Source organism: Peptoniphilus sp. oral taxon 386 str. F0131, from assembly GCF_000090945.1.
Lineage (GTDB): Bacteria > Bacillota > Clostridia > Tissierellales > Peptoniphilaceae > Anaerosphaera > Anaerosphaera mikwangii.
In genome coordinates this window covers 1,202,625-1,260,295 of record NZ_GL349422.1, presented here as the reverse complement: position 1 = coordinate 1,260,295, position 57,671 = coordinate 1,202,625, and the positions used below count along the sequence as shown (strand labels likewise).

At 30.3% G+C, this 57,671-nt stretch carries 52 protein-coding genes and 2 other annotated features (1 of these 54 only partly in view); of the genes, 42 read left to right on the top strand and 10 right to left on the bottom strand.

Features of this window, described 5'->3' with window-relative positions; translation table 11 throughout:
- The 6 genes from HMPREF0629_RS06005 to HMPREF0629_RS05980 all read left to right on the top strand — a co-directional run.
- Nucleotides 1-183, top strand: the 3' end of a protein-coding gene (locus HMPREF0629_RS06005; protein WP_009222449.1) for an ABC transporter ATP-binding protein. 462 nt of this gene lie to the left of the window's left edge; the window shows 183 of its 645 coding nt (coding positions 463-645); the start codon falls outside the window, past its left edge; the stop codon is at nucleotides 181-183.
- Nucleotides 184-194: 11 nt separating this feature from the next.
- On the top strand, nucleotides 195-1,571 hold the full coding sequence (locus HMPREF0629_RS06000; protein ID WP_009222448.1) for an ABC transporter permease: 1,377 nt from the start codon (nucleotides 195-197) through the stop codon (nucleotides 1,569-1,571).
- A gap of 156 nt (nucleotides 1,572-1,727) precedes the next feature.
- Nucleotides 1,728-2,381: a response regulator transcription factor gene (locus HMPREF0629_RS05995; RefSeq protein ID WP_009222447.1), complete on the top strand. Its 654-nt coding sequence runs from the start codon at nucleotides 1,728-1,730 to the stop codon at nucleotides 2,379-2,381.
- Entirely contained in the window at nucleotides 2,378-3,697 is a 1,320-nt protein-coding gene (locus HMPREF0629_RS05990) for a HAMP domain-containing sensor histidine kinase (RefSeq protein ID WP_009222446.1), read from the top strand. Before HMPREF0629_RS05995 ends, HMPREF0629_RS05990 begins: the two co-directional genes overlap by 4 nt.
- 34 nt (nucleotides 3,698-3,731) lie before the next feature.
- The gene (locus HMPREF0629_RS05985; protein ID WP_009222445.1) at nucleotides 3,732-4,286 is read left to right on the top strand and encodes a hypothetical protein; all 555 of its coding nucleotides are present in this window, start codon (nucleotides 3,732-3,734) and stop codon (nucleotides 4,284-4,286) included.
- 324 nt (nucleotides 4,287-4,610) lie between these two features.
- On the top strand, nucleotides 4,611-5,405 hold the full coding sequence (locus HMPREF0629_RS05980) for a class I SAM-dependent methyltransferase (protein WP_009222444.1): 795 nt from the start codon (nucleotides 4,611-4,613) through the stop codon (nucleotides 5,403-5,405).
- A gap of 120 nt (nucleotides 5,406-5,525) precedes the next feature.
- Here the strand turns inward: HMPREF0629_RS05980 and HMPREF0629_RS05975 are convergent, their stop codons facing one another.
- Nucleotides 5,526-7,031 carry a C69 family dipeptidase gene (locus HMPREF0629_RS05975; RefSeq protein ID WP_009222443.1) on the bottom strand — a complete coding sequence of 502 codons (1,506 nt, stop codon included), beginning with the start codon at nucleotides 7,029-7,031 and terminating at the stop codon, nucleotides 5,526-5,528.
- 459 nt (nucleotides 7,032-7,490) lie between these two features.
- On the bottom strand, nucleotides 7,491-8,336 hold the full coding sequence (locus HMPREF0629_RS05970) for a DUF4300 family protein (RefSeq protein ID WP_009222442.1): 846 nt from the start codon (nucleotides 8,334-8,336) through the stop codon (nucleotides 7,491-7,493).
- Nucleotides 8,337-8,829: 493 nt separating this feature from the next.
- On the opposite strand from HMPREF0629_RS05970, the gene HMPREF0629_RS05965 reads away from it, so the two are divergent.
- Nucleotides 8,830-9,849 (top strand): hypothetical protein, encoded by a 1,020-nt coding sequence (locus tag HMPREF0629_RS05965; RefSeq protein ID WP_009222441.1) that lies wholly within the window; start codon nucleotides 8,830-8,832, stop codon nucleotides 9,847-9,849.
- Nucleotides 9,850-9,959: 110 nt separating this feature from the next.
- On the opposite strand, the gene HMPREF0629_RS05960 is transcribed toward HMPREF0629_RS05965, so the two are convergent.
- Nucleotides 9,960-11,291, bottom strand: coding sequence for a TraB/GumN family protein (locus HMPREF0629_RS05960; protein ID WP_009222440.1), 1,332 nt, complete (start codon nucleotides 11,289-11,291; stop codon nucleotides 9,960-9,962).
- A gap of 219 nt (nucleotides 11,292-11,510) precedes the next feature.
- Here HMPREF0629_RS05960 and HMPREF0629_RS05955 point away from each other — a divergent pair, with 219 nt between their 5' ends.
- Both HMPREF0629_RS05955 and HMPREF0629_RS05950 read left to right on the top strand, forming a co-directional pair.
- Nucleotides 11,511-13,013 carry an SH3 domain-containing protein gene (locus tag HMPREF0629_RS05955; RefSeq protein ID WP_009222439.1) on the top strand — a complete coding sequence of 501 codons (1,503 nt, stop codon included), beginning with the start codon at nucleotides 11,511-11,513 and terminating at the stop codon, nucleotides 13,011-13,013.
- Nucleotides 13,014-13,075: 62 nt separating this feature from the next.
- Nucleotides 13,076-14,158, top strand: coding sequence for an HAD family hydrolase (locus tag HMPREF0629_RS05950; RefSeq protein WP_009222438.1), 1,083 nt, complete (start codon nucleotides 13,076-13,078; stop codon nucleotides 14,156-14,158).
- Nucleotides 14,159-14,224: 66 nt separating this feature from the next.
- On the opposite strand, the gene HMPREF0629_RS05945 is transcribed toward HMPREF0629_RS05950, so the two are convergent.
- A complete protein-coding gene (locus HMPREF0629_RS05945; protein ID WP_009222437.1) occupies nucleotides 14,225-15,406 on the bottom strand; it encodes a coenzyme F420-0:L-glutamate ligase in 1,182 nt (393 codons plus the stop codon).
- On the bottom strand, nucleotides 15,406-15,981 hold the full coding sequence (locus HMPREF0629_RS05940; RefSeq protein ID WP_009222436.1) for a 5-formyltetrahydrofolate cyclo-ligase: 576 nt from the start codon (nucleotides 15,979-15,981) through the stop codon (nucleotides 15,406-15,408). The genes HMPREF0629_RS05945 and HMPREF0629_RS05940 overlap by 1 nt, the downstream gene beginning before the upstream one ends.
- 176 nt (nucleotides 15,982-16,157) lie before the next feature.
- Between HMPREF0629_RS05940 and ftsE the strand changes: the two genes are divergently transcribed.
- The 4 genes from ftsE to HMPREF0629_RS05920 are packed head-to-tail and all read left to right on the top strand — an operon-like array spanning nucleotide 16,158 to nucleotide 20,138.
- Nucleotides 16,158-16,835, top strand: coding sequence for a cell division ATP-binding protein FtsE (gene ftsE / locus HMPREF0629_RS05935; RefSeq protein WP_036728378.1), 678 nt, complete (start codon nucleotides 16,158-16,160; stop codon nucleotides 16,833-16,835).
- The gene (gene ftsX, locus HMPREF0629_RS05930) at nucleotides 16,832-17,731 is read left to right on the top strand and encodes a permease-like cell division protein FtsX (RefSeq protein WP_036728379.1); all 900 of its coding nucleotides are present in this window, start codon (nucleotides 16,832-16,834) and stop codon (nucleotides 17,729-17,731) included. Before ftsE ends, ftsX begins: the two co-directional genes overlap by 4 nt.
- A 15-nt stretch (nucleotides 17,732-17,746) precedes the next feature.
- A complete protein-coding gene (locus HMPREF0629_RS05925) occupies nucleotides 17,747-18,940 on the top strand; it encodes a murein hydrolase activator EnvC (protein WP_036728382.1) in 1,194 nt (397 codons plus the stop codon).
- Nucleotides 18,941-18,953: 13 nt separating this feature from the next.
- The gene (locus tag HMPREF0629_RS05920; RefSeq protein WP_009222434.1) at nucleotides 18,954-20,138 is read left to right on the top strand and encodes a S41 family peptidase; all 1,185 of its coding nucleotides are present in this window, start codon (nucleotides 18,954-18,956) and stop codon (nucleotides 20,136-20,138) included.
- Here HMPREF0629_RS05920 and HMPREF0629_RS05915 read toward each other — a convergent pair.
- Complete coding sequence (locus tag HMPREF0629_RS05915; RefSeq protein WP_050747998.1) at nucleotides 20,129-20,704, bottom strand: gamma-glutamyl-gamma-aminobutyrate hydrolase family protein; 576 nt, start codon at nucleotides 20,702-20,704, stop codon at nucleotides 20,129-20,131. The two genes, HMPREF0629_RS05920 and HMPREF0629_RS05915, sit on opposite strands and share 10 nt — an antisense overlap.
- 103 nt (nucleotides 20,705-20,807) lie before the next feature.
- Complete coding sequence (locus tag HMPREF0629_RS05910; RefSeq protein ID WP_009222432.1) at nucleotides 20,808-22,472, bottom strand: DUF2207 domain-containing protein; 1,665 nt, start codon at nucleotides 22,470-22,472, stop codon at nucleotides 20,808-20,810.
- A 110-nt stretch (nucleotides 22,473-22,582) separates the two neighbouring features.
- Here HMPREF0629_RS05910 and trxB point away from each other — a divergent pair, with 110 nt between their 5' ends.
- The 3 genes from trxB to HMPREF0629_RS05895 all read left to right on the top strand — a co-directional run bounded on the left by trxB (nucleotide 22,583) and on the right by HMPREF0629_RS05895 (nucleotide 28,011).
- Complete coding sequence (trxB, locus tag HMPREF0629_RS05905) at nucleotides 22,583-23,527, top strand: thioredoxin-disulfide reductase (RefSeq protein ID WP_218015378.1); 945 nt, start codon at nucleotides 22,583-22,585, stop codon at nucleotides 23,525-23,527.
- Nucleotides 23,528-23,625: 98 nt separating this feature from the next.
- Nucleotides 23,626-23,789 (top strand) — a binding site (T-box leader).
- A gap of 48 nt (nucleotides 23,790-23,837) precedes the next feature.
- The gene (serS, locus tag HMPREF0629_RS05900; protein WP_009222430.1) at nucleotides 23,838-25,124 is read left to right on the top strand and encodes a serine--tRNA ligase; all 1,287 of its coding nucleotides are present in this window, start codon (nucleotides 23,838-23,840) and stop codon (nucleotides 25,122-25,124) included.
- Nucleotides 25,125-25,305: 181 nt separating this feature from the next.
- Nucleotides 25,306-28,011 carry a calcium-translocating P-type ATPase, PMCA-type gene (locus HMPREF0629_RS05895; protein ID WP_009222429.1) on the top strand — a complete coding sequence of 902 codons (2,706 nt, stop codon included), beginning with the start codon at nucleotides 25,306-25,308 and terminating at the stop codon, nucleotides 28,009-28,011.
- A gap of 173 nt (nucleotides 28,012-28,184) precedes the next feature.
- Here HMPREF0629_RS05895 and HMPREF0629_RS05890 read toward each other — a convergent pair whose 3' ends face one another.
- Nucleotides 28,185-29,504, bottom strand: a complete 1,320-nt coding sequence (locus HMPREF0629_RS05890) for a glutathionylspermidine synthase family protein (protein ID WP_009222428.1) — start codon at nucleotides 29,502-29,504, stop codon at nucleotides 28,185-28,187.
- Nucleotides 29,497-30,804, bottom strand: coding sequence for a glutamate--cysteine ligase (locus HMPREF0629_RS05885; RefSeq protein WP_009222427.1), 1,308 nt, complete (start codon nucleotides 30,802-30,804; stop codon nucleotides 29,497-29,499). Before HMPREF0629_RS05885 ends, HMPREF0629_RS05890 begins: the two co-directional genes overlap by 8 nt.
- A gap of 120 nt (nucleotides 30,805-30,924) precedes the next feature.
- Nucleotides 30,925-31,130 (top strand) — a binding site (T-box leader).
- A gap of 510 nt (nucleotides 31,131-31,640) precedes the next feature.
- Here HMPREF0629_RS05885 and HMPREF0629_RS05880 point away from each other — a divergent pair.
- The 12 genes from HMPREF0629_RS05880 to tnpA all read left to right on the top strand — a co-directional run bounded on the left by HMPREF0629_RS05880 (nucleotide 31,641) and on the right by tnpA (nucleotide 43,355).
- Nucleotides 31,641-32,198: a sigma-70 family RNA polymerase sigma factor gene (locus HMPREF0629_RS05880; protein WP_009222426.1), complete on the top strand. Its 558-nt coding sequence runs from the start codon at nucleotides 31,641-31,643 to the stop codon at nucleotides 32,196-32,198.
- The gene (locus HMPREF0629_RS05875) at nucleotides 32,195-32,668 is read left to right on the top strand and encodes an N-acetylmuramoyl-L-alanine amidase family protein (RefSeq protein ID WP_009222425.1); all 474 of its coding nucleotides are present in this window, start codon (nucleotides 32,195-32,197) and stop codon (nucleotides 32,666-32,668) included. The genes HMPREF0629_RS05880 and HMPREF0629_RS05875 overlap by 4 nt, the downstream gene beginning before the upstream one ends.
- Before the next feature lie 254 nt (nucleotides 32,669-32,922).
- The gene (locus HMPREF0629_RS05870) at nucleotides 32,923-35,271 is read left to right on the top strand and encodes a stalk domain-containing protein (RefSeq protein ID WP_009222424.1); all 2,349 of its coding nucleotides are present in this window, start codon (nucleotides 32,923-32,925) and stop codon (nucleotides 35,269-35,271) included.
- Nucleotides 35,272-35,504: 233 nt separating this feature from the next.
- Nucleotides 35,505-36,137, top strand: a complete 633-nt coding sequence (locus HMPREF0629_RS05865) for a DUF6796 family protein (protein ID WP_009222423.1) — start codon at nucleotides 35,505-35,507, stop codon at nucleotides 36,135-36,137.
- Nucleotides 36,138-36,233: 96 nt separating this feature from the next.
- Nucleotides 36,234-36,683, top strand: a complete 450-nt coding sequence (locus HMPREF0629_RS05860; protein ID WP_009222422.1) for a flavodoxin family protein — start codon at nucleotides 36,234-36,236, stop codon at nucleotides 36,681-36,683.
- Between the two features lie 57 nt (nucleotides 36,684-36,740).
- Complete coding sequence (locus HMPREF0629_RS05855) at nucleotides 36,741-37,565, top strand: MBL fold metallo-hydrolase (protein ID WP_255263830.1); 825 nt, start codon at nucleotides 36,741-36,743, stop codon at nucleotides 37,563-37,565.
- Between the two features lie 27 nt (nucleotides 37,566-37,592).
- On the top strand, nucleotides 37,593-37,916 hold the full coding sequence (locus HMPREF0629_RS05850; protein ID WP_039856692.1) for a hypothetical protein: 324 nt from the start codon (nucleotides 37,593-37,595) through the stop codon (nucleotides 37,914-37,916).
- A gap of 26 nt (nucleotides 37,917-37,942) precedes the next feature.
- Nucleotides 37,943-38,356, top strand: coding sequence for a hypothetical protein (locus tag HMPREF0629_RS05845; RefSeq protein WP_009222419.1), 414 nt, complete (start codon nucleotides 37,943-37,945; stop codon nucleotides 38,354-38,356).
- A 266-nt stretch (nucleotides 38,357-38,622) separates the two neighbouring features.
- The gene (locus HMPREF0629_RS05840; RefSeq protein ID WP_009222418.1) at nucleotides 38,623-39,249 is read left to right on the top strand and encodes a TetR/AcrR family transcriptional regulator; all 627 of its coding nucleotides are present in this window, start codon (nucleotides 38,623-38,625) and stop codon (nucleotides 39,247-39,249) included.
- Nucleotides 39,250-39,294: 45 nt separating this feature from the next.
- Nucleotides 39,295-41,031: an ABC transporter ATP-binding protein gene (locus HMPREF0629_RS05835; RefSeq protein ID WP_009222417.1), complete on the top strand. Its 1,737-nt coding sequence runs from the start codon at nucleotides 39,295-39,297 to the stop codon at nucleotides 41,029-41,031.
- 2 nt (nucleotides 41,032-41,033) lie between these two features.
- Nucleotides 41,034-42,764, top strand: coding sequence for an ABC transporter ATP-binding protein (locus HMPREF0629_RS05830; RefSeq protein ID WP_009222416.1), 1,731 nt, complete (start codon nucleotides 41,034-41,036; stop codon nucleotides 42,762-42,764).
- Nucleotides 42,765-42,938: 174 nt separating this feature from the next.
- The gene (gene tnpA, locus HMPREF0629_RS05825; RefSeq protein WP_050747997.1) at nucleotides 42,939-43,355 is read left to right on the top strand and encodes an IS200/IS605 family transposase; all 417 of its coding nucleotides are present in this window, start codon (nucleotides 42,939-42,941) and stop codon (nucleotides 43,353-43,355) included.
- Between the two features lie 174 nt (nucleotides 43,356-43,529).
- On the opposite strand, the gene HMPREF0629_RS05820 is transcribed toward tnpA, so the two are convergent.
- Nucleotides 43,530-44,084, bottom strand: a complete 555-nt coding sequence (locus HMPREF0629_RS05820) for a GerMN domain-containing protein (protein ID WP_009222415.1) — start codon at nucleotides 44,082-44,084, stop codon at nucleotides 43,530-43,532.
- Between the two features lie 181 nt (nucleotides 44,085-44,265).
- Here HMPREF0629_RS05820 and ftsH point away from each other — a divergent pair, with 181 nt between their 5' ends.
- The 14 genes from ftsH to HMPREF0629_RS05750 form a co-directional block, all read left to right on the top strand.
- On the top strand, nucleotides 44,266-46,071 hold the full coding sequence (gene ftsH / locus HMPREF0629_RS05815) for an ATP-dependent zinc metalloprotease FtsH (RefSeq protein ID WP_083763159.1): 1,806 nt from the start codon (nucleotides 44,266-44,268) through the stop codon (nucleotides 46,069-46,071).
- A gap of 155 nt (nucleotides 46,072-46,226) precedes the next feature.
- Nucleotides 46,227-46,451 carry an acyl carrier protein gene (acpP, locus tag HMPREF0629_RS05810; protein WP_009222413.1) on the top strand — a complete coding sequence of 75 codons (225 nt, stop codon included), beginning with the start codon at nucleotides 46,227-46,229 and terminating at the stop codon, nucleotides 46,449-46,451.
- The gene (locus tag HMPREF0629_RS05805) at nucleotides 46,448-46,909 is read left to right on the top strand and encodes a biotin/lipoyl-containing protein (RefSeq protein ID WP_009222412.1); all 462 of its coding nucleotides are present in this window, start codon (nucleotides 46,448-46,450) and stop codon (nucleotides 46,907-46,909) included. Before acpP ends, HMPREF0629_RS05805 begins: the two co-directional genes overlap by 4 nt.
- The gene (gene accC / locus HMPREF0629_RS05800) at nucleotides 46,903-48,273 is read left to right on the top strand and encodes an acetyl-CoA carboxylase biotin carboxylase subunit (RefSeq protein WP_009222411.1); all 1,371 of its coding nucleotides are present in this window, start codon (nucleotides 46,903-46,905) and stop codon (nucleotides 48,271-48,273) included. The genes HMPREF0629_RS05805 and accC overlap by 7 nt, the downstream gene beginning before the upstream one ends.
- Nucleotides 48,273-49,154, top strand: coding sequence for an acetyl-CoA carboxylase carboxyltransferase subunit beta (locus tag HMPREF0629_RS05795; RefSeq protein ID WP_039856690.1), 882 nt, complete (start codon nucleotides 48,273-48,275; stop codon nucleotides 49,152-49,154). The genes accC and HMPREF0629_RS05795 overlap by 1 nt, the downstream gene beginning before the upstream one ends.
- A complete protein-coding gene (accA, locus tag HMPREF0629_RS05790; protein ID WP_083763153.1) occupies nucleotides 49,132-50,043 on the top strand; it encodes an acetyl-CoA carboxylase carboxyl transferase subunit alpha in 912 nt (303 codons plus the stop codon). Before HMPREF0629_RS05795 ends, accA begins: the two co-directional genes overlap by 23 nt.
- Nucleotides 50,028-50,936, top strand: a complete 909-nt coding sequence (locus HMPREF0629_RS05785) for a ketoacyl-ACP synthase III (RefSeq protein WP_009222410.1) — start codon at nucleotides 50,028-50,030, stop codon at nucleotides 50,934-50,936. The genes accA and HMPREF0629_RS05785 overlap by 16 nt, the downstream gene beginning before the upstream one ends.
- A complete protein-coding gene (locus HMPREF0629_RS05780; RefSeq protein WP_009222409.1) occupies nucleotides 50,933-51,868 on the top strand; it encodes a nitronate monooxygenase in 936 nt (311 codons plus the stop codon). Before HMPREF0629_RS05785 ends, HMPREF0629_RS05780 begins: the two co-directional genes overlap by 4 nt.
- Nucleotides 51,850-52,830 carry an ACP S-malonyltransferase gene (locus HMPREF0629_RS05775; protein ID WP_009222408.1) on the top strand — a complete coding sequence of 327 codons (981 nt, stop codon included), beginning with the start codon at nucleotides 51,850-51,852 and terminating at the stop codon, nucleotides 52,828-52,830. The genes HMPREF0629_RS05780 and HMPREF0629_RS05775 overlap by 19 nt, the downstream gene beginning before the upstream one ends.
- A complete protein-coding gene (fabG, locus tag HMPREF0629_RS05770) occupies nucleotides 52,823-53,554 on the top strand; it encodes a 3-oxoacyl-[acyl-carrier-protein] reductase (protein ID WP_009222407.1) in 732 nt (243 codons plus the stop codon). Before HMPREF0629_RS05775 ends, fabG begins: the two co-directional genes overlap by 8 nt.
- Complete coding sequence (gene fabF / locus HMPREF0629_RS05765) at nucleotides 53,551-54,786, top strand: beta-ketoacyl-ACP synthase II (protein WP_009222406.1); 1,236 nt, start codon at nucleotides 53,551-53,553, stop codon at nucleotides 54,784-54,786. Before fabG ends, fabF begins: the two co-directional genes overlap by 4 nt.
- The gene (fabZ, locus tag HMPREF0629_RS05760; RefSeq protein ID WP_009222405.1) at nucleotides 54,787-55,212 is read left to right on the top strand and encodes a 3-hydroxyacyl-ACP dehydratase FabZ; all 426 of its coding nucleotides are present in this window, start codon (nucleotides 54,787-54,789) and stop codon (nucleotides 55,210-55,212) included.
- A gap of 49 nt (nucleotides 55,213-55,261) precedes the next feature.
- Nucleotides 55,262-55,720 (top strand): MarR family transcriptional regulator, encoded by a 459-nt coding sequence (locus HMPREF0629_RS05755; RefSeq protein ID WP_009222404.1) that lies wholly within the window; start codon nucleotides 55,262-55,264, stop codon nucleotides 55,718-55,720.
- Nucleotides 55,721-55,839: 119 nt separating this feature from the next.
- On the top strand, nucleotides 55,840-57,671 hold a 1,832-nt coding region (locus tag HMPREF0629_RS05750), incomplete at its 3' end, for a translation factor GTPase family protein (RefSeq protein WP_009222403.1).

Here is a 57,671-nt window from a genome sequence, read left to right as displayed (position 1 = left end):
GAGCCTACTGGAAATCTTGATAGCACTACGGCGGGAGAGATAATAGAAATATTAAAGAAGTTGGCTAAAGAAAGAAATAAGTGCGTGATAGTTGTAACACATAGTAAAGAAGTTGCAAGTGCGGCAGATATTATTTTAGAGCTGAATGATAAGAAACTAAAAAAGGTAAGTAAGGCTGTCTAGGAGGTACAATAATGATAAAAAATGCTTTTGCATATGTAACGAGAAAAAGTCTAAAGTCATTAATAATATTATTAGTTATTCTAGCTATGTCAGCACTCAGCCTGATTAGTTTATCTATTAAGGATGCTACAAATAGAGCTTCGGAAGACACTTTTGGAAACATAACAAATAGTTTTTCTATGGAAATAAATAGACAGGTAAATCCAGGTACTCCCAGAGGGGGAGGAAATGTAAAAGGTCAGGATATTAAAAAGATATCTGAATCTCAAGATATAGATCATTTTGTGAAAAGAATAAATAGTGTCGCCGACTTGGTTGGGCATGATATTATAGAAACTGAGGAAACAATTGCCAATCAATCTCCTGAGAGAGAAAAGAACTTTAAAAGAACAGTTATGTTAACAGGAGTTAATGATTCTTCTAAAGAAACAAAATTTGTGTCGGGAGTTTATAAATTAGTTGAGGGAACTCACTTAGAAGATCAAGATAAAAATAAAATTTTAATGCACAGGGATTTGGCTGAAAAGAATAATTTAAAAGTCGGAGATAAGATAAAAATTAAATCCAATTTATTTGATGCCGATAACGAAAAAGGTGCAGATGAAACGGTAGAAGTAGAAATAAAAGGTCTTTTTGACGGTCATAATAATGGCGGTGTAAGTGCAGCTCAAGAGCTTTACGAAAACACTTTAATCACCGATATCGATACGGCGGCAAAAGTTTATGGCAATACTGAAGATACTGCTGTGTATCAGGATGCAACATTTTTTGTAAAAGGAAATAAGAATTTAGATCAGGTTATAAAAGAATTTGGAAAGCTTGATATTAATTGGAAAGAATATAATTTGATTAAGAGTTCATCAAATTACCCTGCACTACAACAGTCAATATCGGGGATATATTCAATAGCAAATAAGTTATTTGCCGGTTCATTAATATTTGCCGGTGTTATAGTTTCACTATTACTATTTTTATGGATGAATGCCAGAAAAAAAGAGATTGCAGTCCTATTGTCACTTGGAATTTCAAAGGCAAGAATTTTCGGACAATTTGTAATTGAACTATTATTCATATCTATACCTGCATTTATAGGAGCATATTTTTCAGCTGATTATACAGGAAAAATACTTGGGAATAATATACTGAATAAAGTTACAGGTGATATAGCAAAACAAATAGCGAGACAGTCATCATCCAGTCAACTTGGAGGAGGAGCTGAAGTTGACGGTTTCAATAAAACTCTGACAAGTTTAGATGTTAATATAATGCCGAAATCGATGATATATGTAGTTTTATTTATGTCTTTGGTGCTTATAATATCTTTAATCATATCGTCATCAAGTATTTTAAAGAAAAATCCGAAAGAATTATTAATTGATACAAAGTAAAAGTTATCGATGCAAGTGTGCATCGATAACTTTTATATATTATATAATAAATTGTATAACAAAAAATTAAGAAAGAATATGCAATTTGTAAAAAACTATAAATTAAGATAAAATTTGATATATAATATATTTATCAAATGGAAAAAGGAGGGCGTTATGAGAATACTGGTTGTTGAAGATGACCAAATGATAAGAGAAGGTATAAGTGCGTATTTATCAGAGTTTGGATATATTACTATAGAGGCAAAAGACGGAAGAGAAGCATTGTCAAAATTTAATAATGATATTAATTTAGTTATTTTAGATATTCAAATACCTTTTATAAACGGATTAGAAGTTTTAAGAGAGATAAGAAAGAAAAGCAAATTGCCGATTTTAATATTAACAGCATTTAGTGATGAAGAATATAAAATTGATGCATTTACTAATTTGGCGGACGGTTATATAGAAAAGCCTTTTTCATTACCCGTGTTAAAAGCCAGAGTCGATTCTTTAATTAAGAAAAACTTTGGACTAATAGAAAAGTTTGAATATAAGAATATAGAAGTAAACTTTACCAGCTATACGGCAAAAATAAACGGGGAAAGTATAGACATAAATGCAAAAGAATTAGAGATACTTAAGTATCTATTAGACAATGAGGGACAAGCATTAACAAGAATGCAAATAATTGATAATGTGTGGAAGGAAACAGAAGAAATTCCATATGACCGTGTAATAGATGTATATATTAAAGAATTGAGAAAAAAATTAGGGTTAGATTGTATTACTACTATCAGAAATGTAGGTTATAAATTGGAGAGAGAATGAAAAATTTAAAGATATTTCCAAAAATGTTCATACAAATATTTTCTGTTCTTGGAATAATAATTATATTAGTGCATTCATTAGTTTTTTTTATTTTTCCTAAAACATATTTGGAGACCAGAAAAGAAGAAATTTATAATAAGGCAAATGAAATTTCGGCCAATATGAATGGAAAAGAAATAAAATATATAGAACAGACTTTGGAGTTTTATTCTAAGGGCAGTGAAATAAAGGCATTTATAAAAGATAAAAACAGTAATAATGAAATACAAATTGAAGATAACGTAAATGTTAATTTAGAAAGTGATAACAATTCTTTGATAATTGAGGAAAGGGAAATAGAACTTAACACTGGTAAAAAAATATATTTACAATTTATTTCTACGGCAGACATGCAGCAGGATGCAAAAGATTTAAGTTTTAAATTTTTACCATATTCATTATTAATATCGCTTTTATTTTCCGTTGTTGTTTCTTTAATGTATGCAAAATCAATAAAAAATAATATACAAGAAATAAAAAGTGTTACTGATAAAATGATGAAACTGGATAAGAATGTTTACTTAAAAGTTGATTCTAAAAATGAGGTAGGACAATTAAAAGAACAAATTAATGATTTGTATTTTACTTTATTAAGCTCAATTGATGATTTGGAATTTAAAAATAAAGAGATTTTAAAATTAGAAAAGTTAAAGTATGATTTTCTTAAAGGAGCATCTCACGAGCTTAAAACTCCTCTTGCAAGTCTTAAAATAATATTGGAGAATATGAAATATAATATCGGCAAGTATAAAGATAGGGATGTTTATATTAATGAGTGCATTGATATAGTTGACGGTCTTACACAAAATATTTCCCAAATTTTATCGGTTTCTTCTTTAGAACACTTGAAAAATGATGAAGAATTGTTAAGTATCAATGATATTTTAGCAGGCGTATTAAAAAAATATGAAGTATTAACAAATCAAAAAAATCTAAAAATCAATAATTCTATATCAAATGAAAAAATTTATATAGGGAAAACAGCTCTCAAAATTATTTTATCCAACTTGATCAGTAATGCTATAAAATATACTGATGACTACGGAACTATAAATATTGGAGTAGATAAGGAATGGTTCTACATTGAAAATTCATGTGAAAATAAGAAGTCTGTAGATGCAGATAAACTTTCTGAAGTGAAATTTGACTTGAATAAGGAAAACAGCAACGGTTTAGGTCTATATATTGTCAGCAATCTATTGAACAACTATAAAATAAAATATAGGGTTCTACAAAATGAAGTATGTTTTGTATTTAAAATAGAATTATCTGTTTAGGTAATACTTTTTATAAGATTCAAAAGGAGTAAAAATGTATATATTAGAATTAAATCAGGAAGGCATGGGAATTGAAATAGGTTTATTTGATACTATTGAACAGGGTAGAGAATTTATTTCTAAATTAGAAGGTTATAAATGTGAGGAAGAAGATGGATTTATATATGAATCTATTCAATTAGATAAAATTCCCGATTATTTGGAATTGGAATTTAATAATCATATTATACCTTTTACAAAATTTATGTTTATAGGGAATGGTAGAATAGATATTATATGGAAAGAAATTTCTAATTTATCAACCGAAGGCAATGGCATTGTACCCGGATGCACAAGAGTAGATGCATACTCTATTGAAAATAACGATTTAAAAGAATATATTGAGAAGCGTGAAAGAAAATACGAAATAGTGAAACAATATTTAGAAAAAAATAATTTTGAAGTTAGCAGAGAATATTTTGGCTCAGAAGATGGCGAAGCTATATTATATAGAAAAAAGAACACTAAAAATTGGCATTTCTTGACACACATGGATCCCAATTTTTGTGAAATAAGTGATGTTAGATGTTTTCTTGATATAGTAGAGTGAGATAAAATGAGTTTTTAATAGAAAAAACTTTTAGTGTTGGAATTGAAGGACATTTTACATAAAGTGTAAAAGTCCTTTTTTTATTCTCTAAAAGAAAAACAGAGAACAAAAAAGTGTTGACGTAAAAAGATTGTGAAGATAAATGATGATAGGTAGTCGAAAGTATCATAAATTGATAATGAATATTAAAATGTTGTCAATTTGGAATTTAGAATGTTATAATTAAAGTACAAATGATAAATTTATAGTATGCTTGAGTACTATTTATCAAATTTGTGGTCGTTATATTGTAATTTATTAATAGATTTAATTTAGGAGGCTATTATGAATAAACCTGATTATAAAAACTGGGTACCTGAGTGGTTGATTTTGGCTTTAGGAGCTGCCGCTGTTGTTTGTGGAATTTTATTTTATATTTTTGGATATGTGTTTGAGAATCTGAGTGGCGGTATAAAAATAGCACTGATGTGCATAAGCGGAGTAGGATTTATTTTTTTTGCAGGAATGTGTATTTTTATGACTATGTTGTACAGAGCTTTTTCTTATAAGGGCGATAGAAAAATGTCTAAACAAATTATCGAGGGTATTGCGGAATATGTAACGATTCCTGATGGAGGAAAAGGACTTGATGTCGGATGTGGTAGCGGGGCACTAACTATTGCTTGTGCTAAACGAAATTTAAATTCAAAAATGGTAGGGCTTGATCGCTGGGGTAAGGAGTATAAAAATTATAGCAGAGCTCTATGTAGAAAAAATGCGGAGGCTGAAGGAATTAACAATGTAGAATTTGTAAAAGGTGATGCCTTAAAATTAGATTTTCCGGATGAAACATTTGATGTTGTAACAAGTAATTATGTATATCACAACATTAAAGGATATAGTCATCAAGAGTTATTAAAGGAAACTCTACGTGTTTTAAAAAAGGGAGGTACATTTGCAATTCACGATATAATGTCTAAAATGATTTATGGAGATATGAATAAATTTATGGAGGAACTGAAGCGAGAGGGTTATGAAAGAGTTGAACTTATTGATACTACAAATGGTATGTTCATGAGTCCAAAAGAATCCAAACTATATTTATTATCAGGGTCTTCATTATTGATTGGTAAGAAATAAATTTGATTTATATTGATATACAAAAAGCACATGAGATATGTGTACCGATCTCCAATTGTTAGATTTTTGGTCTGACTTTTTGGAGATAGTACAGTTCATGTGCTTTTCTAAATCATTTTATTATGCATCTGACCTTGAATATCCGTTTTTCATTTGACAGCTTACTTCATAAAGTACTTTGCCAAGTGTATCATTAGTTTCATTTTTAGCCATAGTTGAAATTTCTTCGTTTGCTTTTTCGCATAATTTTTTTATTTCTTCATCAGTCATTTCTTTTTTGCAAATTTCAGTATCATATTTACATAGAAGTTTACGTCCTTTTGATTGAACTGAGTCTTGGTAACGTTCAATATGAGAACCGCAAAGACTGAATTGTGAATCTGCCAATGCGCCTATTAAACGATTTGCCCAATAGAAACTGTCTGTATTTACAGTTTTTGTCGCATTTGCAAAATAATCCGGTGTTTTGTCTATATTTACATAGAACGGAACAAAAGCATTAAATACATTTGAGCCGAATGCAATCCATTCAATACTTCTAATCGCTTCAGGCATATATGGTCTTATTTGAACTAATGCTAAAAAGTTTGTACGATTTACACCTATTGGTCTGAATGCTCCTCTTAGTGAAAGGTCACCATATTTTGCATAAGGGTCATAAGGTGTTCCTTGATAGTGGTTTGAAAGAACATATTTTATATCTTCAACTGTAATTTTCCATTCAGGTTGTCTACACCATGGAATATCATTTGAGACCGGTTTGAAATCTGCATCCGATCCTTCCCAACAGTTTGAATTGGGATTGAAGTAACGTTGAACAACCCATGCGCGTGGTGTATTATATGAGTGATCTGCATCTGAACGACTTCCGAAAGCAAGTCTTGCATTGAACTCATCATCAAATGAAAGATTAAGATGATTATCTTCAATAAATTCACGCATATCTGAAGAACACATATATTCCTTTTGTTCTCCTAATGCATCATTTAAGTCAAAATAATCAAGACCAAGCTGATTTGGCATTACAACATAACAATCATCAGGCACACGTCTTGCTATCCAATGATGTCCGCCGATTGTTTCAAGCCACCAAATCTCATTTACATCTTGAAATGCAATGGCATTCATTTCATAAGTTCCATATTTTTCTAAGATTTCTCCTAATCTTACAACACCTTCACGAGCACTGTGAATGTACGGTAAAACAAGTGTTACCATATCTTCTTCGCCGATACCTCCGACTTTTTCGGGAACATAATTATCAGAACCTTCTGTTCCGATTGCAGGGATAAGTTCTACAAGAGGATCTGCTCCTAAAACTCTTTCGTTCGATGTTATAGTCTCTGTTGCAGTCATAGAAATATTTAATTCATTTACTCCGCAAGCTCCCCAAATACCATTGTCATTTAATGCATCAGGCATTGAAGTATATTTCATCGGATTATCGGGAAGCTCAATTTCTACATGGGAAATTACCGCCTTATATTTAATCGGTTGTTCGTTAGGGTGAACAACTATAAATTTTTTTGGAGTAAATTCACCTGCTCCCGAGTCTTCATTACGAGCAACAAGAGTTGAACCGTCATAGCTGGCTTTTTTGCCAACAAGAATTGTAGTACATGCCATAAATATTCTCCTTTTTTTTATTTGATTTTTTGTTGATATATATTATAAAAATAAATTTAGATACTAATTAAATTATAATACATTTAATAAAATAAATTTTATATATATGTGTGTTTTATATATGAATTTTATAACAGATAGCTTTGAATTATTGTAAACTTCAAATAAATTAAAAAAATTAGAATATAAATTTTAAGTTGAAGTATAAAAGATATATGCTTTAAATAATATATGGAGTACTTTCATTAAAATATCTGTCGCTATTACAGGATAGTTATAACTTAAAGAAAACATTTTATAATAAAAGACCTTAATGGTAAAGTTAAGATCTTCTATTTGTGCTTTTAAAGCTATTAAACTAAAGTATTTCAGTCGTCCATTCTGTATGATATGTTGAGCTTGGATTCACGTCATAGGTAAGTATGGGTGATGTAGTTTTTCTACGAATGAAATATACATCTATTTAACTTCAACCATTTTATCGTTATCCATAATGAAAGGTTTTGCTAAACCCTCTCCTGTATAGTCTGCATATTTATCCTGTAGATATTTATAACAATCTTCTTTGGTCACAAATTTTATTGCCTGATAAGGTTCTTCAAAGCTGATTTTTTCTACAAATAAAAATCCGTCTTTGTTGGGAACTAAAACACCTACATGTCCTACAAAGAGATACTCGCCGTCAAGATTATCGTGTATTATTACAGAGAGCATCCTGGCATTTTCATTAAACTTTATATTTTCAAAGTATTTTTCCATATTTTCAGCGTGTATTCTGATATCTTGTGTTGCTTCGGTCTTTACGCTTGAAAATAAGATTTTAAATTTCTCTTTTTCTTCTGCACTAAATAAGTTTCCTTTGTCAATAGCATCGTCATCTAAAAATAGAAGTTTGTCATCCTTGTCAATTTGAGGGATTTCAATGTTTTTTTTCAACAACATATAGCTGTTAATTCTGCAATTTGTTCCGATAAAATCTCCCTTCTTTTCACGCCACAAGGTACTGATTTTATCTACATCATATTGTGGTGTTTTAAATTCTGTGAAATCTCCTTTTAATCCTGTAGAACTTGCAATTTCATTGTACTCATTTACTTGTTTGATAAAATCTTCTACACTATCTTTATCCAGCTGAGCTGACAACAAGGACTTAACTTCTTCAATGCTGTTTTTACTTATTAAATTTGAATAGGTTGATACATCGTGATTTACTTTTGAATTTTTTTGTGAATTATTGCATGCTGTAATTCCAAATACTAATGCCGCACAGATAAATAGTTTGATTATTTTATTATATTTTTTCATTTTTTCTCCTTTAATTTTATTTTTTAGCAATCTTTATTCTCTAATTTTATATTTTACTGAGATTTTCCACTTACAACAAATATCAAAGATTGATATTACCGGAAAAATCAATGCTTTAATTTTGATATTGACATGTAAAAACACCTGACATCTATTATATTAAATCAGTAAAAAATAGCCGACAGAGACGAAAATGCTAATCTAATGATATATTAAAATGACAAAAAATAAAAGATTTTTGTGAGTTTTCCAATATAATCAAAATGCAACTCTATTTCGTTTTTTAAGTCCTTAAAAGTATTAATTTTTGCAGAAAGTTAAGTTGGTAATTTTAGAATCTTTTTCTTACAAAATATTATAGTATAAAGTTTTACGTGTTAAAGGTTTATAATGATATTATGATTAGTCCTTTAAATAAATATGTTTATTATTTTGAGTCTATATGATATTATATAGTTATTAAAATGTTTTCATAGACTTATGGAGGTTAATAATGAGCAAAAAATTAAAAAATGTTATTTTATTCGGAATTTTTATTTTAATTTTATTCGTCTCCACTATAACAAAACAATTCAGCTCATCTGTTTTATGGACACAGCCTGATAATAAGGGAACTGAGTTCAGTGGTTTATTATTTAAAAACCCTACTGAAATTTCAAATTTGACAGTTGCAAGGAATGTAGAAAAAACTGACTCAGGGGATTTAATTAGATATGATGTTGAATTTGAGTATCAAGGTGATAATTCAAGCCTTAGAATTTTGGGAGTACCTGTAAGGCAGATCTTTTTTAATGCCGGTGTAGTTCCAAGTCACAGTGAAGTGGTTTTAAAAGGAGATTATGATAAGATTAATGAAAAGCTGTTTAATGAAAAGCTTTCGCTAAAAGATTCATATAAGAAAACACAAAATTATGAATTTAAACCTGTTTCACAAATTAGAGTACCGTTAAAGAAAATCGAAGGAACATATTCTTTTAGTATTTTTTATGAACCTAAGGAATTAGTTTATAAGGGAAAAGATGTATTGTCTAAAACAAGTGTGTTTATAACAAATGCAAAAGTGGATAAGTTTACAAATGCACAAAAAATGGGAGAAAATGAAAATCCTACTTTTAGTGACTCGGGATATTATGTAAATGCACAAGAAATGAAAAATAATTCTGTTATATCAAGAATATCTTTGGTAAACAATCTTTCATATGTAATTTTTATTGTATCTTTCATAATTACATTGGCAGTTATTTGGCTTGATAAGAAAAGTCTTAATAACATTTATATAATTACTTTTATGCTTATATTGTTGACTTTTTATAGATTTTTGGGAATGGGAGTTACGATATTGGGAGCTCTTGTAATAATGCCGATACTTGCATATATTGGAGTTTGTATCACTAAGTTAATGAATAAGGATACGACAAAGCTTAGCAAAAAAGAATTAAAACAAAGTTTGGCATATACTATTTTATTCTTTATAATCGTATTGCTGGTAATAGTTATTCCAAAAGCGATGTAATTAAAAGTAAAGACCTGTGAAAACAGGTCTTCTTTAATTAATAAGTCATATATGATTCTTAGCAAAGAAATAAAAGCATCTCATGAGATGCTTTTATTTTGAATTATTTTCTAATTTATATTTAGATTTTCTACTTTAAAGTTTTTGTCTTTAAGATATTTCACTACACTATCATCAGGAGCAAAATGACCTGCACCGGCAACAACAAAGTATATTTTTTTATCTTTTGAATTTAGCATTTCAGAAATTTTGTCAGCCATCATAACATCTCTATCTTTAAATAGAGTTATTGTAAAGTCATCCTGTTTGACAATCATTTTACTAAGAGATTCTCTATTGCCTTCAATCCATAAACTTTGCATTTTTGAAATAGGTTCTAAGAATTTTTCAGTTGATTTACTTTCCGGACTATCTAAAAATCCAATAATCATTTGTTTATATTTTTCGGGGCTGAAGTCAGATAATAAATCTATTTGAAATTTTGTTGATTCCAGTTCTTTGATTGTTTTTCCCATAGTGTTGGCCTTAGATATAAAGTATGCGTCTATCCCAAAAGCTGAAGCATAAGGATTTTTAGACTGAATAGGAAGTGAAGTAATTAAACTGTTAAGGGACCAGATATTTAAGTTTGCATAATTGTTTTCCGGAATTTTATAATCATCCATATAATTTTTTAGTTTACTGTAGTTTTCCTCTCCTAAGTCATCTTTTACAGTTTTTCCATCTGTTCTAATCATTTTTGATTGAATATATTTTATAAATTCCGCATTACTTATGTTTGCTTCCACATAGAGTTCATTTGAAGAATTAAAGGCATCTATAACATTACTGTCTATCGGATACATAGAAGAGTTACCGACATGAATTGAGCCGAATAGATATACGGTGTTTCCGTTGTTTTCTATTTTGAAGAATATTCCCTTTGAACCAAGATTATTTTTATTTATTATGTTTTCAAGTGCTCTATTATAAAATACTATTGCTTGCTCATAGTTTGCTTTTTTATCTAATTCTAAGTTCTTTCCGTCTCCAATTAGAATTTTATTTTCAGTAAGATATTTTATGACATCGGTATTATTATTTATATCTTTGTCATAAAGTGACATTAGATTAAAAATATTGTATAATATGTTTTTTCTTGAAGAGTTTTTCTCTACATTTATTGTTTTAAATACAGGATTTTTTTCTAATTTATAGGTTGAAAGTTTCATCCTTGTATTTTTATCGAGTTCTTCAATTTCTTTTTGAGTTATTTCTTTAGTAAAATCTTTTCCGGATGTCATATAGTCCGGTGAATATATTCCTGCCTTTGCAGCATTATCTAATGCTAATGTTGCCCATGAGCTAAACTTTACAGGTTGGTTTTCTTTGGCAAAACTATTTGTTATGTTAAAGAATAATATAAAAATCAGAAGTGTAATAAATTTTTGTGTTTTTTTCATTTTTTATTCCTTTCATGAAATTTAATCATACATAATTTGAAATCATCTAATTAGTGAAATAACATTATATAACTTTTAATATATAATTTCAATAATCTAATATTTAGTGTGATAATGTAAAAAATATATTTTTTTTATTAAATGTATGCTATTATAGAGTTAATAGAAGTAAGTTTTGCACAAAAGTTTTATATTTAATAAAGAAAAGAGGCGAGAGTTATGAAATGTAAGTTTAAAATATTAGCTATATTGTGTTTAGTGATAGCGTTAAATATTTCAGCATGCGGTAAAGCTTCTAATGATGTTCAAAATGAAGAAAAGAACAAAACGGAAAATGCTCAAACAAATGCAAAAGCTGAAGAAGAAAACTCTAAAGAGGAAAATGCCAAAGAAGAAGATAAAGTTGAGGAAAATATTAAAATTGATAAAGATATTGCAGAGTTTACTTCTAAATATTTAGATTTTTATAATCAAGACGGAAATGCTTATGTAGAAATATCATTTGAAGAAAAAAATTTTGTACCGGAGAAAGTCTGGAAAAAGGTGGAATTTATTGAGACATATAATAAAGATGACGTACTTGAAAAAAAACCGAAATTTTATAAAATGCTCATAAGTTGCAATAATAATGTTTTATTTGATGTAGTATCTGAACGATATAGTGGTGCTGAAAAATCTTTAGGTAAGTTCAAATTGAATAAAGGGGAAGCCTTTATAATGCCTATATATGATAGAGAAAACAGCAGTTGTTTTATTAGAGCTAACAAATTTCCGGATTTATATGTTGATAATTTTGCAGATATGCCTACTTATTTCGGATATGAAACTGAATTTACAAAGGAGATTTCATTTAATGCTTTTAAATGGAAGAAGATGCTAAAGCCTGACCTATTGGCAAACGGATATTCTTATGAATCTACATCTAAGAAACAAGGCAATGTTGATTTAGATGGAGATAAAAAATTGGAAACTATATATTTTGTTTCTGATGGATGGGCGGATTCTCTAAATGAAGATGGAGAAATGGAATATGCAAAATTTGAAGGCAGATTTGAAATAGATGAAAAAGATTTTGATTTAACAAAAATAATTAAAGATGAAGTATACGGCAAAGGAATGGATGAAAATGATACTATTTATGATCTTGAAGTTATAGATATAGATCCTAATGACAATTATAAAGAGCTGGCATTAATTATTTCAAGAGAAACGGGAAATGATATTTTGATGTTCCATTATAAGAATGGAGAACTTAAATTTATAGGTGGAGCATATCAGGTTATTTATGACAGGGCTTCAATTTGTACCTCGGAAAAAGAGCACATCTTTGCTACAAGAGCTTATGAACATATGTTTTTCCCGTATGTTAGAGACATTAAGTATGAACTGAAAGATGAAAAGTTTGTTGAACTTGAGTTTGATACTAATGAAATGTTTGATTTTGATTCAAGAATTACAGTATACCCTACAAAAGTGATAAATATATATAAAACTCCTACTGATACAAAGCCTATAGGAAGTGTGAATAAAGATGATGTACTTTTATTACTTGAAACAGATGGAAAATTATGGATTAAAGTTAAGGTTTTTGAAAGTGGAGAAACAGGATATGTGAGACTTGAACATGGAAATAAAAAATCTAAATTTGAGAATTCACTATATGATCAACCTGAGGTAGATGCAGAAACTATGTTTGAAGGAACTCCTGCGTATGGAAGATAATATTCTACAGTCCTCTTATTAACAGTAAGAGGACTTTATATTTTTATAAAATAGAGGTAAATATGTTAGATAAAAGTGGATGGACAGAAAAAAATTACAATCATTTGAAAAAGCTCATAGAAGAGAATAAGAGTTGTAATTTTACAAATAAATATAATAGAAATTATGCAGTATCAGATTGGGATAATACTTCTGCAATGTTTGATGTTGAAGAAGCCGTATTTTTGTATCAGCTATTTAATTTAAAATTTAGTATGACAAGAGATGAATTTGAATATGTTTTAAGAAAAGACATAGAAATAGAAATAAATTCTTTTATAGACAATTTAATTATAAAAATAGTTGAATATTATGATGATTTAATTGAAATGAAATCTAAAATTGAGTTGAGTGAAATAAAATCAACTGTTAGTTATAAAAATTTTGTGAATATGATGGCTTATTTATTTAAAGAATTTGCACAGACATTAGAATATGGAACTGCATGTTATAAAATACTTTATTTATTTTTTAATATGTCTGAAGAAGATGTAAGAGATATTACAAGAAAAGCACTTGAGTTTTGGAGTGAAAAAGCCCTACAAATTATGAATTTTGAAATTGAATTGGCGGGAGAAAGAAAATTATTGTCATATAAAGTTGGTATTCGCGCTATAAAACAGCAAGTTGATTTATATAGAGAACTTAGAGAGAATAATATAGATGTATATATTTGCAGTGCATCTTCACAAATAGTAGTAGAGGAGTTTGCAATTTCAAAAAAATTCGGATATGGATTTAAAATTGGAGAAATAGTAGGACTTGAATTAGAAAAAGATAAAAATGGAAAGTTTTTGCCTATTACAAAAGAAAATTCATTGAGAACATATATGAAAGGCAAGGCTGAGTATTTAGATATATTAAAATCTAAATATAATAAGGCGCCGATATTATTTATGGGAGATAGCAATGGAGATTATGATGCTTTGAGATATGGAGAATTAAAAGTCGGACTAATAATAAATATTAAAAAAAATGGCAAGATAAATGAACTAAAAAAGCTTGCATATGATAATTGTGAAGACGGAACTATATATTTATTACAGGGAAGAGATGAAACAACCGGAGAATTTATAAGCAGTCAAGACAGCATATCATTAAATTAAAAATAAAAGATACTGAAAATCTTTTGGATTTCAGTATCTTTTATTTTATAAATTTCAATGAACTATTTATTTGCTTGCAAAATTGTCAAAGTATCCTTGAATATATACTACAGGAGTTCCCTTATCTCCGGAGCCTGAAGTTAAATCGGCAAGTGAACCTAAAAGGTCCGTAATTCTTCTTGGAGTTGTGCCGAGAGTTTCATTTTTGCCTGTCAAATCTGCATCTTTATTGTTTATTTTCTCTTTTAATATATTTTCAGCATCTTTTTCAGAAAGACTTGATAATTCGGTATCTGCTATATATTTAATTTTGAGCTCATTAGGAGTGCCTGAAAGACCTTTTGTATGAGCGGGTGATACAACCGGGTCGGCAAGTTCCCAAATTTTTCCGACAGGGTCTTTAAATGCACCGTCTCCATAAACCATAACTTCTACTTGTCTGTTGGAATATTTACATAACTTTTCTTGAAGTTCATCTACAAATGTTTGACAATCTCTTGGGAATAGTTTTACTCTTTCATCATTTGAAAGGTTACTTCCAAGTAAACCGAAGTCTTCATTATATCCGGAACCGTCTATCGGACCTGAAAGGATATCATCAAGTCCATATACTATGCTTGCGCCGGCATCTTTTAGTTCTTGTTTTACAAAATCTCTTGTATGAATTGAGCATACAAGTACATCTTTTGTGTATTTTAATATGGCTTTAGGATCATTTGAAAAATGAATTTCACTATTAGGTGCAATTTCTTTATATAGTTTTACATAGTCAATACCTGTAAATTTATGTTTAACTTCTTCGCCGAATATTTTTCTATATTCATTTTCCTCAAGTATATCTGTATAAGGGTTTATATTTTTTTCATATAAAAGTTTTTCGTCCATTAAATGGTTTCCAACTTCATCAGATGGATATGAGAACAGTATATGAAGTTTTCTTCCGCTTTTTGCAATTCCTCTTAAAAGAACTGAAAATCTGTTTCTACTTAGTATAGGGAACACTACACCTATTTCATTTGGGAATTTTTCTGATATGTCTTTTGCGATTTGATCAGTTGTAGCATAATTTCCTTGGCTTCTTGCAACTAATGATTCTGTAACTGCAACAACATCTTTATCTTTTATTTCTATATTTTCCGATTTTACAGCATTAATTACTGATTCATATACTATTTCAATTAAATCGTCTCCGTTTTTTACTATGGGTGTTCTGATTCCTCTTACTACTGTGCCAACATATCTTTCCATTAAAATCCTCCTAATTTATATATCTGATTTTCAGATAAAAAATAATCTAATGCTTTATCAAAGTCATCGTGAATAACTTCATCTACAAATTGCATTGAGTATCCTATTCCAAGTTTGATAGGTTTTGTTTCTATTGTAGCAAAAAATTTGTCGTAAAAACCTCCGCCGTATCCGATTCGGTATCCATTTTTGTCAAAGGCAAGTCCCGGTACTATAACCAAGTCTATAATTTTTGGGTCTACAAAGTTCAAATCCTTTTCCGTAGGTTCAAGTATTCCCATATAATTTTCTTTAAGGGAATCAAAATCTCTAAGACATGAAACATTCATAGTCATTGTATTTCTGTCGATTACCGGAATATAAACATTTTTTTCGTCTTTTAATGCTTTTTTTATAATTTTATGTGTGTTAACTTCTTTTTTATAGCTTACAAATATAAATATGTGATTGCTTTTTTTATATATATCACTGTTTATGAAATTTTCATATATTTTTTCTGATGAATTCTCAATATAGTCTTCTGAAAGTTCATTTCTTTTTTTGGACATTAATTTTCTAAACTCAATTTTATTCATAGTTCACCTCTAACTAGATATATTATACACTAATTTTACAAAAATTTTTGAATTTTATTGATGATTGTGTGAAATTTTTATGTTAATTGTGTTGCATAGTCAATATGGCTTGTAATTTGTAATTATTTTGTAATATAATAATGAATAGTGATTTAAAGAAATAGAAAGGATAAGCTATGATAGTATTTGAAAATGTTTATAAAGAATATTCAAATGGAGTGATGGCTCTTTCAAATATTAATATGAATATACCTGATGGAGATTTTTTATTTTTAGTAGGTTCAAGCGGGGCAGGAAAATCTTCAATGATAAAACTCTTAATAAGAGAAGAAGAAGTTACAAGAGGTAAAATATTAATTGATGATACGGATATTACAAAACTTAGGAAAAAAAAGATACCTAAACTTAGAAGAGATATATCTGTCGTATTTCAAGATTTCAGATTGTTGGATAAAAAAACAATATTTGAAAATGTAGCATATGCACTTGAAATACAAGGAGCAAGTAAATCTGAAATAAAGAAAAGTGTAGCACAAGCATTGGACCTTGTAAGTCTTACAGGTAAAGAAAATTGTTACCCAAAAGAATTATCAGGTGGAGAATCTCAAAGAGTATCTATTGCAAGAGCAATAGTAAATAAAGCGCCTATACTTGTGTGTGACGAGCCTACAGGAAATCTTGATCAAGAAACTGCTTGGGAAATTATGAATGCTTTAACAAAGATAAATGAACAGGGAACTACCATAATTATGGCGACTCATGCTGTTGATATAGTAGATAAAATGCAACGACATGTTATAACTCTTTCTGATGGACATATTGTAAAAGACATTGAAAGAGGAGGCTATCTATGAGAGCGATTAGAAGATTTCTAAATATTTTAAAAGAGAGCATTAAAGGAATATCGAGAAATTTTGCAATGTCTATTGCTTCTATAGTTTCAATAGCGGCAATGCTGACTTTATTCGGATTTATATTTATCTTGATACTCAATATAAACAGTTCGGTATACCACTTGGGGCATAAGCTTGATAAGGTTATTGTGTATTTAAAAGAAGATATAGAGCCGTCTACTGTTAATAAACTTATTGATCAAATAGGAAATGATGATAGAGTAATGCAAGTTCAATATACTTCAAAAGAACAGGCTCTTGAAGATTTTAAGGAAAGGTTTGGAGATAAAAAGTATATTTTAGATTCCATTCCTGAAAATACATTACCTGCATCGCTTGTTATAAGCTTAAAAGATTTGTCTTATTCAAAGGATGTTGTCAATACAATAAAAACAAATAAATTTATTGAAAGAGTAGATTATCATTATGATTTAATTGAAAAGATGATGACCTTTGAAAAAGGAGTAAAATATATAGGCTCTGCAGTAGTTATTGCACTTATATTTGTTGCTGTTCTAATTATACACAATACGATTAAGATAGCAGTTGCGAACAGAAAACGTGAGATATATATTATGAAGTATGTTGGAGCTACAAATTTTTATATTAGAGGTCCTTTTTTAATAGAGGGAATAATATTTGGAATTATCGGTGCATTAATAGCACTTTTAATAGTGTATTTTGCATATGAATATAGCTATATAAGAGTAAATCAATATATTGAAAATTTATTTGGAACAAGTATTGCAACTCCTCAAAGTATTAGTAAAAATATTTCCATAATATTTTTGTGTATAGGAGTAGGTATAGGATATTTGGGTTCTTTAATGTCTACAAAGAGATTTTTAGATGTTTAGAATTGGAGTGAAGTAATGAAAAAGAAGAAAAGTTTTATTCTATTTTTAGTAATAGCGTTAGTTTTTTCACAACCTGTGTTTGCATCAAGTAGTACTCAGCTTCAAAAACAAAAGCAAAAGGTTGAGAAGAAAAAAGAAGATGCTACAAAGAAAATGGAAAAAACAAAAGATAAATTAAAGAATAAGCAAGAAGATGTAGATACGGTACAAGCTCAAATCTCAGCATTAGACAGAAAAATTGACGGGCTTACATCGAATATAAATCAGCTTGAAAATAAAATTAATTCCTTAAATTCTGAAATTATAAAAAATCAAGAGCTTTTAGATAAAACTATAAAAGATTTAGAAGAAAAGCAAAAGCTCTTCGGACAAAGAGTAAGAGCTATGTATATGAACGGAAATGTGAATTACATTGAGGTAATATTAAATTCACGAAGTATGGAGGATTTAATAAGAAACAATGAAATTATAACTTCAATAGCAAATTATGATAAAAAACTTGTAGATTATATTTCAGAACAAGCTGAATTGATTAAAAAAACAAGAGCTAAACTTGAAAGTGATAGGAATGAAGTTACTCTTTCAAAAGCAAAGCTTGAACAAGAAAAGGTTGGATTTGTTGCTGCCAACAATGAAAAACAATCTTATATGAATGTCTTACAGAAAGATTTAGAGGCATATAGAAAAGAATATGAAAAAGCCCAAGAAAATTGGAGTAAGCTTGACGGCGAAATAGTAAGACTTCAGAAAGAAATTGCAGCTGCAAAAAAACGCGAGGAAGATATTGCCAAGACAGGGAATATAAATATAAAAATAAGACCGGGAGCAAAAGTCGGTTGGCCTGTTCCGGGTCACAATTCAATTTCGTCACCATACGGAATGAGATTTCACCCGATACTTAAGATATCCAGATTTCACTCCGGAGTAGATATTCCGGCACCTAACGGTACACCGGTAGTTGCTGCAAGAGCGGGTACTGTAATAATGGCAAGAGCTATGAGCGGTTATGGAAATGTTGTAATGGTGGACCATGGAGATATTGTTACTGTATATGCACATAACAGTTCAATAAAAGTTAAAGTTGGACAAAGTGTAAGTCAAGGAGATATTGTGGCACTTGTGGGTTCAACAGGACTTTCAACAGGACCACATTTACATTTTGAAGTTAGAATAAATGGACAGACAGTAGATCCTATGGGTTATTTATAAAGGAAGAAAATTTATGAAAAAAAAGATGATAAAAATTTTAGCTGTTATATTGCTTTTAATAGGTACAAATTTTTTGACATATAATGCAGCTATATACGGCTATGGGAATGCATCTTCTACGAAATATGCAAGAATAAAATTCTTAGAGGATTATGTTAAGAAAAATTTTCTTTATCCTGTAACAGACGAAGATTTTGAGATTGGAGAATTAAAGGGAGTAATTGCAGGTTTAAATGATCCGTATTCAGAATATATGACAAAAGAAGAATACGATAAACTTATGGAAACAACATCCGGAAAATTTTATGGCATAGGTGTTGTTATAACAAAAGGGGAAGATAATTTAATTACAGTTATATCACCTATAAAAGGTTCTCCGGCAGACAAAGCAGGCGTAAAGGCACAGGATAAAATAATAAAAGTTGAGGGTGTTGAATACACTGCAGAAAAAATGAACGATGCTATTGCAGTTATGAAAGGTAAAAAAGGGACAAAGGTAAATATTACCGTATATACTCCATCTACAAGTGAGACAAGAGATTTGTCTATGGAAAGAGATGAAGTTAAAATGGAAACAATAATATCTAAAAAGATAAACAATATTGGATATATAGCAATAACTCAATTTGATGAAACTACTTATCCTGATTTTAAAGAGGCATTAAATAAGCTTGAGAGAGAAGATGTAAAGGGACTTGTTATTGATCTTAGAGGAAATCCGGGAGGAGTTGTAGATGCTGCTGCAAATATAGCGGATGAACTTTTACCTGAAGGAATGATAGTCTATGCTAAAGATAAAAATGAAAAAACTGTATTTGAATTTAAATCGGATTCAAATCAGACAGAGCTTCCAATAACAGTTTTAATTAACAAGGGAAGTGCATCTGCATCTGAAATTTTAGCAGGAGCATTACATGACCATAAGAGGGCTACAATTATAGGAACTACATCTTTTGGAAAAGGTATAGTGCAAAGTGCTGCAAGATTTCCAAAAGGAGACGGGATAAAACTTACAACATCTCAATACTTTACTCCGAATGGGGTATGTATTCATAAGATAGGAATAAAACCTGATATTGAAATTGAAATTGAAAAAGATGCAAAAGGAATAGGGGTAGAGTATTTGGATACCGATACTCAATTAAAAAAAGCAATAGAAGTATTAAATGAAAGTATAAATAAAGAGTCTCAACACTGAGACTCTATTATTTTTATAAAATTATTTAATATTATCTTGCCATAGGCGGAATATTTTCCCTCAGGATGGAAAATTACCCCGTAAATATTTTTACTTTTAAATTCAAAAGCGGCTATAGGTGAGGTATCTGTATAGCCTATATTTTTAAAACCGACAGGTAATGATTCTACACTATATCCATGAAACATATGAGTATTTTGTAAATGAGGAAGATTTTTAAATAAATCGGATGTTGAATCTAAATAGGTTACAGTTTCGCCCTTTTCAAACGGATATTTTTCTTTGCCGACATTTCCGCCAAAAACTATCGCAATTATTTCCATGCCGGAGCATATTCCCAAAATTGGAATATTAAGTTTAAATATTTTTTCATCAATCCACGAAGCATCATCTGCTTTTATATTTGAGATTCCGCCGCCCAATATAATTCCATCAACATCAAGCATAACAGCTCTTTCATAAGCGGAATTATTATCTGTTATATAAACATCAGCAAATTCCTCAATTTTTTCTTTTATTTTTTCAGGGTAAGAGTACCCGAAATCTACAATAAGTATTTTTTTCATAAACACCTCAATTAATAAATTAAATTTCCATTAAATAGTATACCCATTAATTTGTCTATATTTTTTAAAAGTTATAACAATTTATATATTAAAATCAAATTTATTAAAATCCACCTGTAGAGCCTCCGCCTGTAGAACCTCCGCTTGATGATGTTCCATAATAAGTCGAGGTTGAAGTACTTCCTATTAATGAATAATTAAATGTTGACATCATAGGATAATTCCAAAATATCGGAATAAAGATATCTGAATTTATATCTAAATTTTCTTTTAAATTATTTAACGCTTTTTCTTTTAATCCAAAAGCAATTGCATAAAGTAATAGAGTTTGTTTATCGTCATTACTTTTGTATTCAAAATTTGAAACTTTTTTTAATTCACTGTATAAAGTAGTATATAACTTGTATTGTTCATCTCCAAGAGGTGTTTTTTTGGTTATTAACATAATAGAGAGAATAAATATAATTATTGATATAGGTAGAATTAAAATAGCCAATATGCTTTTACTGATTAACAATAAAATACTCATTACAAATGCAAATAGAGAAAACAGCATAGCTGTTATTGATATTACTAAATATTTAGGCTTTTTATATATAACACCTTTTTTATAAAGTTCATCTTTGACAAGTTCATAATATTTATTAAAGTCTCTCATAAATGTCATAGAACTTGATTTTCTTGCGGAGTTTAATTGATTTGTAGAAACAGTTTTACCATCTCCATATGAGAATATTAAATCGTATAGATATTTTTCGTCTTCTGATAAATTTGTAGGAGAGTTTGTTTTTACAAATATATAATTTTCTTTTTGTTTATCTTTTTTAGTTGTATAATTTTCAACATTAATTTTTAAAAAGTCTCTTTTTTCAAAATCAAATATTGTTGCAAGAATTACAGACGGCAAATAATTTCCAATTATAAAAACGGATGCTTCTGAAGGAGATAGCTTTAAAAATTTTCCTATGGGTTGTTTTTCATTTTCATCTTTTTTTGAATAAAAGATGAAAATAACAATCATAAATATAAATGAAGGTATAATTAAAATAGAACTCAATACTTTAGCTATATCTTTATTTATCGGAAAATTTTCAAAAAATTCGTCAAGATTTTCAGAAGATACATTTTTGATATTTGTGCTTTCTGAAATAAATTCTTTTGGGAAAGAAGCAGCTATTGAAATTGAAGAACTATTTATATTATCAGAAGAAATGGTTAATGTTCCGTTACCTTCATCAATGTTAAGTTTATTCTCGGTGTAGTAGTTCATAAATTTATCTAATTTAGGAACTTCAATAGTTCCTACAAAACTTTCAATTTTTGTATCTATATCACTTAAAAAAGTATATGCAATAATACCCGAGTCAGTTCCAAGTATTGCTCCATTTTTGAGTGTATATTCAAATGTTAAATTAATAGAACCGGTCCAAGGTATATAAGCTTTAATTTTTGCGGAGTTATCTGACTTAGTAACAGTATATACATAAGAATCTCCATTTTTTGCTTTGTCAGTCGGACTGAATTTTTTATAATCAGATTTGATTATTAAATTTTCTATAGAATCACTGTTTTTAATAACTATATTTCTGTAAATTCCATTCATATTTTTAGAACTTTTATAGTTAACAGTTTCCGTAATTTTTAAGTCTCCGTTTTTTTCTACAACTACTTTAGAATCAAATTTTTGTATTGTTGTAGAACTGTCCGCAAATATATTTTGCGGGATTATTAGGAGTAATAATGTTAAAAGTAGAAATAATTTTTTCATAAATTCACCTCTTTATAAATTATACCAAATAAAAAAAATAGATAAATAAGTTATTATTAAAAAATAAAAATGGGGGTATATAAGTAACATATGACAAGGAGGATTTTATGATATACGATTTAATAGTTTTGGGGGCGGGACCTGCAGGACTTACAGCGGGTCTTTATGGTGCAAGAGCTAAACTTAATACACTTGTAATAGAAAAAGCTGTTGAAGGAGGACAAATTTCATCAACTACAGATGTTGAAAATTATCCCGGTTCATTAATGGTTTCAGGTTTAGAACTTGCAATAACAATAAAATCACAGGCAGAAAATTTTGGAACTGAATTTGTGATGGATGAAGTTATAGATGTTGAACTTGAAGGAAAAGTAAAAAAAGTAATTTGCAAAGAAAATGTATATGAGGCCAAGGTGATAATAATTGCAACAGGAGCACATCCGAGAAAAATAGGATGTGTAGGAGAAGATGAATTTATCGGCAGAGGAGTATCATATTGTGCTACTTGTGATGCTGCATTTTATCAAGACCTTGATGTATATGTTGTCGGCGGTGGAGATAGTGCCGTAGATGAAGCGTTATTTATTTCTAAATTTGCAAAAAATGTTTATATAATTCACAGAAGAGATGAATTAAGAGCAAGTAAATCACTACAAGATAGAGCTTTTAAAAATAAAAAAATTCATTTTATTTGGAATAGTGCAATAGAAGAAATAAAGGGCGATAAAATAGTAAATGAAATCAGTATAAAAAATTTAAAGACAGGAGAAATTACAAATATATCCAAGAAAGAACCATTTGGAATATTTGTATTTATAGGATATGTTCCTGCAACTAAAGTTTTTGAAGGAAAGCTTGATATGGAAGATGGATATATATTAACAGATAATAATATGAAAACAAGCGTTGAGGGTGTATTTGCAGCGGGAGATCTCAGAGTTAAAGAGGTTAGACAAGTTGTAACTGCTACATCAGATGGAGCGATAGCTGCAGTTGTTGCTGAAAAGTACATTGCAGAACAAGAAGGTACTCTTTACGAAGGTTTTAAAAATTAATCTTAAATATCTTTTACGAGAGATGTTTAAGGTGAGTTTAAATTTCACATAAATTATTTGAAAAATATTAATGGATTTGATATAATGACTTTAAATTTAATAGAACTATGATGAGGAATAGTAAATTAATTTAGAATTGTAGAGAGTTTACGGATGGTGAAAGTAGATATTTTGGTTAATTGAATCCACCTCTGAGTTTTAATTTTTAAAGTGAACCGATAAGGTTAATTAGGGTGGCAACGCGGGTCTTCTCGTCCCTTTGAGGGATGGAGAAGGCTTTTTTTTATATTAAATTAAAAGGGAGGAAGAAATGTTAGATATTAAATTTTTAAGAGCAAATCCTGAGGTAGTAAAAGAAAATATTAAGAAGAAGTTTCAAGATGAAAAGCTTCCATTAGTTGATGAGGTAATAGAGCTTGATGAACAATTAAGGGCTGTTAAAACTAAAGGAGATGAATTACGCTCAAGAAGAAATTATGTTTCTAAAGAAATTGGAGCTTTTATGCAAAAAAAAGAAATTGAAAAGGCAAATGAAGCAAAGATTGAAGTAAAGAATATAAATGATGAACTTGAAAAGCTTGAAGCGGAAGAAAAAGAGTTAGATAGAGAATTAACTCAAAGAATGATGATAATACCTCAAATTATTGACAAATCGGTTCCAATCGGAAAAGATGATTCTGAAAATGTTGAAATTGAAAAATTTGGAGAGCCTGTAGTTCCTGAATATGAAGTACCTTATCATATAGATATAATGGAAAAATTTGACGGTGTAGATTTAGATGCTGCAAGAAGAACATCAGGAAATGGATTTTATTATTTGAGAGGAGATATTGCAAGACTTCATTCTGCGATATTATCTTATGCAAGAGATTTTATGATAGACAGAGGATTTACTTATTATATTCCGCCGTTTATGATTCGTTCAGATGTAGTTACAGGTGTAATGAGTTTTGCCGAAATGGAAAATATGATGTATAAAATTGAAGGCGAAGATCTTTACTTGATAGGCACAAGTGAACATTCAATGATAGGTAAATTTATAAATACCATAACACCTGAAAATGATATGCCGCTTACGATGACATCATATTCTCCATGTTTCAGAAAAGAAGTGGGAGCTCATGGAATTGAAGAAAGAGGAGTTTATAGAATACATCAATTTGAAAAACAGGAAATGGTAGTAATTTGTAAGCCGGAAGATTCTCCATATTGGTTTGATCAATTATGGAAGAATACTGTAGATTTTTTTAGAAGTCTTGAAATACCGGTTCGTACACTTGAATGTTGTTCAGGAGATTTGGCAGATTTAAAAGTTAAATCACTTGATGTTGAAGCATGGTCTCCAAGACAAAAAAAATATTTTGAGGTTGGATCATGTTCAAATCTTGGCGATGCTCAAGCGAGAAGACTTAATATAAAATTAAAAGGTGAAGATGGCAATTATCTTGCACATACACTAAATAATACAGTAGTGGCACCTCCGAGAATGTTAATAGCATTTTTAGAAAACTTACTTCAAGAAGATGGAAGTATCAGAATACCGGAGCCGCTTCAACCATATATGGGCGGTAAAGAAAAAATTGAAATAAAGAAATAAAAAGTTTGTTTGAAATATCAATTGAAAAAAGTTAACCTATAATGTATACTGATAATACATTGGGGAGTAGCTAATATTTTTCAGTCGTCAATACGGATAATACCCGGCTGAAAACCATTTATGGTAGCAAGACCACTGTTTCGTGTGAAGCAGTGGCTTTTTTATTAACAGGAGGAATTTTATGCAATGGTATAATAAGTTGTCTGAAGAGGTTTTTGAAGAATTAGATACTTCAGAAGAAGGTCTTTCAGAAGAACAGGTGTTGGAAAGATTTATAGAATTCGGGAAAAATGAACTGGAGAAAGAAGAAAAAAAACCTTTTATAAAAAAACTTGCAGATCAATTTTTAGATCCTATGATTATTATTTTAATATGTGCGGGATTAGTTTCGGCATATTTTAAAGAGGTTGTAGATTCAATAATAATAGTTGCAATAGTAGTAGTCAATGCTACACTTTCAATATATCAAGAGGGAAAAGCGGAAGAAGCCATTGCTGCACTTCAAAAAATGTCGTCACCTAAAGCTAAAGTAGTGAGAAACGGAAAATCTATTGAAGTTGATTCGGCAGAACTTGTACCCGGAGATTATGTAATACTTGAAACAGGAGATATAGTGCCTGCCGATCTGAGACTTGTTGACAGCAAAAACTTAAAAATTGATGAATCTTCACTTACAGGAGAGTCTGTTCCGGTAGAAAAAAATGCCAAAGAGATTTATAAATCTAAAATGGAAATTGGCGATAGGACTAATATGGCTTATTCTTCGACAATAGTATCCTATGGCAGAGGGGCAGGAGTTGTAGTTGAAACAGGTATAAAAACTGAAATCGGACAAATAGCAACATCAATTCAGACAGTAGATAGAGAGCAGACACCATTACAAAAAAAACTTGCCGGTCTTTCAAAAACACTTGGTATTTTGGTGGTAGCTATTTGTATTTTAGTATTATTAGTGGGACTTTTATACAATCATGACTTTCTAACAATGTTTATGACGTCAATTTCTCTTGCAGTTGCGGCAGTGCCTGAGGGTCTTCCTGCAATAGTAACAATTGTACTGTCAATAGGAATGGGTAAAATGGCAGAGAAAAATGCTATAGTTAAGAAACTTTTAGCAGTAGAAACGCTTGGAACTACAACAGTAATATGCTCCGATAAAACTGGTACACTTACGCAAAATGAAATGACGGTAGTAAAGGCATTTATAGACTCAAAGACAATTGAAATTGCAGGAACGGGATATTTACCGAAAGGGGAAATAACATATAGCGGTCAAAATATTTTGTTAGATGACTTTAAAGATTTAAAACTTCTTGCAACAATAGCTGCACTTACAAATGATGCAAGGTTAAATATAACAGAAAACGATGAGGCATCAATAATAGGAGATCCAACTGAGGGAGCATTATTGACATTTGCAGAAAAAGTTGGATATTCGGTAGATGAATTGAACAATAAATATAGCAGAGATGCAGAGATACCGTTTGATTCAGATAGAAAAATGATGTCTACAATTCATAGCGGATATACAGAAAATAAAGCGATTTCTTTTACAAAAGGCGCTCCGGATATAGTTCTTTCAAACTGTAATTATTATTTGGATAATGGAGAAATAAAAGAGCTTACAAATGAAGCAAGAGATACAATAATGTCTGCCAATTCAAGATTTGCAAGATCCGCTCTTAGAGTACTTGCTTATGCATATAGAGAATTTGATCAGATTCCTTCGGTGCTGACAAGTGAAAATGTTGAAAGAGAAATGATATTTGTAGGGCTTACCGGAATGATTGACCCTGCAAGACCTGAAGTAATACAGGCAATATCGGAATGTAAAGATGCGGGAATAATACCTGTAATGATAACAGGTGATTACCTTGAAACCGGTCTTGCGATAGCAATTGAACTTGGAATAGCAAAAGATAAAACTCAAGCAATAATGGGAAGAGAACTCAATGATATGACAGATGAACAAATTAGAGAAATTGTCAAAGAAAAAAGAGTATTTACAAGAGTATCACCTGAAAATAAAGTTCAGATAGTTCGTGCATTAAAAGAAAATGGTCATATTGCAGCTATGACAGGTGACGGAGTGAATGATGCACCTGCAATAAAGAGAGCTGATATAGGTATAGCAATGGGCATTACGGGAACAGATGTTGCAAAAAATACTGCCGATGTAATACTGACAGATGATAATTTTGCCACAATAGTAAATGCAGTTGAGGAAGGAAGAATAATCTATTCTAACATCAAAAAATTTGTAGGATTTTTATTATCGTGTAACATTGGAGAAGTTCTTATAGTTTTAATATCAATAATATTAAATTTGCCTGTACCGCTAATTCCAATACAGTTATTATGGCTTAATCTTGTAACAGATTCATTCCCTGCGCTTGCACTTGGAGTTGAAAATGCAGATGCAAAAATAATGCAAGAGCCGCCGAGAGATCCGAATGAATCAATTTTAGATAAAGAACTTAAAATTACAGTATTAGTTCAATCAATAGCTATTACAATTTCAACACTTGGCGCATATATGATAGGGTTAAAGTGGTTTGGAAAAGAGGGAATAGGGCTTGAATACGCAAGAACTATGGCTTTTGCAACATTGATTTTATCAGAACTTTTAAGATCATATTCAGCAAGATCAATAAAAAATACCCTGTTAAGTATCGGAATATTTTCTAACAGAAAACTTGTTTCAGCTACAGCTTTTTCACTTATGCTTATGTTACTTGTAATGTATATTCCCGGAATAAGAGAGTTGTTTAAGCTTGAGAGTATAGGAATAAGGGAATGGGTAGTTGTATTAGTTGCATCCGTAATTCCTTTAATACTTGGGGAAATACAAAAAGCGCTTAGATTCGAATCTAAAAAGTCTTTCTAATAAGAAAGACTTTTTATTTTTTAGCTGTTTATATCAGTAGTGAAGATACTTATATATTTTATTATTTGAATGTTAAAACAAATATATTATAAAAACATTTTTAATATAATAGAGATTGACAGTAAAACAATAGTAAAATTTTTGGCAAAAAAAACAGATATTTAATATCTGTTTTAAGTTAAATATTCAATTAATAGATTTGGAGCGGTATAATAACTGCTATTTCCACCTATTGTATTTTCCTTTCCGATTCTTGTATATGGAGCTATAAATTTTTCGTTATATATAAACATTCCTAAGACTGCTGAAAAATTATTTATTTCAAGTTTTCCATCTTTTGAAAATTCTACAAATTGTAAAGGTTGCATTTTGTAATACTCTTGATAAATATATTTTTTCTGTAAAGCATTTTGTGAAATTTCTTTCCATTTTTCGATACAATGGTCTTTTCCACAATAAACTCCATGACTTGCATAGTCATCTATAGGTTTTAATATATAACTGTTTTTATTTTTTACCAACTCATCTATTGTATCTTCAGTGAGAGATATTGTAAGAGGTATATGCTCTTTAATAAATTCATTTTCGGAGTCAGATAAAAATTTTGTTGTTGCAGGTTCTCTTAAAATTTTAAAAATCAGTTTTGTATGCATTAATTGAGATCTAAAGGAACCCAGCATCATAAATGCATTGTCGTAGTATGCTTTTATAAAATCTTTAAATTCATTATAATGTTTCATAAATTCTATTGTAACGATTCTTCTGTACACTAAATCAACAGTATAGTCGTCCTTTTTCAGCTTACCGTCTTTATATTTTAAATCTCTTATATCAATAATTTCACAATTATATCCAAGTTCGTTATATTTTTCCTTAAACTTTTTAAACTCATGAGGAGTACCTATATCAAGAAGGTCAACTATTGCTATATTTGGTTTTTTATTATAGATTTTTTCATATATGCCAATGGATTCTTTTACCCATGGAGTAAATAAATCAACATTTTTAACATTATAGTATTTCTTAAATTCTTTCATTGCAAGAGTATTTAAAAGAAGCTCGCCAATCGTATTATCTTCATTCATTGCAGATGAGCCGTCAGTATTAAATTCACAAAATTTAAAATTTTCCTTTCCGTTGTAGAATACATCATATCTTGCGATAGGAACGGGCACATCATAGATTGGATTGTGTAAAATTAAATTTTCAAGTTCTTCTGAAAATTCAAACAACTTTCTATACTCAGAATTTATTAAATATTCATCAGTAACTTTTCTTGTAATGCTCATTAGAATAGACGACATATTTTCAAAATTTTTTCTGTCTTCTTGTGAATAGAATAGTCCTTGATAGGTTGTAGGGACAGGTTTATTTTTATATATTGCACTTGAATTTGCAACAGAATTTTTAAATTTTAAAAAGTCATTATAATATTTTTCTTCATCTGATTTTATAATTTCAATATATTTATCTACAAATTTACTGTTATACATTTTCCACCTCAATCTTATTTTTAAATACAGCTTCTTTTAATCCATATTTTTCAGCTGTTTTTTCAAATTCATTTTTAGGTACGCTATTTGAATTTAATAGTTCAAATAGAGGCATTAAATAATTTCTATCTATATCTGAAAGACCGTCATGAGCAATATTTAAAAGAACGGTTGCATGTTCAAAGATAGTTTTATTTAAAAATATCCCTAAAAGTCCTTTTTCGGCGGATGATTTTTTTGCATTAATTACATCTTCATATTTTACTTCTCTGTACATTTCGTAAAGTCTTTCAAGATTATTTTTATTATAGAAAAGCCCCTCTATAAGTGCTGCCGCTCCAAAGTTATAAGGCATTTTTACGGCATCCATCATTCTGAATTCCAAATATTTTTTTGCTCTGATATCGGGAAATACAATAGATAGGGCATGATATATAAGATCATCGTTATCTTTTTTAGGATCAAATATTGATTTAAATGGCAATTCGTTAACATCTTGAAGTTTTTTATTCTTATCTATAAAAATTGGAGTAGTATTTAAAATAAACTCGGCATATTTTTTATAAGAAAAATTATCATCAAATGCAATTTTTAGGGTTCCACTTCTATCCGGATCTGTATTTTCCCAAATAGTTTGTCTTAGATTATGTTTTTTATAAGGTTTGTTTTCGAAAATCGGACTGTTATCAAAAATAGTATATAGAATAGGAGAAATAGCATTTGCCAAAAAATATTTTTTCTTAAAATCATATTCATTTTCAAAATCTATAGATACTTGAACTGATGCAGTTCCTTTCATCATATTATGAGCCATATTTCCTTTTGATTTAAAATAATTAAACATATAGTCATATCTTTTTTTAGGGAGTATCTTTATCTCATCAATTTTTGTTTTTGGATGGTATCCAAGCGCAAGTAAAAATTGTCCTTTTTTCTCGAAAAATGGAAGTGCAATTTGCATAAAATTTTTATATTTACGTTCTAAGTCGGTTACAGATTTTTGTGCAACAACACTAAGTTCAAATTGTGCACCGGGTTCTGTTGAAACTGAGTAGTCATCTGTTTCAAATCCCAAAATAAAATCTCCATCCATAATAGGAACGGCATTAAAAAAATTACATAATTCTTTAATTGTACTGCCAACTCCATTTTCTCCATAATAGGATATTGTGTTTAAAGTATTTTTATCTATTACAAAATGCTCGAATTCCACGCCTATTTTAAAAAGATTTTTAGGTTTCTCGCCATCTTTAATATAATTTATAATTCTTTCTACTTGTTCGTTGTAATTATAATTCATACAAACCTCCTCGATAGATATTAAATACCCAATAAGTATATAAAATATTCTTTTTAAAAAATTGTCTATATAAGATTAAAAATTCATTGACACTTTAGGTTTTTATATTTATACTAATAAGAAAGGTTTATGAAGTGAGAAGTAACATAATGATACCTTCCAAGAGAGTTCGGTTTGGTGAAAACGAATAAGGTTAGTTTTGTGAATAGGATCATGGAAATTTTCAGGTAAGCTAATGTGAGCCTGTTACGTTTAATCGCGTTATTGATTGTGAGTGGGTGTATTAACATCAATTTGAGTGGTACCGCGATTAAGTCGTCTCTTTTTTTAAAGAGACTTTTTTTATAATCAAAATTAAATATCTTATGTAAAAATAGCACGAATATTCGTGCTATTTTTACGTCTAAATTTTGTCATTTCGACTGTAATGTCGTAAAAATTTTCCTTATCATTTTTACTGGAGTACCGATAGTCTTACTTTTTTGTCATTTTAACAGAGGTTTCAATAGCTTTACTTTTTTTGTCATTTCGACTGAAGTCTAGATAGCTTTTCTTTTTTTTGTCATTTCGACAGAGGTTCAGATAGCTTTACTTTTTTTGTCATTTCGACTGGAGGCGCAGCCGAAACGGAGAAATCTCATGTCATACAATGACAGAAAGAAAAAAGATCTCTCCACTCCAATTCACTGCACTACGTTCCGTTCATTTTCGGTCGAGATGACATAAAAATGTGTCGAGATGAAAAAGAAATCTATATTGACATATGAATAAATAGATTTTATAATATAAAAAGAACATATGTTCTAAAGCATCTATTTATAATAAGGAGGTTTAGTATGAATTATAAAGAGATTGACGATTTATATGTACTTGCTAAAGCTAACGATGAGAACGCAAAAGTATTGCTTTTAAAAAGACTTGATCCGCTTATTAAGTCATCTATAAAAAAATATTGCCCAATGTGGAATTTTTACGATGATTTATATAATGACGGTATTGTGATTATACTTGAGCTTATTGTATCGTTTAATTCAAGTAAAGGTTCTTTTCTGAATTATGTAAAAAATTATCTTAAGTATTTTTATCTTGATACGTTTAAATACTTGGTAAAAGATGAAAGGAATATTGGGTCATTAGATGATGAAACTGTCAAAATTTTTGAGTTTTTAGAGAGTGATTTTAACTTAGAAGAAAGTATTTTATGTAGTGATGAAGTTTTAAAATTAAGGTCAGCTTTTAGTGTCTTAACTAAAAGACAGAGAGATGTTTTAATTATGTTTTATTTTTATAATATGTCAATTTCAGATATTGCAAATAAACTTAGAATAAAATATAGAACGGTTGTCAACACTAAAACAAGAGCTATTGAAATTTTAAGGGAGGTTTTGAGATGATAGTTGATAAAAGGCCTATAAAATATAATTTTTCAAGTAGAAGCATGACAAAGATTATTTATATTGTAGTACATGATACAGGCAATTCAAATAAGGGAGCAAATGCAATAAATCATTATAGATATTTTAACGGGGGAAACAGAAATGCATCAGCACATTTTTTTGTTGATGAAAATGGTGTGGTTGAAACTGTTGAAATTTCAAAAGCCGCATGGCATTGTGGAGATGGACATGGCAGATATGGCATTACCAACAATAATTCGATAGGAATTGAGCTTTGTGTAAATGAAGGTTCTGATTTTGAGAAAACTAAAGCTAATGCGATTAAGCTAATCAGGTTCTTAATGGAAAGTTATGGCATAACTAAAAATAATGTGGTTAGACATTTTGATGCTTCAAGAAAACTTTGCCCACGTTCAATGAGTGCTGATAATTGGAAACAATGGTGGATTTTCAAAGAAATGATTTAGATATTTTGAAATATCCGCTTTTAAATTTTACATAACTTCTAACAATAAATCTGTATGATTTATTGTTTTTTTATTATTGTAATAAAAATTAATTTAGTTAAAAGAATTATTAAAAATTCATTACAATAAATAAAAATCATATAGAAGTATGGTATTATGATTATATTTCGGGTATAATATAAATGAAAATATATCTTACTTGAGGTGTAAATATATTTTTACTTAATTTATAAATTTGGAAAGGAGGAACGAAAATGTTAAAGAAAAAGAGATATTTATCAATTATTATGGCTTTGGTGATGGTGATTGCCATTTTACCAATGAATGTATTTGCAAATGAGGTAAATGAACCGGTTGAACAAACTCCTGAGACTACAGAGATTGTTTCCGAAGATAAGACACCTGTGGTTACAGAAGGTGAAAATGATGAAAATGATCCACTTGATGTGACTGAAGAAGAAGCTAATCCTGAAACGCTTTCTGATAGAGGAGCTACAGTAACGGGCGTTGCAATAATATCAAAACCTGACAAAACAGTTTATACAGTTGGAGAAGCTTTAGAATTAGCAGGTTTAAAAGTTAGGTTAACTTATTCAGATAATCATACTGACGATGTAGCGTTTGCAGATTTTGCAGGACATGCTCCTGTAATTACAACAAGTCCTGCTGATGGAACGATAGTTAATACACCATCAATTATAACTGTAACGGTTACTTGTAATCTTCAAACAGCAACTTTTCAGGTAACTGTAAAGGCACCTGCACCTGCAACAGTAACAGGAATAGCGAAGAAAACAGATCCTGACAAAACGGTTTATACAAAGGGAGAAGTTTTAGATCTAACAGGTCTAGAGGCTACTTTAACTTATTCAAATGGTGATACTGAAGATGTTGATTCTGCAGTTTTTGCATCACATAATCCTGTAATTACAACAAGTCCTGCACCCGGATCAGTTCTTAATACTGTAGGAAATCAAGATGTAACTGTAGCTTGTAATGGAAAAACTTTCAATTTCCAAGTAACTGTAAATGCACCTGTACCTGGAACAGTAACAGGAATAGCTATAAAGACAAATCCTACAAAGATGGTTTATAATGTAGGAGATAAATTGAAACTGAATGGATTGGAAGTTACTCTAACTAAAGAAGGACAACCGGCAGAAGATGTAGCATTTGCAGATTTTGCAGCACATGCTCCTGTAATTACAACAGAACCTGCTGATGATACAGTACTTGATACGGCAGGAATAAAAACTGTAAAAGTAAAATGTAATGGATTTGTAGCAACTTTTAATGTAGAAGTAAAAGCACTTGTTACACCAAGAGTATTAAGTGCGGATGTATATTATGATAAAGTAAAAGGAACTGCGCAACCTGTAGGAGCAACTGTTAAGCTTTATAAAAATGGAGTAGTATTAGGATCCGGAATAGTAGATTCTCTTGGAAACTATTCAATAGCATATAATTTTGGATATTATAACGGATATTACGGCGGATATTATGGCTATTATGGAAATGTTATTAATCCGACAAATGTAGGACATACAAGTCTATCGGGATATACAACTGCTAATACTCATGTAGTAGCTTATGACGGAAATGGAAATTATCTTGGAAGTACAACTTCAAGTTCTACAGGATATTATTATATATCTTATAGCTATGTTTCAAATTATAATGCGATAACAGTATATAAGGGATATTATGACGGATACTACGGTGGATATTATGGCTATTATGGAAAATATTCAGACAAATACTATGGATATTACTATGATTTAAGTGATTATTATCTACAAGCAGAAAAAGATGGAGAAGCATCTGAAAAATTCTGGTTAAATAATGCTTATGCTCATAATTACTGGAATGGATATTGGAACGGATATTATCCTGGATATTGGAACGGATATTATTCTAATGCTAAATATGCAACTGTAACAGATGCGAAAGCAGGCAATTCTTATGTTAAGGGATATGGAGTAAATCCATATGCAACAGTTACAGTAAAAGATAGTCTCGGTTATAACCTTGGCTCTTCTACAGCAGATGGCAACGGATATTTCACAACATACACTAACAGAGCATTAAAATATGGAGAAACATTAACAATTATAACTTCGATAAATAACTACAAAGACGTTTCTACAACATATGTTGTAGGAGGAAGTACAAGTAGCTATAGTTATAATTATAAGAACGAATTTGTAATCGGTAGCGGAAAACTTGTAAAAACAGTTGATGGAATAACAACAATACAATATATGGACGTAGCACCATATATTAAAGACGGAAGAACAATGTTACCGCTAAGATATGTTGCAGAATCATTAGGATACACAGTTTCATGGAATGCAAGCACAAGAATAGCAACATTCACAGATGGAACACACATTATCCTAGTTAGCATAGATTCAAGTAAATTCTACATTGACGGAAAAGCATATAACTTCTCAGTAAAACCTGAAATTAAGAATGGAAGAACAATGCTTCCTATTTCAGAAGTTGGAAAAGCATTAGGCTTAAGTCATGGAAATAAAGGCGAAGGAAAGAACATTGAATGGGATGCGGCAACACAAACAGTAGTGATTCAAAAAAACAAATAAGTTTCTAAATTTATATAATTAAGTATTTAAAAAATAAGGCTGCAGAGAAATCTGCAGTCTTATTTTTTATAGAGAGTTAAGATAATATCAAAAATGTTAAATAAAAATGATATATAACAACTATATTTAGAACAACTATTATTTTGATTTCTAAGTATTTTATACATTAAATTTGTTTGATATAATATTATTTGATAAGTATTTTAAGAATTAAGTCGAAATGGAGGTAAAATATGACACTTTTACAAATTACATTATTGGCTGGTTTATTGGGTGCAATACTTATGTTTTTGGGAGATATGACGCTTTACTATGATAAGAACGATTATTCATCAGATGATGGATTAAGTTCAATTATTGGTATTATGAAAAACGTAAGTAGAAAAAGGCTTTATATCGGTGGAATGCTTGGACCTATTTCAGCTTTTTTGTATTGTGTAGGATTTTATCATATAGTACTTTTTATTGATGAAAGATATTTCATTTTAGGTTGGACAGGTTTTTTAGTAAGTTGTTTGGGGATTATCTGTGGCGGAGTATATCATAGTCATTGTGCAAATTTAGGTCTTATCGGTCGACACGATAATAAGGATACTCTTGACGAAGTTTTTGATTTTTTAAAATTTCAGAGGAGAATTGTATTTGTTTTTTGTTCGATTGGCTACATTATTGTTACCGTAATTATCTTTTTGGATTTAACGGAACTTCCAAGATGGATGTTTATTTTCAGCCAAACTGTATTAATTATGTTTATTCCTTTTTTAAGAAAACTTCCTAAGGGATTTCATATGATTCTTTGCGGAGGCTGGACAAATTTAGTTTCTGTTATATATTATGTTGCAGTTTTGATAGCTTTATATAGGTAAGAAATAAAGATAGATTATAATATTAGTAATATAATAATATGTTAATAAAAATTTTTATAAGTTAATTATTTCACTTTTAATGCAAGGAGGTCTATTATGAAAACAGTTATTGTTTATTATTCTAAGCATCATAATAATACAAAGAAAGTTATAGATGTTATTGCTAAATTGGAAAATGTAAAGCTCATTGATGCCGGTATCATTAAGGAAAAAGATTTATCGGAATATGATCTTATATGTTTTGCTTCGGGAATTTTTTATAGTAATTTTCATAAATGTGTTATTGAGTTTGCAAAGAAGAATCTCCCGGAAAATAAAAAGGTATTTTTTATATATACCTGTGGGATAAAGAGGGCGAACTACACAGATAAAATAAAACAAATTGTAATTGAAAAAAATTCAAAAGTTCTCGGAGAATATGCCTGCTTAGGATTTGATACTTTTGGGCCTCTTAAGTTAATAGGTGGAATAGCTAAGGGACATCCGAACGAAGAAGAAATAAATGGGGCGGTAGAGTTTTATAGTAATATTATAAATAAAATATGAGGAGTCGGGCATATGTCTAAGCAAGCGTCAAAAATACAAGAAAAAGTAATGTCTTTTATGTATCGCGGCAAAGGAATTTTTAAGCCGTTAAATACCGGAAGCATTGATGAGAATGTAAAATGTATCAGAGAATTTGTTGCAAATATTTTTTTCTATACTAAAAAAGACACAACTATAATGATAGATGCAGGATATAATTATGAAAGATTACTTGAAAAGATGAAGTGGATTGATATTGATCCGAATACAATAAAACACATTTTAATTACACACCAAGATACTGATCACATAGGTGCTGTAGAACGTGACAGTAGTCAGCTATTTAAGGATGCAACTTTATATATAGGAGAAATAGAAAACAAATATCTTACAGGAGAAAAGAAACGTAAAGTATTATATGGATTGGGAACTTTACCGCGAGTTTTTATTGATAATAAAAAGATTTTATTAAAAGACGGAGATGTCTTTTTTATAGACGAAATTAAGATTGAAAGTATTCTTGTTGCAGGACATACATGGGGACATTTAGTTTATTTAATAGATGATAAGTATTTATTTACAGGAGATACAATTTGGTTTGGTGTAGATGGAGGTTATAGTTTTATAAATAGTTTGGCAGAAAGTAATTCTCTTGCCAAAGAGTCACTAAAAAATTTGGAAGAACAGTTGAGAAACAGAAAGTTAAATCCAATTGTAATTACTGGACATACCGGTTGGGCGGATAGCATTGATTTTACGTTTGCTCATAGGGATGAAGTATGTAACAGTATGAAGAAACAAAAACCATATGATCCTAGGGCGCCATACGATGCATATGATGAGTCGGATGATACGGAAGAACGTTGTAGAGCAAATAAATTAAAAAAGGCAAATGAAGAATAAGCTATATATTTATATGTGAGGTCAATTATGAAAAGAATTTTATTTATTTTTTTAATATTATTTGTTATAAATTTCGGAGTTTTTAAAATTATAACCAAAAGTAATTCAAGCATACCTCCAAAAAGTGATATAGTTGAGATTTATAATGACAATGGAAAAGAAAGTGCACTTGAAAAATTAGAAGGTGTCAGTCAAGAAAATTTAATTGAAGCTTGGGGAAAACCGGATGGTTCGTTATTCGGAATGTATGGAGATATATGGGAATATGAAAATAAAATTATAATTATTTATTATAAGGATGTTGATGAAGAAGTTATTATAGATGTAATTGTAGATAACAAACAAATATAAATATAATTATTATGGGGTGGATGTTTTTGGGAAGTAAATTAAATTTATTGGAAATAGTAGGACTTGTAGCTATAATTTGCGGTTTTATCTATATATTATACATAAATGGATATGCTGTCTTTTCTGCAAAAAAAGCATTGATGTTTGTAGGAACCATGGGATATTTTACAAATAGATGCAAGGTTAGATTTTATGCCTGTACCGGATTTGTGAAAAGAGTTTTGAAATTTAAAGAAAGCAGAGAGTATGAGTTCAGGTATGATGGAAAGTTAAAAAACGGCATCGCCTATATTGAAGTTCAGGATAGAAATGGTAAAGTATTATTTACAATTGATGAAGGAAATAAGATTGTAAGTTATAATTTTGAACGCAAAGAAAGATATTATCTGGTAATGAAATTTAAAAATGCAAATGGGAAACATGAATTGACTTGGAAATGATATTATCAGCAGAGTGTATGATAAAACAAACATTCAAAAATTATGTGATATTGCAAGGTTAATGTTTGAAAAATTTGAATGACAAAAGTGAAAGAGGATATATTTTGCAGTTTGTAAAAAGTAAATTTTAAAAAGAAAGGCAGCCGCTTTAGGCTGTTTTTTTGTCTAATGGAATTCAAAAATAAAACTACATAATTATACTTGAAATTAATTATCAATAATAGTATTATGATAACTAAGTAATCTTTGAATGAGGAGGTTATAGTTTGTCAAACGGTAATTATGAGGTTACTCATAAAAAAATTCTTGAAAGTGCTAAAAGACTTTTTTTGAAAAACGGATATGAGAGAGCAAACCTTAGGGAAATTTGCAGAGGAGCGGAAATAACAACAGGTGCATTTTACAGACATTTTGAAGATAAAAATGCTTTGTTTTCTGAACTTGTGGATCCTGCAATAAATGGAATTATGAAAAAGTATAGAATTGCCGAGAGAATATGTTTTGATTATTTATCTAATGAAGATTTAATTTCAATGATGAAGTTTGGTGTTGATATTGCTATGGTTTTTATTGACTATATCTATGACAATTTTGACGCATTTAAACTCATATTAATGTGTTCGGATGGAACAAAGTATGTCAATTTTATAGATTGGCTGGTTGAGGAAGAGATACGTGCAAATAAAAGAATGTTTCTGCTTTTTGAGGAGCATAATATAGTTTATAAAAAAATATCTGAAAAGGAAATGCATATGTTGGTGCATTCTTATTTTTCATGTATGTTTGAAACGATTTTTCATGACTATGAAAGAGAAGAGGCAATAGAGTGTATTAGAACGATTACAAAATTTTATTCTGCAGGATGGAAAGAGTTATTGGAAATATCAATGTAATAATAGAAATTATAATGAATTTAGTTGCTGAGAAGGAGGTAAAATATGGAGAAACAAAATCCTTTGATGAGGATATGGGAATTGGCTAAAGAAGAACATTCGGGATTAATAAAGTCTGTAATATTTGCAATAATAGGTGTACTTGGAGGAATGATACCATATTTTGCAGTAAGTAAGATTTTAATTAATTTATTGAATGGAAATACAGATAACAATTTGTATATTCATTGGGCTTTAATTAGTTTTTTAGGTTATTTGATTAAGGTTGTTTTTTATGTAAATGCTCTTTCGATATCACATAAGTCGACATTTAGCGTATTAAAAAATATAAGATTAAAAATTCTTGATAAATTGCCGAAAATGCCACTTGGAACAATTTTAGAAACATCAAGCGGACGAATGAAACAGATAATTGTAGATCAGGTTGAAAGTACTGAAACAACTCTTGCACATTTAGTTCCTGAAATGACTTCAAATATTTTGGGACCTGTATGTATAATAATTTACTTATTTGTACTTGATTGGAAAATGGCATTATTATCTATAGTATCTATTCCTGTAGGCATGTCTTTTATGGGATTAATAATGAGAAATTACACAGAGCGTTATGAGGGTGCTGTAAGGACAAATGCGGAAATGAACTCGGCAATAGTTGAGTATGTAGGAGGTATTGAAGTAATAAAGGCATTTAATCAGGGGAATAAATCCTATGCAAAATTTGCTGAAAAAGTAAATGCAAATGCGGCATATTTTTATAATTGGATGAAGGAATGTCAATTTTACACTTCGTTAGCAGGTGCAATATCACCTACGACAATGATCACTACATTGCCGATAGGATGGATTTTCTATATTAAGGGAAGCATATCGATAGAAATTTTTATAACAACTATAATTTTATCTCTTGGAGTAGCAGGTCCGATTATTTCTGCAATGATGTTTTTTGATAATCTTGCTAAGGTCGGAACTATTGTAGATTCAATAGATAAAATTTTATGTGGAGAAGAACAAATTCACAATAAGGAAAGTGTGAAATTTGATAATATGAATATTGAACTTAAAGATGTATCGTTTGGATACACAGAAGAAAAAGAGGTACTGCATTCAGTAAATATGAATATATCTGAAAGTACAATGAATGCTTTTGTAGGATTGAGCGGTAGCGGAAAATCTACAATTGCAAAGCTAATTGCAGGTTATTGGGATATTAAGTCAGGCAGTATAAAAATTGGAGGTATAGAGCTAAAAGAGATACCTTTAAATCAGCTATACGATTTAGTTTCATTTGTATCTCAGGATAATTTTTTATTTGATGAGAGTATAAGAGAGAATATAAGAATGGGCAATATAGATGCAACGGATGAAGAAATTGAAAAAGTTTCTAAGCTTTCTGGATGCCATGATTTTATCATGAATTTAGAAGATGGCTATGATACTGTTGCAGGTAGTAGTGGAAGTCATATATCGGGAGGAGAAAGACAGAGAATTGCAATAGCAAGGGCTATGCTTAAAAATGCTCCGATAGTGATTTTGGATGAGGCAACAGCATATATAGACCCCGAAAATGAAGCTATTGTTCAAAAAGCTGTTGCAAAATTAATTTCAGAGAAAACTGTAATAGTAATAGCTCACAGATTATCCACAACAACCAATTCAGATAAAATATTTTTGATAAAAGATGGAAGAGTTGCAGATAGAGGGACTCATGAAGAATTGCTAAATAATAACTTAGATTATAGAGATATGTGGAATGCACATATTGGAGCAAGGGATGGTGAATAATTATGATAAATACATTAAAAAAGATATGGGAATTTGCCGGAGAAGAGAGAAAAAATATCAGTCAATCTGTATTTTTAGGTTTTGTATTTGCAGTTTTTCACATGTTGCAAATAAGTGCAATATATTTTGTTATAGATGGACTTATCAAGGGAGAAAAGTCTTTGAAAATATCTTTTATTGCATTTATGCTTTTAGTAATAAGTATTATCGGCAGAGCAAGTATAAATTATTTTACTCAGCTTAAGCAAACGCATGCGGGCTATTTTATGGTTGCCAATAAGAGAATAGAAATAGGGAATAGACTAAAAAGTGTTCCCATGGGTTATTTCAACAAGACAAGCATAGGAGAAATAATAGGAATAAATACAACAGTATTGGATGATGTTGAAACCCTTGCACCTATGATACTTGTAGCTATGCTTAGCGGGTTTATAAATTCAGTTGTATTTACAATTATGATACTTTTATTTGAGTGGAAGATAGGAATTTTGGTAGTAATGGGAACAGCAATATATCTTGTAATAACATCAAAGATGGAAAAAAGATCAAGAACACTACTTCCTAAAAGGCAAAAAGCTCAAGCTAAGCTTGTAGAAGCAGTACTTGAGCAAATACAAGGTATGCATATAATAAAGGCATTTAATTTAACAGGAAAGGGAGATAAGAAAGTTCGTAGAGCATTAGAAAATAGTAGAAGTTCAAATTTAAGTGTGGAGAGGGTATTTACACCGTATATAATGGCTCAATCCATATCACTAAATATATTTAGCGTATTAATGATTATTGTATCAGTATCAATGTATCTGAATGGGACTATGACACTTACAAATGCAATAATGTGTATAATAATGTCATTTATGGTATTTACACAAATAAGTTCAACAGGAAGTTCGCTTGCTACGTTCCGTATAGTGAGCAGTTCAATAGAGCAAGCGGAAAAAATAAATGAAATACCGCAAATGGATATAGATGGAAAAGAAATCATACCTGAAAGCCATGATATAGAATTTAGAAATGTAAGTTTTTCGTATGAAAAAAAGAAAATTTTAGATAATATTTCTATAAAACTGCCGGGAAAAACCATGACTGCAATAGTAGGACCAAGTGGAAGTGGAAAGACTACTATGTGTAATTTAATTGCGAGATTTTGGGATGTTGATGAGGGTAGTATAACGATAGGTGGAAGAGATATAAAGGAATACACATTGGAATCTCTTATGGAACAAATAAGTATGGTATTTCAAAATGTATATTTATTCCAAGATACAGTAGAAAATAATATTAGATTTGGAAAACCTGATGCTACACATGAACAGGTAATAGAGGCTGCAAAAAAAGCTTGTTGTCATGATTTTATAATGGGTCTTCCGAATGGATATAATACCATAATTGGAGAAGGAGGAGGAAGTTTATCCGGAGGAGAAAAACAAAGAATTTCAATTGCAAGGGCTATATTGAAAGATTCTCCGATTATTATATTTGATGAAGCAACTGCCAATATTGATCCGGAAAATGAACATAAACTTCAAAGCGCTATAGAAGAGCTTACGAAGAACAAGACGATAATAATGATAGCACACAGATTGAAGACAGTTAGAAATGCAAATCAAATATTAGTTGTTAATAATGGAAGAATAGAAGAAATAGGAACTCACGAAGAGTTAATAAAACAGGATGGAATATATTCCAAGTTTATTAATTCAAGAAAAGAAGCTGTGGGTTGGAAAATTTAAAAAAATCCGTTTCTAACATTAGAAACGGATTTTTTGGTGCTTTAGCGGAAATAAACCCCTAGTTCTACTAGGGGTGGATAAGAATACTTTAGTAAATGAAAATAAAAACCTCCATGTCACAATAATGTTGGTTTGGCAACCGCATCACTTCGCGTAACAGGAGGTTTTTTGACAATGAAAAATGAGATAAAACATACAGCACATTCTAGTTATCGATGTGAATATCACATTGTTTTTGCACCAAAATTCAGACGAAAAGTAATTTATGGTGAACTAAAAAAAGATATTGGAGTAATTCTTAGAAAGTTATGCAACGAAATGAAGGTGGAAATAATTGAAGCAGAGGCATGTCCTGATCATATTCACATGCTTGTTAGTATTCCACCATATATGAGTGTAGCACAGTTTGTAGGTACTCTCAAGAGTAAGAGTGCCCTGATTATTTTTGATAGACATGCAAATCTAAAGTATAAATATAGGAACAGACACTTTTGGTGTAGAGGATACTTTGTAGATAGTGTTGGAAAGAATGAAAAGAAAATACAAGAGAATATAAGGAATCAGCTAGAAGAAGATTATATGAAAGATTAGATAAGCATAAAGGAATACATAGATCCTTTCACAGGAGAAAAAAGTAAGTAAAAAGCCACTTTGAGTGGCAGCTGGAAAAGTGATGCGATGGTAAACCTTCAATACCCCTTTGAGGGGTTGGCAAGAGTTAACCCTTCTAGGATATGAAAAAACCACTAGTTTCACTAGTGGTTTTTATTCTTCAATAGGTTCAGTTACATCAAAATGTCCCATAAGTGTTTGAACATCTTTTCCGTCAACTGTAAATTTTACTGAATTAGAAACCGGAGTATTATTTTCCTTTACTGATTTTAATGTATTTACTATAGAACCGATTAGAATTTGTTCATCTAAGCTTCCGCCTTCTAAGTTTTTAGAATTCAGGTCAACTGTAAATATAGATTCATGTAGCTCGATATTATTGATAGTTATTTTTTTAGGTATTGCAGCAAATACATCTGTTTCTTTTCCGTCAGAATTTGTTGCAGTTTTAGGAGAGACTTTTAATTTTTCCAGTTCATCTTTAATTTCGTCAATGTCGTTAACAGTTGTACGTATAGATGCAAATTTATAATTTTCATCTCCATTTACTACAAATTCTTTTGTAGGATAGTATAAGCTGATTTCATAAACAGTTTCATTAACCGGTTCTTTTTCGGATGCACTATTATTTATAGAGCTTTTGCCGCAAGATGTAAGTAATAGTAGTATTATTGCAATAAATATTAAGTTTTGTGTAAATTTTTTCATTTTATTCCTCCTTAAAATGTAGTTTTTTTATAACTAAAGTGGGTATTATTAGATTATACTATTATAATGAGAAAATTTATAGTATAATTCTTATTTATTAAGGAGGGGTGATAATTTGTTTTTTGACGATGAAAATAATAATGGCAAAAAAAATAAAGATAACAAATTTATAAAAAGACCTATGTTAATTTATTACATACTGGCTATAGTGTTAATTTTTACTGTTCCGTATGTTACAAGGCAAAGATTACAAAAAAATGTTAAAGTAACGACTACAGATTACAGTACATTTTTAAATTATGTTGAAAGTGGTAAAGTTACTGAAGCACATGTTTTAGATAAGAAAATAAGATTTGATGTTAAAGAACCCGGAAAAGAAATTCAAAAGTTTGAAACATCAACATTTAATGATTTAAAATTAGTAGATAGGCTTAATGAAAATAATGTTAAGTTTGATAAGGAATATCCTAATGAATTAAATCCTATATTGATGGTTCTAATTCAAATGGGAAGTACATTTATAACATTATTATTAGTTTGGTATATTTTTTCAAGATTTATACTTAAGAGATTTGGTGGAGAAGGTGGAGTAGGACCGATGAGTTTTGGTAAATCTAATGCTAAAATTTATGTCCAATCTACTGATGGAATCAGATTTAATAATGTTGCAGGACAGGATGAAGCCAAAGAGGCGTTGACAGAAATAGTTGATTTTTTACACAATCCTAAGAAGTATACAAAAATAGGAGCCAAACTTCCTAAAGGAGCACTACTTGTAGGGCCTCCCGGCACAGGTAAAACTCTTCTTGCAAAGGCTGTAGCGGGCGAGGCTGATGTACCGTTTTTTTCAATTTCAGGATCTGAATTTGTAGAAATGTTTGTCGGACTTGGAGCTGCTAAGGTAAGAGATTTGTTTAAACAGGCTCATGAGAAAGCACCATGTATTGTATTTATTGATGAGATAGATACTATTGGTAAAAGACGTGATGGAGCCGGAATTTCGGGCAATGATGAAAGAGAACAAACTTTAAATCAACTTCTTTCAGAAATGGACGGTTTTGAAGGAAATGACGGAGTTGTAATTCTTGCAGCTACTAATAGACCGGAATCATTAGATCCGGCACTTTTAAGACCAGGTCGTTTTGACAGAAGAATTCCGGTTGAGCTTCCGGATCTTGCAGGTAGAGAAGCTATTTTAAAAGTCCATTCAACAAAAATTATCAAAGATGATAATATAGATTATACACAAGTTGCAAAAGCTACTGCCGGAGCAAGCGGAGCCGATCTTGCAAATATGATTAATGAAGCAGCTCTTAGAGCTGTAAGAGAGGGCAGAGACAAGATGACTCAAAGAGATATTGAGGAATCTGTTGAAGTTGTTCTTGCAGGATATGAAAGGAAGAATGCAGTTATTTCTCCTAGAGAAAAAGAAATTATTGCATATCATGAAGTTGGACATGCACTTGTTGCCGCAATGCAAACTAATTCGGCACCTGTTCATAAAATTACAATAGTGCCAAGGACAAGTGGGGCATTAGGATATACTATGCAAGTAGATGAAGAAGAAAAATTCTTAATGAGCAGGGAAGAATTATTTAATAAGATAGTTACATTAACCGGCGGGCGTTCAGCAGAAGAATTAATTTTTTCATTGAGGACAAGCGGCGCATCAAATGATATTGAACAAGCGACTAAAATTGCAAAGGCTATGATTACAAGATTTGGAATGAGTAATGAATTTGGATTTGTTGCCATGGAAAGTGTAAGTAATAAATACTTGGGTGGCGATACCAGTCTAAGTTGTTCACCGGATACTGAGAGTAAGATAGATTTAGCAGTTCAACAGTTAATAGAAAAAGCTCATGAAAAGGCAATCAATATACTTAAAGAAAATATTGATGCACTGCATGAAATAGCACATTTTCTTCTTCAGAGAGAAACAATTACAGGAGAAGAATTTATGGAAATACTAAATAAATATTTATAATAAAAAACCTTCTATATTAATATAGAAGGTTTTTTTACGTTCAATTCATAAAAAAATTTATATAAAAATATTGACATATAATTATCACCTGAATATAATACTTATATAAATATTTATATAAAAATATTTATATATTATACTTTTAGGAGGAAATTATGAATAACTTAGATAAAATTAAAAACATAGTAGCGGAAAATTTAGGATGTAGTGTTGAGGAATTAGATGAAAATACAAATCTTATTGAAGATTTAAAGGCGGATTCACTTGACATAGTTGAATTAACAATGGCAATTGAAGAAGAATTCGGTATTTCAATCAAAGATGAGGATATTGAAAAGATAAATACAATTGGAAATATCTTAGAGTATGTTGAAAAATGAGTGCAGATATTATTAAAATTTTAGAAAAATTTTCAGCTTTAAACATAGATTCAATGAAATATTCTAATAAAGAATTCAATTTAGAGCTTAAAAAAAATAATAGTTGTGATTCAATAGAGAATTCAGAATACAGTAAAGAAAAATTAATTAATGAGTGTATAGAAAATAAAATCATTCAGGAAAATAGTGAAACAGAAAAAATTAAAGAGGATTATTTATATAAGCTAAAATCTCCCATTGTAGGAATTTTTTATTCTAAAGCATCGCCTGACAGTAAAGCGTTTGTAGATGTAGGTGCAGAGGTAAAAAAGGGAGATGTATTGTGTATCATTGAAGCAATGAAAATGTTCAACGAAATAAAATCTCCTGTAGATGGAATTATTAGGAAAATTAATTTTGAAGATGAACAGCTGATTGCATTTGATGATATTATTTTTGAGATAGAGGAAAAATGTTAAAAAAAATTTTAGTTGCAAATAGAGGAGAAATTGCCCTTAGAATAATAAGAGCGGCGCAAGAATTGCAAATAAAAACTGTTGCAATTTATTCAGTTGAAGATAGAGAATCTCTTCATGTCAAATTTGCGGATGAAGCTGTTTGTATAGGTTCTGTAAGAAGTAAGGACAGTTATCTTAATATTGATAACATCGTAATGGCTGCGAAGGCCACTAATTGTGACGGAGTTCATCCGGGATACGGCTTCTTATCGGAAAATCCTAATTTTGTTGCAAAACTTGAAGAAGGGGGATTGAAATTTATAGGTCCGTCATCTGAAGTTATAGAAATTATGGGAGATAAGATAAGAGCAAGAGAATTGATGTTGAAAAACGGAATAAGTGTAGTGCCCGGTTCTGATGGAGAGGTTGACGGAGTTTCAGATGCTATTGAGATTGCAAAGAAAATAGGATATCCAATTCTTATAAAAGCTGCCGGTGGTGGCGGTGGAAAGGGAATGAGGAAGGTATATAGCGAATCGGATATTAAAGTGGCTTTTGAGTCTGCTAAGTCTGAAAGCATAGCTGCATTTAATAACGGGTCAATGTATATAGAAAAGCTTATTGAAAATCCGAGGCATGTAGAAGTACAAATTCTTGCGGACAGCTTTGGTAATGTGGTTTCATTATTTGAAAGAAATTGTTCTATACAAAGAAAAAATCAAAAAATGATTGAAGAGGCACCATGTTTTGGAATTGATAATACTATAAGAGAAAAGTTATATAAAGAATCAATTAAAGCGGCAAAAGCATGTAATTATGAAAATGCAGGAACTATTGAATTTGTAATGGATGATGAAAATAATTTTTATTTCATTGAGATGAATACGAGAATACAAGTCGAGCATCCTGTTACAGAAATGATTACCGGTATTGATATAGTAAAAGAACAGCTTAAAATTGCTTCGAAGATGAAACTGAATTTTAACCAAAGTGATATAGAAAGAAACGGGTATGCCATAGAATGTAGAGTTAACGCAGAAAGCCCTTTTAATAAATTTTTGCCTCAAAGCGGCGAAGTGAAATTTTTATATGGTCCGGGTGGAGTTAATACGAGATTTGATTCACATTTATACACAGGAGCGAAAATAAGTCCGTTTTATGATTCAATGATTGGAAAAATAATAGTTCACGATAAAACCAGAATTGGGGCTATAAGAAAAATGAGAAGGGCCATAGAAGAGACAATTGTAGTCGGTATTGATACAAATCTATATCTTTTATATGCAATACTTTATAATTTTGATTTTATAAAAGGTAAATACAACACTTCTTTTATTGAAAGAGAACTTGATGGTTTACTTAAGTTAATGGAGAATTATAGATAGTGGATTATTTTAAAAGAAAAAAAGATATTTTTAAAAAAATAAAAGAAATAAGAGATAAAAGACAAAATTCAGAGAAAAAAATTTTAGAAAAAAGTATAGTTTTTTCGCAGTGTAAAAACTGTGAATCTATGATTTTTGAAGATGAATTGACAAAAAATATGAGAGTCTGTCCAAATTGTGGATATCATTTAAAAATATCTTCAAAGGACAGACTTAAATATTTGATGGATAATTATGCATTTATTGAATTTAAAAAATATGAATCAGATCCGTTAGAATTTGAAGGTTATGAAGAAAAGAAGAAGATTATGAGAGACAAGACATCTTTAAGTGAAGCTGTAGTAGTGGTAAAAGGGACTATAAGCGGAAATAAGTGTTATGTATTTTTAATGGATTCTGATTTTTTTATGGGAAGTATGGGAGTCGAAGTAGGAGAGAGGATAGCTTATTGTTTTGAGCTTGCAGCAAGAGAACAACTGCCGGTAGTTGGTTTTTGTGCAAGTGGAGGGGCAAGAATGCAGGAGGGAATTTTTTCACTCATGCAAATGGCCAATACTACATTTGCACTTAGAAAACATTCTGAAATGGGAAATTTATATATTTCGGTTTTGACAGACCCGACTACCGGAGGAGTATCTGCAAGTTTTGCAAGTCTTGCAGATATAATAATAGCGGAGCCTGGAGCAAGAATATGTTTTACAGGCAGAAGAGTTATAGAGGAAACGATAAAACAAGAATTACCTAAAGATTTTCAAAGTGCGGAGTTTTTGATTGAACATGGATTTTTAGATGAGATAGTTGATAGGAGAGAACAAAAAAATTATATAGGAAAAATTTTGAGCTATCATAGGAGAAAAGATGAAGATAGAAGAGATTTTTAAAGAAATACTTGATGAAGAAAAACTATCTAAGTTTAAAAATAGTTATGAATTTAAGAAATATAAAGAATCTATTTTAAATGATGCAAAAGAATTTTTGACACCAAGTGATAGAGTTTTTTTATCAAGGTATAAAAACAGGCCTAAAGCAAAAGATTTTATAGAAAATATTATAGATGATCCTATTTATTTTAAGGGAGATAGATGTTTTAAAGAAGACAGTTCTATAATATGCGGAATTGGGAAGTTGGATGATGAGGTTGTAACATTCATAGGGATAAATAAGGGAAGAGATTTTGAAGAGAGCATAAAATGTAATTTTGGAATGGTAAATCCTGAGGGATATAGAAAAGCCGTAAGGATTATGAAACAGGCAGAAAAATTTAAAAGACCGATAATATGTTTTGTAGACACACCGGGAGCTTATCCCGGGGTTGGGGCGGAAGAAAGAGGCCAAGCGGAAGCTATAGCGAAGTCCATATACACAATGGCAGGGATAAATACAAATACAGTTTCTGTTATTACAGGTGAAGGAGCAAGCGGTGGAGCGATAGCACTTTGCGTTTGTGATCATTTAATTATGATGGAAAATGCCATATATTCAATACTTTCACCGGAAGGATTCGCGTCTATATTGTGGAGAGATTCCGGTAAAGTTGATAAGGCTATAGAGATTATGAAACTTACTTCAAAAGATTTATATAAATTTAAAATATGTGATGAAGTTATTGAAGAAAACCTTGCGCCTACACAGGAAGATTTTTTTGAAAATTACAGCAGGCTTAAAAATTCAATTGTTGATGCGTTGAAAAAACTAAAAAATATTCCAAAAGATGAGTTATTAAAAAATAGAAGAGAAAAATATAGGAGTTTAGAATGGGGCTTAAAATAGTAGATGCAGTTAGCTATGTTCCTGATAGAACAGTAGATAATAGTTATTTTGAAAGTTATCTTGATACAACTAATGAGTGGATAGTTCAAAGAACCGGAATTGAAAAGAGACATTTTAGTGATTTACAGGTATCTGAAATGGTATTAAACGCATCAAAAAAATTGCAAATTTTTAATAGAGAAAGTATTAAATTGGTAATTTCCGCAACGGTTACTTCAGATTATGTAGTTCCGTCTTTATCTGCTTTAGTGCATAAAGAACTCGATTTACTTGAAGAAGTATTATCTTTTGATATTAACATGGCTTGTACAGGATTTATAGGAGGACTTATAGTTGCGGAGAGTATGCTGAAAGTTGGGGAACAAGCCGTAATAATAGGAGCAGAAAAATTAAGTAATATAGTAAATTTTGATGATAGAGCTACTGCCATGTTATTTGGAGATGGAGCCGCCGTTACAATTGTAGAAAAAACAAATGAGAAGTTTTCTAAAGTATCGGGTACAGTTCCAAGTTTTGATTTAAAGTTTATAAACGATGGAAAATCTAAAGTAACTATGGAGGGCAGAAATGTATATAAATTTGCAACATCAGTTATTCCATCCGGAATAGATAAGCTTTTAAGTATGAATAATATAAATGTATGTGATATAGAGCATTTTGTGTTACATCAAGCTAATTTAAGAATTATAGAGTCTATTGTAAAGAAGACGGGATATAAAGAAAAATTTTTTACTAATATTCAAAATATGGGAAATACTTCATCGGCAAGTATTGGACTTTGTTTGGCTGAAATGAAGAATAAAAATATATTAAAAAATGGAGATAGAGCCTTATTATTCGGATTTGGCGGAGGATTAACATATGCAGGGGTAATAGTGGAGTGTGGAATATGAAATTACAAGAAATGCTTAACATAAAGTATCCTCTAATTCAGGGAGGAATGGCACATATAGCAACAGGAAAATTTGCAGCAGCTGTAAGTAATTCAGGAGGACTTGGAGTTATAGGATCGGGAGGTTTTACTGCTAAGGAGCTTAGAGATGAAATAGAAACGTGTTTGAAACTTACAGATAAACCATTTGGGATAAATATATTGCTATTGCACAGAGAGATAGAAGAAATTTCTGATATAGTTTGTGAATATGGAATTAAAATTCTTACAACGGGAGCAGGTAATCCGGGAAAGTATATAGATAAATGGAAAGCTCATAATATAAAAATATTTCCGGTAATATCTTCTAAAGCACTTGCTATTAGAATGGAAAAGCTTGGAGTGGATGGAGTGATTGCAGAAGGACAAGAGGCAGGAGGACATATAGGTGAACTTGGGACTATAGTTTTGGTAAATGAGGTTGCAAATTCATTATCTATACCTGTGATTGCTGCAGGAGGAATTGCAAGTGGAAAACAACTTTTAGCGGTAGAAGCTTTAGGGGCGGTAGGAGCACAAATAGGAACTTGTCTATTACCTGCAATAGAATGTCCGATACATGATGACTATAAAGAAAAAATTATAAATGCAAAATCATCTCAAGTGACAGTAATTGGGAGAATAAATGGACTGCCGGTGAGACTTCTAAAAAATGAAATGACAAGAAAATATATAGAATGCGAAAAAAACGGAGCTGAACTACAAGAGCTTGAACAAATGACTTTAGGAGCATTAAGACGTGCTGTCAAAGATGGAGATATGATAAATGGTTCTATAATGTGCGGACAAGTAGTCGGAGAAGTAAATTTAAGGAGAAAATTAGTAGACATCTTAGATGGAATCTACAGTGAATACTTAAATGCCAAGGAGAAATTATGTGCGAAACAAAATTAAGTGAAAAACATAAATTTGATAATGAGAACATAAGAGGAAGGAAAATAGGATATATATATGCAGGACAAGGAAGTCAGGTTCCGCATATGGGATTAGATTTTTATAATAGCAGTATTTCAGCAAAAAAGTTTTATGACAGTGTAGATAAAAGTTTAGATTTAAAAAGATTGTCATTTGAAGCTGATGAAGATGAACTTGTGAAAACTGAAAACACACAAGTTGTATTAATAGGTTTTCAAGTAATGCTTACAAAATTATTTAATGAAAATAATATAGTTCCCAATGCTGTTTGTGGACTTAGTATTGGAGAATACGGAGCATTGTATTGCTCGGGAGTTCTAAATGAAGAAGATGTTTTAAAAATATCCAAGTTTAGAGGAACGGAAATGAGTAAATGTTCTGAGGGAATCAATACAGAAATGTATGCGATAATTAATTCATCTGAGCAATATATAAATGCAGTATTAGAAATATATAACAGTACCGAAAAATTTGTTCAAATATCTAATATAAATTCTAAAGAGCAAATAGTAATTTCAGGAGATAAAGATGTATTAGAAAAAGTTAAATTACATTTAAAAAAAGACGGTGTCAGGTATATTAAACTAAAAGTTTCGGGAGCATTTCATACAGCATACATGGATAGGGCGGCTGAAAGTCTTGAAAAGTATTTTAAGACGATTGAATTTAGTGAACCTAAAATACCTGTCTATTATAATGTAACAGGAAGTAAGGAAGATGAAGGTAATATAAAGAATCTAATGGTAAAACAAGTTAAGTCTACTGTCAGGTTTGAAGATGATATAAAAAATATGATTGAGGATGGTATAGACTTATTTATTGAAATAGGATTTAACAATATCATAAAAAAAATTGTAAGAAAAATAAATAGTAATGTACAAGTAATTTCTATTTCAAGTTACGAAGATTTTAAAGATTTGGTGGAGAAATTTTATGAATAATAAAACAGCTTTGATAACAGGAGCTACAAGAGGTATAGGAAAGAGAATAGCTATTGAATTTGCCGATAGAGGTTATAATTTAATAATAAATTATAGAGACAAAGAAAGCTTTGAATTACTTGAAAAAGAAATTTCAGATAATTGTCAACTTTTAGGGGTTAGAGGAGATGTTTCAAATTTTGAGGATGTAAGTAAAATTTTTGATGAAGGAATTAAAAGATTTGGAACAATTGATGTGCTTGTAAATAATGCCGGAATTACTTCAGATAATCTTGCAATTAGAATGAGTAACGATGAATTTGATAAAGTAATAGATGTTAATTTGAAAGGTTGTTTTTATTTTATGAAACTGGCGGCAAAACATATGCTTAAGAATAGAAACGGTAGAATTATATCCATATCTTCAGTTGTAGGATTACATGGAAATGCCGGACAAATAAATTATGCTGCAAGTAAAGCCGGCTTAATAGGAATGACAAAAACTTTGGCATTAGAGCTTGCAAGTAGAAATATAACCGTAAATGCAGTAGCGCCGGGATTTATTGAAACTGAAATGACAGATAAATTAAGTGAAGATTCAAGAAAATTAATACTTGATAAAGTTCCTCTTAACAGAATAGGAACTACTGAAGATGTTGCAAAAGCTGTAATATTTTTAGCATCAGATGATGCGAGATATATTACCGGACAAGTACTATCTGTTGATGGAGGTATGAATATATGAAACGTCGCGTAGCAGTAACGGGAATAGGATTTATTTCTCCGATAGGCAATGATGAAAAGACATTAACTGAAAATTTACGAAAAGGTAAGTGTGCAGTAGATCGTATAACATTATGCAACACAGAGAATTTAGATGTAAAAATTGCATGTGAATGTAAAGATTTTAATTCTGAAGATCATTTCAGCAAAAAAGATTTAAAAAGAATGGACAGAGTTAATATCTTGGGAATAGTTGCAGCAAGAAAAGCCGTAGAAGATAGCGGAATAAAGCTTGACGATTGTGATATAGATAGAGTTTCCATTATGGTAGCATCCGGAGTGGGAGGACTTTCAACAATTGAAAGAGAGTCTTTTAAGGCATTTGAAAAAGGATATTCAAGAGTAAGTCCGTTTTTTATTCCGATGATAATCGCAAATATGACAAGTGCACAAATAGCAATTGACTTGAATGTACATGGATATGTATCATGTCCCGTGACAGCTTGTGCATCTTCAAGTACAGCTATATTAGACGCATATAGAAGCATTAAAGACGGTTATAATGATGTTGTTATTGCAGGAGGAAGTGAAGCAAGTATTAACGGACTTGGAATAGGGGGCTTTAATTCTATGAAAGCACTGTATGCAGGTGAAGATATAAATAGAGCCAGCATACCGTTTGATAGATGCAGAAGCGGATTTGTCATGGGAGAAGGTGCTGCAATTTTAGTGTTGGAAGAATTAAAAAGCGCAAAAAAAAGAGGAGCAAAGATTTATGGAGAAATTGTAGGTTCATCAATGACATGTGATGCAGGTCATATAACTTCTCCGAATGAAAATGGAAAATTTGCAGCTCTTGCAATGAAAAATACGGTATTGGAAAATGGAAATAAATTGGAAGATGTAGATTATATAAATGCACACGGAACTTCCACACCGTTAAATGATAAGTATGAGACAAAGGCGATTAAACGAGTTTTTGGTGATAATGCTTATTCTTTGAATGTATCAAGTACGAAATCTATGACAGGTCATTTACTTGGAGCAAGCGGCTCACTTGAGGCAATTATTACTCTTATTGCAATAAAAAATTCATTCATACCTCCAACGATAAATTTTTTAGAACCGGATCCTGAATGTGACCTTAATATAACACCAAATATAGCAGTTAATAAAAAAATAAAACTTGCAATTTCAAATTCACTTGGATTTGGAGGACATAATGTGTCAATTGCATTTAAAGGATGTGAATAGATGTATAATTCAAATGAAATATCAAAAATATTACCACATAAATTTCCATTTCTATTGATAGACAGAATAATAGAAATGGAAGAAGGAAAATATGCTAAAGGAATAAAAAACATAACAGTGACTGATCCTGTATTTCAAGGACATTTTCCGGATGAACATGTATATCCGGGAGTGTTAATAGTAGAGGCAATGGCACAAGTTGGTGCTTTTGCAATACTTTCAGAAGAAAAGAATATTGGGAAAAAAGCATATTTTACAAAAATAAAGGAAGTCAAATTTTTAAAGACTGTAGTCCCGGGAGATACATTAGAAATCACAACTACTCTCATCAGCAGAAGATTAAATGTCGGATTTGCAAATTGTATTGCATGCGTAAACGGTGAGGTGGTATGTAGAGGAGAAATAGCCTTTGCACTGAGTTTATAATATTGTACTTATTTTAGTTATCTGTTATTATTTATTTGAGGTGAATTTTGTGTTCGAGCATGTTTTTAAAGAGTTATATGACAAATTTAAATTGAATTTTTACAGAAATATTTTTGGCGGTTTTGCGGAAAGAGAATCATCTCTTACAGCTACGGAAACTTTTTGTACAGAAGTAATTTATGCATTGGATAAACCTACCATAAATGAAATGGGTAAATTTTTAAACATCTCTCAACCTAACATAACTTATAAGGTAAATAATCTTGTAAAAAAAGGTTATGTAAAAAAAATACAGTCTGAAAATGATAAAAGAGAAGTGTTTTTAGAAGTTACAGATAAGTTTTATAACTATTATAATGTAAAAAATGAATATATGAATCTTGTTTTAAAGAGAGCGAGAAATAGGTTTTCCGAAGAGGATTTAGAAAAATTTGAATATATGTTAAGTGTAATATCAGAAGATTTAATGCCTGAAATAACCGAAGGAATGATAAGATTAAAAACTTGATATAGGTGTTAAATAAATTTATTTTGCTGTAAAACAGTAGCTATTAAATTGAGAATTAATATGTTATAATAGTAAAGTAAAAACGATTTCAAAAACATTATATATAGGAGGATTACATTATGAAAGTTTATAAGACAGAGCAGGTGAGAAACTTGGCCTTAGTTGGTCATAGCGGAAGTGGAAAGACAAATCTTACTGAAGCTATGCTATTTCAAAGTGGAGCAACTAAAAAAATAGGTCATGTATCGGAAAAAAATACTATAAGCGACTTTTCAAAAGAAGAAATGGAAAGGGGAACTTCCATAGGAACAAGTATTATACCTGTAGAATGGAGAAACTATAAGGTTAATATTATAGATACTCCGGGATATCTTGATTTTATAGGAGAAGCTTATGGTGCTCTTCGTGCTTCTGAAGCAGTTTTAATGGTTATAGATGCAACTGCAGGCGTTGAAGTCGGAACAGAAAGAATGTGGAAGTACACTGAAAAAATTGGTCTTCCAAGAATTATATTTGTAAATAAAATTGACGGAGAAAATGTAAATTTTAGAAAGCTTATGGAAGAACTTGAAAATTCATTTGGTAAAAAAGTAATTCCATTTTCAGTTCCTATAGGTGAAGGAGAAAGCTTTGTAGGGGTTACAGATGTAATATATCAAAAGGGCTTTAAGTATAAGAATGGAGCACCTGAAGAAACAGAACTTACTCATGATCAAGTTAAGGCAACAGAGAGAATGTATGAAGAAATTGCAGAGGTAGTTGCAGGTTCTGATGAAGTTTTAATGGAAAAATATTTTTCAGGAGAAAAATTTACTCGTGAAGATTTACTTAGAGGAGTTACATCAGCTTTATTATCAGGAGATGCAGTTCCGCTACTTGTAGGATCAGGAGAAAAGGGAATAGGAATAGACATATTACTTAATACAATTGTAAACTATATGCCGGCTCCGGATGATGAAAGAGCACATCTTGGATTTAGATATGATGAAGGCGAAGAAAGAACTGTAGATGCAAAAGAACCTTTTGCGGCTGTAGTATTTAAGACAATAACTGACCCGTTTGTAGGAAAAATTTCTATATTTAAAGTTATTTCAGGAAAGCTTACAAAAGATACTCCGATTTATAATATGAACAAAGAAGAAACTGAAAAATTAGGTGGACTTTTTGTAATAAGAGGTAAGACTCAATTTGAAGTTACGGAAATAGAAGCGGGAGATATAGGTGCTACAACAAAACTTGGAGCAACAGAAACAGGAGATACTTTATGTGATAAAGCACATGGAGTAAAATTTAAAAAACTTCAATATCCGGCTCCTGTATTGTATTATGCAATTGAACCTAAAACAAAGGGCGATGAAGAAAAATTAGGTACTTCTTTAAAAAGACTCAGAGAAGAAGATCCAAGTTTTACAATAGAAAGAAATACCGAGACAAAGCAACTTACAATAGGTGGACAAGGTAAAGTACAACTTGATGTAATCCTTGAAAAGCTTAAGAATATGTTTGGGGTGGAAGTTAATATAATTCCGTTTATAATTCCTTATAGAGAAACTATTAAAGGTACTGCATCTGTTCAAGGCAAACATAAAAAGCAATCCGGAGGAGCAGGACAATATGGTGATGTATGGGTAAGATTTGAACCTTGTGAAGAAGATTTTGTATTTGATGAAGAAGTATTTGGAGGTTCAGTTCCTAAAAATTACTTCCCTGCAGTAGAAAAGGGAATAATAGAATCAAAAGAACACGGTGTGTTGGCGGGATATCCTGTAACAAACTTTAAAGCAGTTTTATATGATGGTTCGTACCATGATGTAGACTCAAATGAAATGTCATTTAAGATTGCGGCATCACTTGCATTCAAAAAGGGAATGGAAGAAGCTAAACCTACACTTCTTGAGCCTATAATGAAAGTTGAAGTATCAATCCCGGATTCATATCTTGGAGATGTAAT

Coding starts and splice junctions, on each gene's coding strand:
- HMPREF0629_RS06000 (WP_009222448.1), top strand. CDS start 195: ATGATAAAAAATGCTTTTGCATATGTAACGAGAAAAAGTCTAAAGTCA.
- HMPREF0629_RS05995 (WP_009222447.1), top strand. CDS start 1,728: ATGAGAATACTGGTTGTTGAAGATGACCAAATGATAAGAGAAGGTATA.
- HMPREF0629_RS05990 (WP_009222446.1), top strand. CDS start 2,378: ATGAAAAATTTAAAGATATTTCCAAAAATGTTCATACAAATATTTTCT.
- HMPREF0629_RS05985 (WP_009222445.1), top strand. CDS start 3,732: ATGTATATATTAGAATTAAATCAGGAAGGCATGGGAATTGAAATAGGT.
- HMPREF0629_RS05980 (WP_009222444.1), top strand. CDS start 4,611: ATGAATAAACCTGATTATAAAAACTGGGTACCTGAGTGGTTGATTTTG.
- HMPREF0629_RS05975 (WP_009222443.1), bottom strand. CDS start 7,031: ATGGCATGTACTACAATTCTTGTTGGCAAAAAAGCCAGCTATGACGGT.
- HMPREF0629_RS05970 (WP_009222442.1), bottom strand. CDS start 8,336: ATGAAAAAATATAATAAAATAATCAAACTATTTATCTGTGCGGCATTA.
- HMPREF0629_RS05965 (WP_009222441.1), top strand. CDS start 8,830: ATGAGCAAAAAATTAAAAAATGTTATTTTATTCGGAATTTTTATTTTA.
- HMPREF0629_RS05960 (WP_009222440.1), bottom strand. CDS start 11,291: ATGAAAAAAACACAAAAATTTATTACACTTCTGATTTTTATATTATTC.
- HMPREF0629_RS05955 (WP_009222439.1), top strand. CDS start 11,511: ATGAAATGTAAGTTTAAAATATTAGCTATATTGTGTTTAGTGATAGCG.
- HMPREF0629_RS05950 (WP_009222438.1), top strand. CDS start 13,076: ATGTTAGATAAAAGTGGATGGACAGAAAAAAATTACAATCATTTGAAA.
- HMPREF0629_RS05945 (WP_009222437.1), bottom strand. CDS start 15,406: ATGGAAAGATATGTTGGCACAGTAGTAAGAGGAATCAGAACACCCATA.
- HMPREF0629_RS05940 (WP_009222436.1), bottom strand. CDS start 15,981: ATGAATAAAATTGAGTTTAGAAAATTAATGTCCAAAAAAAGAAATGAA.
- ftsE (WP_036728378.1), top strand. CDS start 16,158: ATGATAGTATTTGAAAATGTTTATAAAGAATATTCAAATGGAGTGATG.
- ftsX (WP_036728379.1), top strand. CDS start 16,832: ATGAGAGCGATTAGAAGATTTCTAAATATTTTAAAAGAGAGCATTAAA.
- HMPREF0629_RS05925 (WP_036728382.1), top strand. CDS start 17,747: ATGAAAAAGAAGAAAAGTTTTATTCTATTTTTAGTAATAGCGTTAGTT.
- HMPREF0629_RS05920 (WP_009222434.1), top strand. CDS start 18,954: ATGAAAAAAAAGATGATAAAAATTTTAGCTGTTATATTGCTTTTAATA.
- HMPREF0629_RS05915 (WP_050747998.1), bottom strand. CDS start 20,704: ATGAAAAAAATACTTATTGTAGATTTCGGGTACTCTTACCCTGAAAAA.
- HMPREF0629_RS05910 (WP_009222432.1), bottom strand. CDS start 22,472: ATGAAAAAATTATTTCTACTTTTAACATTATTACTCCTAATAATCCCG.
- serS (WP_009222430.1), top strand. CDS start 23,838: ATGTTAGATATTAAATTTTTAAGAGCAAATCCTGAGGTAGTAAAAGAA.
- HMPREF0629_RS05895 (WP_009222429.1), top strand. CDS start 25,306: ATGCAATGGTATAATAAGTTGTCTGAAGAGGTTTTTGAAGAATTAGAT.
- HMPREF0629_RS05890 (WP_009222428.1), bottom strand. CDS start 29,504: ATGTATAACAGTAAATTTGTAGATAAATATATTGAAATTATAAAATCA.
- HMPREF0629_RS05885 (WP_009222427.1), bottom strand. CDS start 30,804: ATGAATTATAATTACAACGAACAAGTAGAAAGAATTATAAATTATATT.
- HMPREF0629_RS05880 (WP_009222426.1), top strand. CDS start 31,641: ATGAATTATAAAGAGATTGACGATTTATATGTACTTGCTAAAGCTAAC.
- HMPREF0629_RS05875 (WP_009222425.1), top strand. CDS start 32,195: ATGATAGTTGATAAAAGGCCTATAAAATATAATTTTTCAAGTAGAAGC.
- HMPREF0629_RS05870 (WP_009222424.1), top strand. CDS start 32,923: ATGTTAAAGAAAAAGAGATATTTATCAATTATTATGGCTTTGGTGATG.
- HMPREF0629_RS05865 (WP_009222423.1), top strand. CDS start 35,505: ATGACACTTTTACAAATTACATTATTGGCTGGTTTATTGGGTGCAATA.
- HMPREF0629_RS05860 (WP_009222422.1), top strand. CDS start 36,234: ATGAAAACAGTTATTGTTTATTATTCTAAGCATCATAATAATACAAAG.
- HMPREF0629_RS05855 (WP_255263830.1), top strand. CDS start 36,741: ATGTATCGCGGCAAAGGAATTTTTAAGCCGTTAAATACCGGAAGCATT.
- HMPREF0629_RS05850 (WP_039856692.1), top strand. CDS start 37,593: ATGAAAAGAATTTTATTTATTTTTTTAATATTATTTGTTATAAATTTC.
- HMPREF0629_RS05835 (WP_009222417.1), top strand. CDS start 39,295: ATGGAGAAACAAAATCCTTTGATGAGGATATGGGAATTGGCTAAAGAA.
- HMPREF0629_RS05830 (WP_009222416.1), top strand. CDS start 41,034: ATGATAAATACATTAAAAAAGATATGGGAATTTGCCGGAGAAGAGAGA.
- tnpA (WP_050747997.1), top strand. CDS start 42,939: ATGAAAAATGAGATAAAACATACAGCACATTCTAGTTATCGATGTGAA.
- HMPREF0629_RS05820 (WP_009222415.1), bottom strand. CDS start 44,084: ATGAAAAAATTTACACAAAACTTAATATTTATTGCAATAATACTACTA.
- ftsH (WP_083763159.1), top strand. CDS start 44,266: ATGTTAATTTATTACATACTGGCTATAGTGTTAATTTTTACTGTTCCG.
- acpP (WP_009222413.1), top strand. CDS start 46,227: ATGAATAACTTAGATAAAATTAAAAACATAGTAGCGGAAAATTTAGGA.
- HMPREF0629_RS05805 (WP_009222412.1), top strand. CDS start 46,448: ATGAGTGCAGATATTATTAAAATTTTAGAAAAATTTTCAGCTTTAAAC.
- accC (WP_009222411.1), top strand. CDS start 46,903: ATGTTAAAAAAAATTTTAGTTGCAAATAGAGGAGAAATTGCCCTTAGA.
- accA (WP_083763153.1), top strand. CDS start 49,132: ATGAAGATAGAAGAGATTTTTAAAGAAATACTTGATGAAGAAAAACTA.
- HMPREF0629_RS05785 (WP_009222410.1), top strand. CDS start 50,028: ATGGGGCTTAAAATAGTAGATGCAGTTAGCTATGTTCCTGATAGAACA.
- HMPREF0629_RS05780 (WP_009222409.1), top strand. CDS start 50,933: ATGAAATTACAAGAAATGCTTAACATAAAGTATCCTCTAATTCAGGGA.
- HMPREF0629_RS05775 (WP_009222408.1), top strand. CDS start 51,850: ATGTGCGAAACAAAATTAAGTGAAAAACATAAATTTGATAATGAGAAC.
- fabG (WP_009222407.1), top strand. CDS start 52,823: ATGAATAATAAAACAGCTTTGATAACAGGAGCTACAAGAGGTATAGGA.
- fabF (WP_009222406.1), top strand. CDS start 53,551: ATGAAACGTCGCGTAGCAGTAACGGGAATAGGATTTATTTCTCCGATA.
- fabZ (WP_009222405.1), top strand. CDS start 54,787: ATGTATAATTCAAATGAAATATCAAAAATATTACCACATAAATTTCCA.